The sequence below is a fragment of the Bacillus sp. CHD6a genome, assembly GCF_001293645.1.
Taxonomy (GTDB): domain Bacteria; phylum Bacillota; class Bacilli; order Bacillales; family Bacillaceae_I; genus Sutcliffiella_A.
In genome coordinates this window covers 1-55,214 of sequence record NZ_LBMD01000023.1, presented here as the reverse complement: position 1 = coordinate 55,214, position 55,214 = coordinate 1, and the positions used below count along the sequence as shown (strand labels likewise).

The 55,214-nt window shown below is 39.2% G+C and carries 66 protein-coding genes (1 of these 66 running past the window's edge); 47 read left to right on the top strand and 19 right to left on the bottom strand.

Features of this window, described 5'->3' with window-relative positions; translation table 11 throughout:
- Both AAV98_RS15475 and AAV98_RS15470 read left to right on the top strand, forming a co-directional pair.
- Window positions 1–939, top strand: the 3' portion of a protein-coding gene (locus AAV98_RS15475; RefSeq protein ID WP_060666449.1) for a tripeptidase T. 180 nt of this gene lie to the left of the window's left edge; 939 of the gene's 1,119 nt are visible here — the last part of the coding sequence; its start codon lies off the left edge, out of view; its stop codon occupies window positions 937–939.
- Window positions 940–1,022: 83 nt separating this feature from the next.
- The gene (locus AAV98_RS15470; RefSeq protein WP_060666448.1) at window positions 1,023–1,490 is read left to right on the top strand and encodes a chemotaxis protein CheW; all 468 of its coding nucleotides are present in this window, start codon (window positions 1,023–1,025) and stop codon (window positions 1,488–1,490) included.
- Between the two features lie 70 nt (window positions 1,491–1,560).
- On the opposite strand, the gene AAV98_RS15465 is transcribed toward AAV98_RS15470, so the two are convergent.
- Window positions 1,561–1,983: an organic hydroperoxide resistance protein gene (locus tag AAV98_RS15465; protein ID WP_060666447.1), complete on the bottom strand. Its 423-nt coding sequence runs from the start codon at window positions 1,981–1,983 to the stop codon at window positions 1,561–1,563.
- 171 nt (window positions 1,984–2,154) lie between these two features.
- Between AAV98_RS15465 and AAV98_RS15460 the strand changes: the two genes are divergently transcribed.
- The 3 genes from AAV98_RS15460 (at window position 2,155) to yunB (ending at window position 4,765) form a co-directional block, all read left to right on the top strand.
- Window positions 2,155–2,574 carry a MarR family winged helix-turn-helix transcriptional regulator gene (locus tag AAV98_RS15460; protein WP_060666446.1) on the top strand — a complete coding sequence of 140 codons (420 nt, stop codon included), beginning with the start codon at window positions 2,155–2,157 and terminating at the stop codon, window positions 2,572–2,574.
- 29 nt (window positions 2,575–2,603) lie between these two features.
- Window positions 2,604–3,857, top strand: coding sequence for a DNA polymerase IV (locus AAV98_RS15455; protein WP_060666445.1), 1,254 nt, complete (start codon window positions 2,604–2,606; stop codon window positions 3,855–3,857).
- 110 nt (window positions 3,858–3,967) lie between these two features.
- Window positions 3,968–4,765 carry a sporulation protein YunB gene (gene yunB / locus AAV98_RS15450; protein ID WP_060666444.1) on the top strand — a complete coding sequence of 266 codons (798 nt, stop codon included), beginning with the start codon at window positions 3,968–3,970 and terminating at the stop codon, window positions 4,763–4,765.
- On the opposite strand, the gene AAV98_RS15445 is transcribed toward yunB, so the two are convergent.
- The 3 genes from AAV98_RS15445 to AAV98_RS15435 form a co-directional block, all read right to left on the bottom strand.
- Window positions 4,766–4,960, bottom strand: coding sequence for a hypothetical protein (locus AAV98_RS15445; RefSeq protein WP_060666443.1), 195 nt, complete (start codon window positions 4,958–4,960; stop codon window positions 4,766–4,768). It abuts the gene before it with no gap.
- On the bottom strand, window positions 4,950–5,156 hold the full coding sequence (locus AAV98_RS15440) for a hypothetical protein (RefSeq protein WP_060666442.1): 207 nt from the start codon (window positions 5,154–5,156) through the stop codon (window positions 4,950–4,952). The genes AAV98_RS15445 and AAV98_RS15440 overlap by 11 nt, the downstream gene beginning before the upstream one ends.
- A gap of 106 nt (window positions 5,157–5,262) precedes the next feature.
- Window positions 5,263–6,099, bottom strand: a complete 837-nt coding sequence (locus AAV98_RS15435; RefSeq protein WP_060666441.1) for an HAD family hydrolase — start codon at window positions 6,097–6,099, stop codon at window positions 5,263–5,265.
- 107 nt (window positions 6,100–6,206) lie between these two features.
- Here AAV98_RS15435 and rnz point away from each other — a divergent pair, with 107 nt between their 5' ends.
- From rnz to AAV98_RS15420, 3 genes are all read left to right on the top strand, one after another.
- On the top strand, window positions 6,207–7,127 hold the full coding sequence (gene rnz, locus AAV98_RS15430; protein ID WP_060666459.1) for a ribonuclease Z: 921 nt from the start codon (window positions 6,207–6,209) through the stop codon (window positions 7,125–7,127).
- A 343-nt stretch (window positions 7,128–7,470) separates the two neighbouring features.
- On the top strand, window positions 7,471–8,169 hold the full coding sequence (locus AAV98_RS15425; protein WP_060666440.1) for a class I SAM-dependent methyltransferase: 699 nt from the start codon (window positions 7,471–7,473) through the stop codon (window positions 8,167–8,169).
- Between the two features lie 96 nt (window positions 8,170–8,265).
- Entirely contained in the window at window positions 8,266–9,207 is a 942-nt protein-coding gene (locus AAV98_RS15420; protein ID WP_060666439.1) for a hypothetical protein, read from the top strand.
- Between the two features lie 36 nt (window positions 9,208–9,243).
- Here AAV98_RS15420 and namA read toward each other — a convergent pair whose 3' ends face one another.
- A complete protein-coding gene (gene namA, locus AAV98_RS15415) occupies window positions 9,244–10,260 on the bottom strand; it encodes an NADPH dehydrogenase NamA (RefSeq protein ID WP_060666438.1) in 1,017 nt (338 codons plus the stop codon).
- Between the two features lie 138 nt (window positions 10,261–10,398).
- Here namA and AAV98_RS15410 point away from each other — a divergent pair, with 138 nt between their 5' ends.
- On the top strand, window positions 10,399–12,000 hold the full coding sequence (locus AAV98_RS15410) for a M20/M25/M40 family metallo-hydrolase (protein ID WP_060666437.1): 1,602 nt from the start codon (window positions 10,399–10,401) through the stop codon (window positions 11,998–12,000).
- Window positions 12,001–12,239: 239 nt separating this feature from the next.
- Here the strand turns inward: AAV98_RS15410 and AAV98_RS15405 are convergent, their stop codons facing one another.
- Entirely contained in the window at window positions 12,240–13,004 is a 765-nt protein-coding gene (locus AAV98_RS15405) for an aminoglycoside 6-adenylyltransferase (protein WP_060666436.1), read from the bottom strand.
- 127 nt (window positions 13,005–13,131) lie between these two features.
- On the opposite strand from AAV98_RS15405, the gene AAV98_RS15400 reads away from it, so the two are divergent.
- Together AAV98_RS15400 and AAV98_RS15395 are read left to right on the top strand one after the other, a co-directional pair.
- Window positions 13,132–13,659 (top strand): NUDIX hydrolase, encoded by a 528-nt coding sequence (locus tag AAV98_RS15400; protein WP_060666435.1) that lies wholly within the window; start codon window positions 13,132–13,134, stop codon window positions 13,657–13,659.
- Window positions 13,660–13,748: 89 nt separating this feature from the next.
- Window positions 13,749–14,417: a hypothetical protein gene (locus tag AAV98_RS15395; RefSeq protein WP_060666434.1), complete on the top strand. Its 669-nt coding sequence runs from the start codon at window positions 13,749–13,751 to the stop codon at window positions 14,415–14,417.
- A 58-nt stretch (window positions 14,418–14,475) separates the two neighbouring features.
- Here the strand turns inward: AAV98_RS15395 and proC are convergent, their stop codons facing one another.
- The gene (gene proC, locus AAV98_RS15390; protein WP_060666433.1) at window positions 14,476–15,315 is read right to left on the bottom strand and encodes a pyrroline-5-carboxylate reductase; all 840 of its coding nucleotides are present in this window, start codon (window positions 15,313–15,315) and stop codon (window positions 14,476–14,478) included.
- Window positions 15,316–15,873: 558 nt separating this feature from the next.
- Between proC and AAV98_RS15385 the strand changes: the two genes are divergently transcribed.
- From AAV98_RS15385 to AAV98_RS15370, 4 genes are all read left to right on the top strand, one after another.
- Complete coding sequence (locus tag AAV98_RS15385; RefSeq protein WP_231687755.1) at window positions 15,874–16,851, top strand: MBL fold metallo-hydrolase; 978 nt, start codon at window positions 15,874–15,876, stop codon at window positions 16,849–16,851.
- 3 nt (window positions 16,852–16,854) lie between these two features.
- On the top strand, window positions 16,855–17,646 hold the full coding sequence (locus AAV98_RS15380; protein ID WP_060666431.1) for an SDR family NAD(P)-dependent oxidoreductase: 792 nt from the start codon (window positions 16,855–16,857) through the stop codon (window positions 17,644–17,646).
- 178 nt (window positions 17,647–17,824) lie between these two features.
- Window positions 17,825–18,424 carry a DUF3221 domain-containing protein gene (locus AAV98_RS15375; protein WP_060666430.1) on the top strand — a complete coding sequence of 200 codons (600 nt, stop codon included), beginning with the start codon at window positions 17,825–17,827 and terminating at the stop codon, window positions 18,422–18,424.
- Window positions 18,425–18,687: 263 nt separating this feature from the next.
- Window positions 18,688–19,446, top strand: coding sequence for an ankyrin repeat domain-containing protein (locus AAV98_RS15370; RefSeq protein ID WP_060666429.1), 759 nt, complete (start codon window positions 18,688–18,690; stop codon window positions 19,444–19,446).
- On the opposite strand, the gene AAV98_RS15365 is transcribed toward AAV98_RS15370, so the two are convergent.
- Window positions 19,422–19,937: a hypothetical protein gene (locus tag AAV98_RS15365; RefSeq protein WP_060666428.1), complete on the bottom strand. Its 516-nt coding sequence runs from the start codon at window positions 19,935–19,937 to the stop codon at window positions 19,422–19,424. The genes AAV98_RS15370 and AAV98_RS15365 overlap by 25 nt on opposite strands.
- A gap of 81 nt (window positions 19,938–20,018) precedes the next feature.
- Window positions 20,019–20,216, bottom strand: a complete 198-nt coding sequence (locus AAV98_RS15360; RefSeq protein ID WP_060666427.1) for a YqzH family protein — start codon at window positions 20,214–20,216, stop codon at window positions 20,019–20,021.
- A gap of 181 nt (window positions 20,217–20,397) precedes the next feature.
- On the opposite strand from AAV98_RS15360, the gene AAV98_RS15355 reads away from it, so the two are divergent.
- Window positions 20,398–21,654 carry a Y-family DNA polymerase gene (locus tag AAV98_RS15355; protein ID WP_060666458.1) on the top strand — a complete coding sequence of 419 codons (1,257 nt, stop codon included), beginning with the start codon at window positions 20,398–20,400 and terminating at the stop codon, window positions 21,652–21,654.
- Between the two features lie 42 nt (window positions 21,655–21,696).
- On the top strand, window positions 21,697–22,020 hold the full coding sequence (locus AAV98_RS15350; RefSeq protein WP_010194209.1) for a YolD-like family protein: 324 nt from the start codon (window positions 21,697–21,699) through the stop codon (window positions 22,018–22,020).
- Window positions 22,021–22,275: 255 nt separating this feature from the next.
- On the opposite strand, the gene AAV98_RS15345 is transcribed toward AAV98_RS15350, so the two are convergent.
- A complete protein-coding gene (locus AAV98_RS15345; RefSeq protein ID WP_010194213.1) occupies window positions 22,276–22,515 on the bottom strand; it encodes an HPr family phosphocarrier protein in 240 nt (79 codons plus the stop codon).
- A 101-nt stretch (window positions 22,516–22,616) separates the two neighbouring features.
- Between AAV98_RS15345 and AAV98_RS15340 the strand changes: the two genes are divergently transcribed.
- Window positions 22,617–23,444 carry an SPL family radical SAM protein gene (locus AAV98_RS15340; protein ID WP_060666426.1) on the top strand — a complete coding sequence of 276 codons (828 nt, stop codon included), beginning with the start codon at window positions 22,617–22,619 and terminating at the stop codon, window positions 23,442–23,444.
- A gap of 31 nt (window positions 23,445–23,475) precedes the next feature.
- Here the strand turns inward: AAV98_RS15340 and AAV98_RS15335 are convergent, their stop codons facing one another.
- Window positions 23,476–23,739 carry a PH domain-containing protein gene (locus AAV98_RS15335; protein WP_231687754.1) on the bottom strand — a complete coding sequence of 88 codons (264 nt, stop codon included), beginning with the start codon at window positions 23,737–23,739 and terminating at the stop codon, window positions 23,476–23,478.
- A gap of 59 nt (window positions 23,740–23,798) precedes the next feature.
- Window positions 23,799–24,290, bottom strand: a complete 492-nt coding sequence (locus AAV98_RS15330; RefSeq protein WP_060666424.1) for a hypothetical protein — start codon at window positions 24,288–24,290, stop codon at window positions 23,799–23,801.
- A gap of 120 nt (window positions 24,291–24,410) precedes the next feature.
- On the opposite strand from AAV98_RS15330, the gene AAV98_RS15325 reads away from it, so the two are divergent.
- The 7 genes from AAV98_RS15325 to AAV98_RS15295 all read left to right on the top strand — a co-directional run bounded on the left by AAV98_RS15325 (window position 24,411) and on the right by AAV98_RS15295 (window position 31,863).
- Window positions 24,411–25,028: an HAD family hydrolase gene (locus AAV98_RS15325; RefSeq protein WP_060666423.1), complete on the top strand. Its 618-nt coding sequence runs from the start codon at window positions 24,411–24,413 to the stop codon at window positions 25,026–25,028.
- Between the two features lie 491 nt (window positions 25,029–25,519).
- Complete coding sequence (gene nikA, locus AAV98_RS15320; RefSeq protein WP_060666422.1) at window positions 25,520–27,049, top strand: nickel ABC transporter substrate-binding protein; 1,530 nt, start codon at window positions 25,520–25,522, stop codon at window positions 27,047–27,049.
- 64 nt (window positions 27,050–27,113) lie between these two features.
- The gene (gene nikB / locus AAV98_RS15315) at window positions 27,114–28,064 is read left to right on the top strand and encodes a nickel ABC transporter permease (RefSeq protein WP_082380921.1); all 951 of its coding nucleotides are present in this window, start codon (window positions 27,114–27,116) and stop codon (window positions 28,062–28,064) included.
- Window positions 28,064–28,918, top strand: coding sequence for a nickel transporter permease (nikC, locus tag AAV98_RS15310; RefSeq protein WP_060666421.1), 855 nt, complete (start codon window positions 28,064–28,066; stop codon window positions 28,916–28,918). Before nikB ends, nikC begins: the two co-directional genes overlap by 1 nt.
- Window positions 28,915–29,742, top strand: coding sequence for an ABC transporter ATP-binding protein (locus AAV98_RS15305; protein WP_060666420.1), 828 nt, complete (start codon window positions 28,915–28,917; stop codon window positions 29,740–29,742). Before nikC ends, AAV98_RS15305 begins: the two co-directional genes overlap by 4 nt.
- Window positions 29,739–30,509 carry an ABC transporter ATP-binding protein gene (locus tag AAV98_RS15300; RefSeq protein WP_060666419.1) on the top strand — a complete coding sequence of 257 codons (771 nt, stop codon included), beginning with the start codon at window positions 29,739–29,741 and terminating at the stop codon, window positions 30,507–30,509. The genes AAV98_RS15305 and AAV98_RS15300 overlap by 4 nt, the downstream gene beginning before the upstream one ends.
- Window positions 30,510–30,531: 22 nt before the next feature.
- The gene (locus AAV98_RS15295) at window positions 30,532–31,863 is read left to right on the top strand and encodes an MATE family efflux transporter (protein WP_060666418.1); all 1,332 of its coding nucleotides are present in this window, start codon (window positions 30,532–30,534) and stop codon (window positions 31,861–31,863) included.
- 59 nt (window positions 31,864–31,922) lie between these two features.
- Here AAV98_RS15295 and AAV98_RS15290 read toward each other — a convergent pair whose 3' ends face one another.
- A complete protein-coding gene (locus AAV98_RS15290; RefSeq protein WP_010194231.1) occupies window positions 31,923–32,135 on the bottom strand; it encodes a CDGSH iron-sulfur domain-containing protein in 213 nt (70 codons plus the stop codon).
- 166 nt (window positions 32,136–32,301) lie between these two features.
- On the opposite strand from AAV98_RS15290, the gene AAV98_RS15285 reads away from it, so the two are divergent.
- The 11 genes from AAV98_RS15285 to AAV98_RS20345 all read left to right on the top strand — a co-directional run bounded on the left by AAV98_RS15285 (window position 32,302) and on the right by AAV98_RS20345 (window position 39,464).
- On the top strand, window positions 32,302–32,637 hold the full coding sequence (locus tag AAV98_RS15285) for an iron-sulfur cluster biosynthesis family protein (RefSeq protein ID WP_060666417.1): 336 nt from the start codon (window positions 32,302–32,304) through the stop codon (window positions 32,635–32,637).
- Complete coding sequence (locus AAV98_RS15280; protein ID WP_060666416.1) at window positions 32,634–32,882, top strand: DUF2552 family protein; 249 nt, start codon at window positions 32,634–32,636, stop codon at window positions 32,880–32,882. Before AAV98_RS15285 ends, AAV98_RS15280 begins: the two co-directional genes overlap by 4 nt.
- A gap of 391 nt (window positions 32,883–33,273) precedes the next feature.
- A complete protein-coding gene (locus AAV98_RS15275) occupies window positions 33,274–33,627 on the top strand; it encodes a cupin domain-containing protein (protein WP_060666415.1) in 354 nt (117 codons plus the stop codon).
- A 26-nt stretch (window positions 33,628–33,653) separates the two neighbouring features.
- A complete protein-coding gene (locus AAV98_RS15270; protein WP_060666414.1) occupies window positions 33,654–34,319 on the top strand; it encodes an HAD hydrolase-like protein in 666 nt (221 codons plus the stop codon).
- An 81-nt stretch (window positions 34,320–34,400) separates the two neighbouring features.
- Window positions 34,401–35,021, top strand: a complete 621-nt coding sequence (lepB, locus tag AAV98_RS15265) for a signal peptidase I (RefSeq protein ID WP_060666413.1) — start codon at window positions 34,401–34,403, stop codon at window positions 35,019–35,021.
- Window positions 35,014–35,145: a hypothetical protein gene (locus AAV98_RS20840; RefSeq protein WP_269433475.1), complete on the top strand. Its 132-nt coding sequence runs from the start codon at window positions 35,014–35,016 to the stop codon at window positions 35,143–35,145. The genes lepB and AAV98_RS20840 overlap by 8 nt, the downstream gene beginning before the upstream one ends.
- Complete coding sequence (locus AAV98_RS15260) at window positions 35,142–35,612, top strand: GNAT family N-acetyltransferase (protein WP_060666412.1); 471 nt, start codon at window positions 35,142–35,144, stop codon at window positions 35,610–35,612. The genes AAV98_RS20840 and AAV98_RS15260 overlap by 4 nt, the downstream gene beginning before the upstream one ends.
- Window positions 35,613–35,623: 11 nt before the next feature.
- Entirely contained in the window at window positions 35,624–36,097 is a 474-nt protein-coding gene (locus AAV98_RS15255; RefSeq protein ID WP_231687753.1) for an NUDIX hydrolase, read from the top strand.
- Window positions 36,098–36,160: 63 nt separating this feature from the next.
- Window positions 36,161–36,832 carry a DUF421 domain-containing protein gene (locus tag AAV98_RS15250; RefSeq protein ID WP_060666411.1) on the top strand — a complete coding sequence of 224 codons (672 nt, stop codon included), beginning with the start codon at window positions 36,161–36,163 and terminating at the stop codon, window positions 36,830–36,832.
- A 411-nt stretch (window positions 36,833–37,243) separates the two neighbouring features.
- Complete coding sequence (locus AAV98_RS15245) at window positions 37,244–39,175, top strand: endonuclease MutS2 (protein ID WP_060666410.1); 1,932 nt, start codon at window positions 37,244–37,246, stop codon at window positions 39,173–39,175.
- A gap of 142 nt (window positions 39,176–39,317) precedes the next feature.
- Window positions 39,318–39,464: a hypothetical protein gene (locus AAV98_RS20345; RefSeq protein ID WP_156317806.1), complete on the top strand. Its 147-nt coding sequence runs from the start codon at window positions 39,318–39,320 to the stop codon at window positions 39,462–39,464.
- Window positions 39,465–40,018: 554 nt separating this feature from the next.
- On the opposite strand, the gene AAV98_RS15235 is transcribed toward AAV98_RS20345, so the two are convergent.
- On the bottom strand, window positions 40,019–41,950 hold the full coding sequence (locus tag AAV98_RS15235; protein ID WP_060666408.1) for a S8 family serine peptidase: 1,932 nt from the start codon (window positions 41,948–41,950) through the stop codon (window positions 40,019–40,021).
- A 236-nt stretch (window positions 41,951–42,186) separates the two neighbouring features.
- Here AAV98_RS15235 and AAV98_RS15230 point away from each other — a divergent pair, with 236 nt between their 5' ends.
- The 5 genes from AAV98_RS15230 (at window position 42,187) to AAV98_RS15210 (ending at window position 47,681) form a co-directional block, all read left to right on the top strand.
- The gene (locus tag AAV98_RS15230; protein WP_060666407.1) at window positions 42,187–42,894 is read left to right on the top strand and encodes a response regulator transcription factor; all 708 of its coding nucleotides are present in this window, start codon (window positions 42,187–42,189) and stop codon (window positions 42,892–42,894) included.
- Window positions 42,887–43,888, top strand: a complete 1,002-nt coding sequence (locus AAV98_RS15225; protein ID WP_060666406.1) for a sensor histidine kinase — start codon at window positions 42,887–42,889, stop codon at window positions 43,886–43,888. The genes AAV98_RS15230 and AAV98_RS15225 overlap by 8 nt, the downstream gene beginning before the upstream one ends.
- 106 nt (window positions 43,889–43,994) lie before the next feature.
- Window positions 43,995–44,762, top strand: a complete 768-nt coding sequence (locus tag AAV98_RS15220) for an ABC transporter ATP-binding protein (protein ID WP_197284308.1) — start codon at window positions 43,995–43,997, stop codon at window positions 44,760–44,762.
- A complete protein-coding gene (locus tag AAV98_RS15215) occupies window positions 44,752–46,734 on the top strand; it encodes an FtsX-like permease family protein (protein WP_060666404.1) in 1,983 nt (660 codons plus the stop codon). Before AAV98_RS15220 ends, AAV98_RS15215 begins: the two co-directional genes overlap by 11 nt.
- Window positions 46,735–46,919: 185 nt before the next feature.
- Window positions 46,920–47,681, top strand: a complete 762-nt coding sequence (locus AAV98_RS15210; RefSeq protein ID WP_060666403.1) for a Nif3-like dinuclear metal center hexameric protein — start codon at window positions 46,920–46,922, stop codon at window positions 47,679–47,681.
- Window positions 47,682–47,724: 43 nt separating this feature from the next.
- Here AAV98_RS15210 and AAV98_RS15205 read toward each other — a convergent pair whose 3' ends face one another.
- The gene (locus AAV98_RS15205) at window positions 47,725–48,444 is read right to left on the bottom strand and encodes a DUF459 domain-containing protein (protein WP_060666402.1); all 720 of its coding nucleotides are present in this window, start codon (window positions 48,442–48,444) and stop codon (window positions 47,725–47,727) included.
- Window positions 48,445–48,569: 125 nt separating this feature from the next.
- On the opposite strand from AAV98_RS15205, the gene AAV98_RS15200 reads away from it, so the two are divergent.
- Window positions 48,570–49,034, top strand: coding sequence for a DUF4306 domain-containing protein (locus AAV98_RS15200; protein ID WP_060666401.1), 465 nt, complete (start codon window positions 48,570–48,572; stop codon window positions 49,032–49,034).
- A gap of 44 nt (window positions 49,035–49,078) precedes the next feature.
- Here the strand turns inward: AAV98_RS15200 and AAV98_RS15195 are convergent, their stop codons facing one another.
- On the bottom strand, window positions 49,079–50,560 hold the full coding sequence (locus AAV98_RS15195; protein ID WP_060666400.1) for an esterase/lipase family protein: 1,482 nt from the start codon (window positions 50,558–50,560) through the stop codon (window positions 49,079–49,081).
- A gap of 241 nt (window positions 50,561–50,801) precedes the next feature.
- On the opposite strand from AAV98_RS15195, the gene AAV98_RS20340 reads away from it, so the two are divergent.
- Genes AAV98_RS20340 through AAV98_RS15185 form a run of 3 tightly spaced genes read left to right on the top strand, consistent with a single transcriptional unit; the run spans window position 50,802 to window position 52,215 of the window.
- Entirely contained in the window at window positions 50,802–51,086 is a 285-nt protein-coding gene (locus tag AAV98_RS20340; RefSeq protein WP_156317804.1) for a hypothetical protein, read from the top strand.
- A gap of 12 nt (window positions 51,087–51,098) precedes the next feature.
- The gene (locus tag AAV98_RS15190; protein WP_060666399.1) at window positions 51,099–51,491 is read left to right on the top strand and encodes a DUF2085 domain-containing protein; all 393 of its coding nucleotides are present in this window, start codon (window positions 51,099–51,101) and stop codon (window positions 51,489–51,491) included.
- 34 nt (window positions 51,492–51,525) lie between these two features.
- Window positions 51,526–52,215 (top strand): hypothetical protein, encoded by a 690-nt coding sequence (locus AAV98_RS15185; protein ID WP_060666398.1) that lies wholly within the window; start codon window positions 51,526–51,528, stop codon window positions 52,213–52,215.
- A 20-nt stretch (window positions 52,216–52,235) separates the two neighbouring features.
- Here AAV98_RS15185 and AAV98_RS15180 read toward each other — a convergent pair whose 3' ends face one another.
- From AAV98_RS15180 to AAV98_RS15170, 3 genes are all read right to left on the bottom strand, one after another.
- Window positions 52,236–52,988 carry a hypothetical protein gene (locus AAV98_RS15180; protein WP_060666397.1) on the bottom strand — a complete coding sequence of 251 codons (753 nt, stop codon included), beginning with the start codon at window positions 52,986–52,988 and terminating at the stop codon, window positions 52,236–52,238.
- The gene (locus tag AAV98_RS15175; protein WP_060666396.1) at window positions 52,978–53,196 is read right to left on the bottom strand and encodes a helix-turn-helix transcriptional regulator; all 219 of its coding nucleotides are present in this window, start codon (window positions 53,194–53,196) and stop codon (window positions 52,978–52,980) included. The genes AAV98_RS15180 and AAV98_RS15175 overlap by 11 nt, the downstream gene beginning before the upstream one ends.
- 126 nt (window positions 53,197–53,322) lie before the next feature.
- Window positions 53,323–53,946: an alpha/beta family hydrolase gene (locus AAV98_RS15170; RefSeq protein ID WP_060666395.1), complete on the bottom strand. Its 624-nt coding sequence runs from the start codon at window positions 53,944–53,946 to the stop codon at window positions 53,323–53,325.
- A 170-nt stretch (window positions 53,947–54,116) separates the two neighbouring features.
- On the opposite strand from AAV98_RS15170, the gene AAV98_RS15165 reads away from it, so the two are divergent.
- Both AAV98_RS15165 and AAV98_RS15160 read left to right on the top strand, forming a co-directional pair.
- Window positions 54,117–54,296: a hypothetical protein gene (locus AAV98_RS15165; RefSeq protein ID WP_060666394.1), complete on the top strand. Its 180-nt coding sequence runs from the start codon at window positions 54,117–54,119 to the stop codon at window positions 54,294–54,296.
- 28 nt (window positions 54,297–54,324) lie between these two features.
- Window positions 54,325–54,795, top strand: a complete 471-nt coding sequence (locus AAV98_RS15160; protein ID WP_060666393.1) for a GNAT family N-acetyltransferase — start codon at window positions 54,325–54,327, stop codon at window positions 54,793–54,795.
- Window positions 54,796–55,214: the final 419 nt, after the last annotated feature.

The window sequence follows — 55,214 nt, the reverse complement described above, 5'->3', positions numbered from 1 at the left end:
ACACTTGAAGGCACAAAAGATGGTGTGGATACCATTTATTTTACCTCACATATGGACACAGTAGTTCCTGGTAAGGGAATTAAGCCATCCATTAAAGACGGCTATATTGTGACAGACGGTACGACTATCCTTGGAGCAGATGATAAAGCAGGTCTTGCTGCTATGCTTGAAGCTGTAAAAGTACTAAAAGAAAATAACATCGAACACGGTAAAATTGAGTTCATCATTACAGTCGGTGAAGAATCCGGTCTTGTAGGAGCAAAAGCTCTAGATCCAGCTTTGGTCACAGCGAAATTCGGTTTTGCCCTTGATAGCGATGGTACAGTTGGGAACATCATCGTAGCAGCGCCAACACAAGCAAAAGTAAAAGCAACGATATATGGCAAAACGGCTCATGCTGGAGTTGCACCTGAAAAAGGAGTTTCTGCGATTACAATTGCTGCAAAATCCATTGCCAAAATGCCATTAGGCCGTATTGATGAAGAAACGACTGCGAACATCGGCCGTTTTGAAGGTGGAGGTCCAACAAATATCGTGTGCGACCGTGTGGATATTTTAGCAGAAGCACGTTCTTTAGTTCCTGAAAAAATGGAAGCGCAAGTGGCAAAAATGAAGGATGCATTTGAGAGTGTTGCAGCAGACATGGGTGGCCGAGCGGAAGTAACGGTAGACGTTATGTACCCAGGTTTCAAATTCGCTGATGGCGATCATGTGGTGGAAGTGGCGAAGCGTGCGGTTACTGAAATCGGAAGAACGCCTGAACTACAACGTAGCGGCGGAGGCAGCGATGCAAATGTTATCGCAGGCTTTGGCGTTCCAACAGTCAACCTTGCAGTTGGATATGAAGAAATTCATACAACAAATGAAAGAATGCCAATTGAAGAATTAATTAAAACCACAGAATTGGTTGTAAGTATTATGAAGGAAGTAGCAAAATAAAATGGGAAAGCTTGGCGAATTTGCCGAGCTTTTTTTAATACCTTGTTTTATAATGGAGAAAAAGGGAGAATAGGAGAAAAGTCATGGAATCCCAAAAACTAGTGATTTTTGAAGCGAAGGAAGAAGAGTATGGAATACCAGTGGAATATGTGGTGTCCATCGAAAAGCTTGATACCGTTACAGCTTTACCTGAAATGGAAGCTTATTTAAAAGGACTTATGAAAGTAAGGGGACAACTAATACCAGTTCTTGACATGAAGTATATATTATTTACTGACCCAATTGAAGTGAAGGATAAAACACGTTTAATTGTAGTGCAAACATCGGAAATTTCTGTAGGATTATTAGTAGAAGATGCAAAGGAAATACTGGATGTGAAGAACGAGGCTATCAAGGATTTAAATGTGTTAGCGTTACATTCCTCTCCGTATATAAGTGGGATGGTGAACCTTGAAAAGCGGTTGATTGCAATTATTGATCCAAATAAATTAGTAGGAAGCCTTGAAAAAGTCGACGATATTAAGGATGCCGTAGATGCTTCTACTATGTAGGCTCTAATCATCAATAAATTTATATAAAATAAGACCACCTGCTTTTTTTAGCGGGTGGTCTTGTTGTGTATTATTGAGCTTTTGTTACTAGTTCTACTTCAATATTTCCTCTTGTAGCTTTAGAATAAGGGCACACATCATGTGCTTGTTTAACAAGCTCCTCTGCTTCCTCTTGTGTAACCCCATTAATACTTACATTTAACACGGCCGCCAATTTAAAGCCACCATCCGTATCTTTTCCAATAGAAACCTCTGCAATTACTTCTGATTCAATTTTTTGGCGCGCCTGTCGTGCAACAAGGTTTAGTGCACTGTCAAAACAAGCGGAATAGCCTGCTGCAAATAGTTGTTCTGGATTAGTTGCACCTTCTTTTTCTGTTCCGCCTAATGATTTTGGCATTGCAAGTGCAAGATCTAAAGTCCCATCATCACTTTTAATTTTTCCTGCTCTACCTCCGAAAGCTGTTACTTTTGCCGTATATAATGCATCCATGTAAAATCCACTCCTTTAAATTGTTTAAAATTATATTGTGCAAAATTTAATTCTCCACTATCATATCGCGCATTAATTATTTAGTCAACTAATAAGTTGTGTAAAAGGAATTTGTGTATAAGGAAAGTGAGATGTACAATAGTAGTATTGAGATTTAAAGGAGATATATGTATGGAAAGCAACTTAAAACTAGATAATCAACTTTGCTTTAAAATTTACTCTGCCGAAAAAAAAATGATGAAATTATATAGGTCGTACTTAGATGAGTTGGGAATAACGTATTCTCAGTATCTGGTACTATTGGTGTTGTGGGAAAAAGATGCCATATCTGTTAAGGAGTTAGGTGAAAAGCTAATTCTGGACTCTGGTACTTTAACTCCAATGCTAAAGCGTATGGAAACCAATCAATTAATTACAAGAAGTCGCTCCAAAAAAGATGAACGAAGTGTTGTGATAACTCTTACCCCGAAAGGAAAGGGCTTAAACAAACAGGTAGAGTGTATCCCAAACAAGTTTCTTGAAAAAGTATCATTAGATACTGATGAACTAAAAGCATTAAGCGAACTTCTGACAAAGCTGGTTGTTAATTAAAATAGGCAGAGAAGTTTAGGGTGGTTTGAATGAATGGAAAAACAACAAAGGGACATCGGATAATCTTCCATGTAGATATGAATAGCTTTTACGCATCTGTTGAAATGGCATATGACCCATTGCTCAGGGGAAAGCCTGTAGCAATTGCGGGAAATGTAGAAGAACGAAGAGGGATCATCGTCACATGTAGCTATGAAGCAAGAGCATTTGGTGTAAAAACAACAATGCCTCTATGGGAGGCAAGACAAAAATGTCCTCAACTTATTGTGCGAAAACCAAACTTTGATAGGTACAGAAAAAGTTCCCAAGCCATGTTTGATTTGTTAAGAGAGTATACAGATCTGGTTGAACCTGTCTCTATTGATGAAGGTTACATAGATGTCACAGATTATTCTGGACATTTAACGCCCTTACAAATAGCAGAAGAAATCCAAACGAGGTTACACAAAGAACTATTATTGCCTTGTAGCATAGGAATTGCCCCAAATAAATTTTTGGCCAAGATGGCTTCAGATATGAAAAAACCGATGGGGATTACTATTCTAAGGAAAAGAGAAATCGAGAAAATTCTTTGGCCTATGAATGTGGGGGAAATGCATGGTGTCGGGTCCAAGACGGCAGAAAAATTAAAAACAATCAATATTACTACAGTGGGAGAATTGGCTAAAGGCAATGATTATCAACTAAAACATCTGCTTGGTATTAATGGAGAGAGACTAAAAAAGAGAGCAAATGGTGAGGATGCCCGCCCAGTTGATCCAGATAGTGTTTCTGAGTTCAAAAGCATTGGAAACTCCACTACTTTACCAAAAGATATAGACGATGAACGTATGTTAGAAAAGACCATTGAAAAGCTCGCTTCTTCTGTCAGTGCAAGAATGAAGCGGAAATCAGTGCTCAGCCATAACATTCAGCTTATGATAAGGTATGGTATTCACCATACGGTGACAAGGAGCCGAAAACTTTCTAACCCAGTAGAAGGAGAAAATGATATCAAAGAAGCGGCTATGTTTTTGCTTAGAAAGCATTGGGATGGGGAGCCTGTACGCTTATTAGGTGTAACTGCTCAAGAACTTGTGGAAAAGGATGATTCCTTTAAACAGTTGGACCTTTTTACGTTTCAAGAAGATGCCAAAAAAGAGCCGTTGCATAAAACCCTTCAGGATCTAGAAGATAAATTTGGGAAGGGAATTATTAAAAGGGGTATTAAGAATAAGAATACTGCGGATGCGGGCTCAAAGGCTAAAATAACGACTAGTTTTCAAAAGGATTTTCTAGAATAAGCAATTTTTGATCTGTAGACCAATTTGGTTTACAGGTTTTTTAATACTAAAAAAATGATTAATAATCTGTCCAACTATCCTATATATATAAGGGGAGGAGGATTGCAACTATGAGGAGAATGCGTCGGACTTCCCTATTGAAAAGTGGGCCACTGCCAATAAAGTACGTGTTTTTAATTACATTTATATTGTTTAATATTTTGACGGTTTTTAGTTTGATTATCATCAATAAAAACCTGGAACCAAGTTTAAGGAGTATAGCGGAAACGAAAGCTCGTCAGATTGCAACGCAAGCTATTAATGATGCCGTATCGAAGAAGATTGCAAACAGTTTAAATCCGGAGGAGTTAATCATCGTACTGAATGAAGGAACAGATCATGTGGCATTTAGTACGAATCACAAAGTGGTCAACACAGTCATTTCAGAAACTACATTACGAGTTCAAAGGTATTTGGACTTCTTAGAAGAAGGCAATCTGGAAGGAATGGAATCCTATAAAAATGATTTGAACATAGATTACGAAGAATCGAAAAAGCAGAATGGGATTGTGTATAAGGTTCCGTTGGGGATGGCAACGAAAACGACCCTTTTTTCCAATCTCGGACCCAAAATACCTGTACGGTTTGAGATACTGGGTGATGTCATCTCGAATGTGGAGACAAAAGTAATTGAAACAGGAATAAATAATACAGTGATAGAGGTCTATGTGAATGTGAGTGTGAAGATGAATATTATCATTCCGTTGGTAGAACAGCCAATGGAGATAAATAACTCTGTTAAAATTGGAGATTTAGTGATTCCAGGGAAAGTACCGATGTATTATCATGAAAGTGGAAGCGGTGGTGGAGGGGTAGCACCAGTTATTATCCCTGAGATTCCAGTAGAAGAACAAAAGAATAATAACTGACTAACCTGGTCCTGTGATGTTTGATTGCAGGGCTTTTTTTACTTTTGCTGGCTTTTTTAAGTAGTCAACGACATCTTCTTTACAAACATCTACAACGGAGCTGATGATATCCAAGTCATTAGTAACATTATAATGAATCAATCTTTTTGCAATTTCGAGCGCAGTTTCCTTGGATACAGAAGAATCAGGATTCATGATGAGTCTCTTCGTAGTTATTGATCACATTCTTCATACCAGGGATTGCAATTAAACTAAGGGAAGTCATTAAGCTCAGCATAAACATAGGGGCGTTGCTTGTCTTGTCTGTCATCATCACATAGAAAAGAATGGCAAAACCGGAAACAGCCAAAAGTTTCAAAATAACATAGAAAGATTGTTGGATTAATTTCATTAGAATCACCTCATAAGTTTTTAGAACATTTGTTCTGTTTTCATTATAATCGAACAAACGTTCTAAAAGCAAGCGATTTATTAAAAAAAAATAACACCGAGAAGTGTTATTTCAAAAAAGAATGATCTAATAGCATAGAAAGCTCTGTTAATCCTGAGACAGTATAGGTTGCTTCACTTTCTTTAAAGAGGTCAAAAGGATCGATACAAATCGTACTGCAACCTAATAGTGCGGCAGGAAGAATTTCATTTATATAGTTATCACCCACGCTCAATATTTGGTTGTAAGGAACATGGTGTTGTTCAGATATGTAAGAGAGACGATCTACTGTATGTACCGGTTTATTGGCCTCATAAATTTTATCATGGAAGTAAGAAGTGAACCCGAGTTTTTTCAATATGACATCGCTGTCTGTCTGTGGGCTATTTGTCATAAGAATTAACGTGTATTTTTTATGAAGTTTCTCTAAAACACTAGCGAACTCTGCTAATGGTTCTAACACGAAATCATCTGTCATCATATGTTCTCTTGTTTGAAGAAATGCCGAATATGCTTCCTCGCTGCTTAATCCGTAGTGTTTAGCAATGGAAACCGGTACCCACCAAAGATCCCCGATACTGAGCATATCAAACAGGTCAAATTGAAGAGTGTCAGGGTAGTAAGAAGTGAGTTCTGTTTGTGATACTTCCACTCCATCCCAAGTCCAGCCTCTAGATACATTCCCATCATTGTGTGCCAGAATTAAATCTTTATTAGCATCATACACTCTACCCATTTTAAGCGTATGTGTACCTGTTTCAATAGCTTTATAGTCTTCTTCAAATTTAGGCTGTACTTCCGCAGGCAATTTGTTTTTGAGAAGATCGGCATAATATTGAAAGTGGTGTGTGTCCTCATAAAGCGTACCGTCGAGGTCAAATACGATTGTAGAAATGTTATCCATAGCATCCATTCTCCTTTTTCCGTGATATTATCATTGTACTATATTCATGGATAGTATTATGGAAATTTTCATTTTTGAGTATAATGAAACAAGAGGAGCGGATGAAGATGAAACTAACTTTTTTAGGTACAGGTTCTGGTGTTCCTGCAAAGCACCGAAATGTATCTTCGCTGGCATTACATATAGATGATAAAGAGGGTTCTGTGTGGCTCTTTGATTGTGGGGAAGCAACACAGCACCAAATTTTACATACATCATTAAAACCAAGAAAGATCACCAAGATTTTTATCACACACTTACACGGAGATCATATATTCGGCTTGCCTGGATTGTTAAGCAGCCGTTCTTTTCAAGGTGGGGAAACACCGTTGACGGTTTACGGGCCGGTAGGGATAAAAGAGTATATAGAAACCTCTTTGAGAGTGAGTATGACACATGTGAAGTATCCATTATTTTTTGAAGAGTTTGAAGAAGAGGGATTACTTTTGGAAGAAGCGGATTTCAACATAAAAGGGAAAAAACTTGTCCATGGAATTCCTTCTTTTGGCTTTCGGATTGTTCAGAAAGACTTACCAGGTGCATTATTAATGGACAAAGTTAAGCAAAGTAAGATTCCATCTGGCCCACACCTCCAAGACCTTAAAGAGGGAAAAAGCGTCACCCTTTCTGACGGCAGAATAGTAGAAGGAAAAGATTATATCGGTCCTCCTAAAAAAGGGAAGGTGATCACTATACTTGGGGATACAAGGTACACTCCTGTTTCTGTTGAGCTAGCGGAAGCTGCGGATGTTCTAATTCATGAAGCAACTTTTGCAGCAAAGGACGAATTGCTTGCAAAGGAGTATTTTCATTCCACTACTGTACAGGCGGCACAGGTTGCCAAGGATGCAGGAGCGAAACAATTGCTCTTAACGCACATAAGTGCGAGGTACCAGCAAGAGGATGTTCTCACATTAATGGAAGAGGCAAAAGAGATATTTTCTAACACGGTAGTGGTAAACGATTTTGATGTAATTGCGATAAAATAAAATAATTATGGGGTAGGACGATTACTTTTGAGGTAATCGTCCTCTTTTTGTATATTTGTTACATTTTCATTACGAATGTTACAAAAGTGAAGAGCGAGTGGCTACTACATCATTAGCTAGAATGATTTTAGATGGGGTGGAACATTATTTTGTGCGTCCATACCTTATACATCAATTAGTGGAATTAGAATGTAAATAGGGGGATTAGAATTGCGTTAGATAGAGATTTAATAGGGAATAACGGATTCCAATTTTATCTATTTCATCCAACTTTAAAAGGGGTGTAACAATTTATAGATTGGTTATTGGTACAATATTACATATAAGGTGAGGGGGAGATAAGATGGCTCAAGAAATAATTAATAATGAAGATCTTTACGAAATGTTAGACGGACTTTTACGAGAACCGGAGGCTTTTTGGAATAACTTTTATAAGGATAGAAACAAGGAAATCCCATTCTTTAAAGTGAATGGTCCGGATGAAAATTTAGTTTCTTATCTGGAGAACGGTCTGTTACCTAAGCGAGTATTAGAGATAGGATGTGGACCGGGGAGGAATGCAATATATTTAGCAAAAATGGGTTGTATAGTAGATGCTATTGATATCTCAGAAAGTGCATTGAATTGGGCCAGAGAAAGGGCTTTTTCTGAAAAAGTGGATATCAACTTTCACCATGCTTCCCTTTTTGACTACAAATTTGAACTCAACACTTATGATTTTGTTTATGACAGTGGCATGTTCCATCACCTTGCTCCACATCGCAGATTGAGCTATGTAGAAACAATTAAAAAAGCTCTTAAAAAAGATGGTCACTTCGGTCTGGTTTGCTTTAATACTAAAGCGGCTGCAAAAACTGCGGACTGGGATGTTTATAAACAAGGAAGTATGAACGGAGGTATTGGGTATTCGGAAGAGCGACTGAAGCGTATTTTATCTAAGGATTTTAAAATAATTGAATTCAGAGAAATGATAAAAGATCCGGAAGTGAATGATATTTTTGGGGAGGATTTTCTATGGACAAGTTTGATGCAAGTTAAATAGAAATACTGAAAAAAGCATTATGATTTGAGAACCTGAAACTAATTGAGCTTTCGTACGTAAATAGATTATGAGAGTTTAATTAAAGGGGGATTTATCTTGTTTACAGATCTAAACCAAGAGTTATTAGAAGTGAAAGACAACCTGCGTAAGAAAGCAAAGTACGAAGAGCATATTGAAAGACTGGATACATATTTGACAGAAGAAAAGCGTAAAAAAGATCAGCTGGAGTCGCTTTTAGAAAAAGAAGAAGGCGATGTTGCACGTCTTGAAGGCTTTTCACTGACGAGTGTTTTCTATTCGATGATTGGCAAAAAGCTAGAGAAACTTGACCAAGAACAGAAAGAAGCTTTAGCTGCCAAACTAAAATATACCGAAGCTGTTGAAACGATACAGGATGTAGAACGGGAGCTAGGTGAGTTTCAAGCGTTGCTTACAACAGTTGCAAATGCTCCAATTAAATATGAAAAGATTATCCGCGAAAAGGAAAAGCTTATTCACGACTCTCACTCTGTATGGAGTGTGAAATTATTTGAATTAGCGGATAGAGAAGCAGACCTGCAATCGAATTTAAATGAATACAATGAAGCGATTGATGCCGGCCAATTGGCATTGCATGCTTTGGAGGGGGCGCTGTCTTCCTTAGATTCTGCAAAAGGGTGGTCCACATTTGATATGTTCGGCGGCGGAATGGTCTCTACTGCAATGAAGCATAGCCGTTTGGATGAAGCAAAAAAACATATTCATCAGGCACAAAATAAGTTGAGAGTGTTCCAAGATGAGTTACTTGATATCAAGCATCATTTTGACTCTACGATTGAAGTGGGCGGAATGCTCACTTTTGCTGATTACTTCTTTGACGGGCTGATTGTCGATTGGATGGTCCACGGGAAAATCACAGAAAGCTATGACCAGACATCTCAAATAATCGGAAGAGTTTCCAGGCTGCTTGGAAGCTTAAAAGGCCAACGAAGTCAAATGGAAGAAGAGTTGCTTTCAATTAAAGAAGAAAAGAAAAACCTGCTAGAGTCATCAAAATAAAAGAAAGCGGCCACTCACGAAGAGTGGCCGTTTCTATTACCAAGATCGGTCATATTGTTTTGGAGAATCAATCTCAACACCAAGTTCTTTTGCCGCTGTTCTTGGCCAGTAAGGGTCACGCAGTAGTTCTCTTGCAACAAAAATTAAGTCTGAACGATTGTTTCGTAAAATTTCTTCTGCCTGCAACCCGGAAGTGATCAGTCCTACAGCACCAGTATCAATGTCTGCACCGGACTTGATCGTTTCTGCAAAACCAACCTGGTAGCCAGGGTACACATCAATGGCTGCCGGCACCACTGCACCTGAGCTGACATCGACCAGGTCTACTCCTTGCTCCTTCATCCATTGTGCATATGTGACATAGTCTTCTGCCGTTAATCCTTCAGGGTGATAGTCATTCGCAGATACACGAACAAATAATGGGCCATCCCATACATCATTTACGCCATCAATGATGTCACGAAGGAAGCGGTAGCGATTTTCTGTACTTCCACCGTATTCGTCTTTACGTTTGTTCGTAAGGGGTGATAAGAATTCATTGATTAAATATCCATGAGCACCGTGAAGTTCAATAATATCAAATCCTGCTTCCTTGGAACGTTTGGCGCCTTCCACAAATGCAGCGATCGTTTCTTTTATATCTTCTGTAGACATTTCCACAGGGGTTTTCATTTTTTCGTTAAATGCCAAAGCAGTTGGTGCATAGATGTCGCCGTCTACCATTGCTTTTCTGCCGGCATGAGCAAGCTGGATGGCAGTTTTGGAGCCATGGACCTTGATTTGTCTATTTAATTCTTGAAAGCCTTGAATATGTTCGTCGTTCCAAATTCCAAGGTCTTGTGGAGAAATGCGTCCTTGTGGTTGGACCGCTGTTGCTTCTACCATAATTAGCCCTACTTGACCGACTGCACGGGATACATAGTGAGTCATATGCCAATCTTGAACATGCCCGTCCTCATTATGACTGGAATACATACACATCGGAGACATGACAATTCGATTTTTTAGTGTGACGCCTTTTACTGTATATGGGGAAAATAATGCTGAATTCATAAGTAACTCCTCCTATATATTTCGAGTTCCTAAAATATTATATCAAACGTTTTTGTTCCCACCAAAAGATAGGTGTTCATTTTCTAAAATTAGTAGTATGATAGGAGCAAAATATTACTAACTAGAGGAGGATGGGAGATGCACTGGCAAACGAAAGAGCAGTTAACAAATCTACTCGTATCCCTTGTCCAGCACGGAAGTGTGACATTATCTGGGGAAGAGAAGCGCTTGGCTTCTTTTATTTATTATCAATTGAATCATCTAGATTATTTCCAAGAGAATCCTGGTAATCTGGAGCTTCATCGTATGGAGGATGGGCGTTCTTTTGTAACCGCTTTAGTGAAGCAATCGGAAAAGAAAGAAACGATTGCGCTTGTCAGTCATTTTGATGTAGTTGGGGTGGAGGATTATGGATTCTTAAAAGACTTGGCCTTTCAACCGGTTGAGCTCACTCGGGAACTAGAGAACAATGCGGATGCACTTCCTGCTGAAGCAAAGGAGCATCTTTTATCAGGAGGTTGGTTGTTTGGCAGAGGGGTCATGGATATGAAAGCGGGACTGGCTCTTCAAATGTCTCTTCTAGAAAAAGCGATTGACGAGAATTGGGATATAAACCTGCTTTTATTGGCAGTCCCAGATGAAGAGGTGAACTCTCAAGGTATGCTTCAGGCTTTACCTGCTTTGGGTGATCTGGCATCTAAGCATAATTTACAATATAAAGCTTGCGTTAATTCGGAACCAATGTTTCAAAAATACCCAGGTGACAACAACCTTTATCTTTATACTGGCGCAATAGGGAAATTATTGCCGGGCTTTTTCTGCTACGGAAAAGAAACGCATGTAGGTGAACCGTTGGCAGGCCTTAATGCTAACTTGATGGTTTCAGAGATTCAAAAATTAATGGAGTGGAATACAGATCTGTGTGAGCAGGTAGGTGCGGAAGTCACACCACCTCCTACTAGCTTGATACAAAAGGATTTAAAAATGGAATATTCCGTGCAGATTCCACACACTGCGGTGACGTTATACAATGTCCTTTTTATGGAAAAGACACTAACGGATTGGGAGGCAGATTTCCTTCGAATTGCAAAACAGGCGGCAAAGAATATCAATGAATTTTGCAAAGGAAAAGCTGACCAGTTTAAGCGGTTTACTTCTTTTACCGAAATGCCTGTAGACGTGGCGGTATATACCTATGAAGAAATTCTGGAAAAGGCAAAAGCCATCCATGGGGATCAGGAAATGGATATAAGAATTTCTTCGGTGATAGTATCCAATTTGCATTTAGACGAAAGGGAGCAGTCCATAAAAGTTGTAGAAGAAGTAGCATCGCTCTGTAAAGATTTAGGGCCAATGATCATATTGTTCTTTGCACCTCCATACTATCCAGCGGTGGCAACGGACAATCAGGAGCTACTGGATTCTGCACGTAGATTCATTCAGAAGTGGAAAGTGGATGCGAATGTTGAATTTAATGAGCAGCGCTATTTTTCAGGTTTATGTGATTTGAGTTTCATAGGAAAAGGGGACTTTTCGGCAAAAGACCGTCTACCATTCAATATTCCGGTATACGGGGCGACATACTCCTTACCATTTGCAGAGATGGAAGCATTGCAGATGCCGGTGTTCAACTTAGGGCCAGTAGGGAAGGACCCTCATCAATGGACGGAAAGGCTAAATGTTAAGTTTTCTTTTGAAGAGTTTCCGCCGATCTTGGCTGATTTTGTGAAGAATTTATAAAGGTGTTTATCACTTATTTAGATATTGCATGAGCTGTTAATTTCCGTTCCAGGCGCTTCGTTTTCCTGCGGGTGGACCCGAGAGCCTCCTTAGGCTCTCGCCTTCCGGGGTCTACCTTGTCCCTTCCTCCCGCGGGAGTTTGCACGCCTTCCACTACGAACAACTAAGTTTCTGGATGTTTAGTGAAAATAATCGGACTACTGAGGACATTAGGTAATTTAAGCGTTCTTACAATTTGATTAAAGTTGTTCTAAATTCTTATCTACAGAGAAAGTAGAACTTTGGCTCAATGTGGTTTTAAAGAGTGCTGTCACCCTTTCAGATGATCGTTTTAAGCTATCAACAGTAATTTCTCCTGCAAATGTTGATAGGTATAATTTTGTAAATGAAGGATCCAACGTTTCATACGCTTTAAACTGATGAAGTTTTTTATCCTCATTTAATATTTGTACGATTAAGGTGTAGTCTCTCATTTTCTCAAGCATTTTTGATGCATAGATTAAGTTTTTCCTCTTTAATTCCTTCTTCAAAGCTAAAGTACAATAAAAAAACTCAAATACTATATCAAAATCGATATTATACTTTACAGGTTTGCTTATAAAATGTTCATTTTCTTTATTCATCGTCTCAGTAACGAAACCAGATTTATCTACAATTACTTTCCATAAAGGAGATTTAACCGAGAGAAATTCCCTCGGAACAATTGAGGCATTAAATTCGAGTTTGTTTTCCAGAATTGCAATAACAAGAAAGATGTCTTTACTAAATTGTTTTTCTTTAATGCAAATCGGATTATAGGAACGAAGAGTGGTAAGAACAAAATCTCTTGTTTCTGCTGCATCTTTAATTAGTTGTGTAGAAATCATTAAATCAATATCTGAATGTTCATCTTTATATCCATTTACCCCTGAGCCTAATTGAATAACACCTTCTACCAGTTTGCAAGATTCAAGTTCTTTAATGGTTTTCTCAAAATAATTGTTTCTTTCTTCACAAGTAAACATATTTATCACTCCTAGTTTGAAAGAGTATTCTAGACGTTTATTTGGGTTTATTTTAGCACAATTTTACAGTTTGGTTGGATAATTATGTTAAAATAAATATAAATAAATTGACGGGAGTTTGATCCGCATGACATCTATTCAAGTAACTTGGGGCGATTCAATCGTTCAATTAACCTGGGAAAAGCAATCTCAACTTCCCCCAAGAAATCTGATAACTAGCGCTCATGGTTATTGCTTTTATCAGAATAAGCTGATGCTTGTCTACCTCAGAGATAGAGGATGGGATTTTCCTGGTGGACATATTGAACTCAATGAAACCCCAGAAATATGTTTTCAAAGGGAAGTAATGGAGGAGGGGTATGTGGAAGGAGATTGCCGCTTGCTTGGTTCCATTGTGGTCGATCATCATGATAATCCGAACTGGAACGAGGAAAGTCTTTATCCGAAAGTAGGGTATCAGGTTTTTTATAGAATGGATATCACGAAGTTTCATACCTTCAGGGCAGAGTACGAATCAATGGAAAGAATTTTTATTGAACCTACCGATATACCAATCTACTTTAGTGATTACAATATTGTCTATCAAGCCATTTTAGAGGACAGTGTAAATATAGGGCGTGTACCAAATGTAACTGATATCAAACAAAATAGGTAGTCCACTGTATTTGCAAAGATTATAGGTTTGGTAATGTATTAATTATTGTGGTATGAATTTTGTTTTGAATAAAATGGGAGGCTGACAAATTGACTTTTATTTTGCCTGGATGGGTGCAGATAGTATTAAATCTTGCAACCTTTCTCATTGTTCTTTTTTTATTCCGTTCACTTAACGGTATCCTAACGAAAAAGGTCGAGGCGAAGTGGTTGGAGCGATTGATTTCTTTAGGGCTTAGTGTGGTTGCAATTATGTCCATCTTTGCTCTTTATATTTCTTATTATTCATTTAGTGTAATGAACAATGACCTTGTTATTACAGGTGAGGGTGAGGTCAAGCGTGTTGGAGAAAAGGATGAATGGCTCTTAACAACAGATGATGAGTTGTTCGTCTTCAGTAATGACCCTTTGTTCATAATGGAAGAGTATCGTTTCGAAACAATAGACCATGAATCGATAAGATTTAACTTGCAGTATACATCTAAAGAATATGAGGTTGAAGCGCTACAGAGGATGGCTGTGAAATTTGCTGATGTGATACGAGAAGAGCGGCCAAAAGGGCTTCCTTTGTACCTCTCTTTCTACAGCTACTATGATGAAGTAATGAAAGAAGAATGGCAGAAGAGATTAAGTGCCGAGATGAGGAAGTATAGCAAAAGTGAATTATCAACTGAGAAGTTGCAATTGATTGTAGACGAAGTTTTTGTGAGTATCGCTGAATTTGAGCATATGATGTTCGAAGTCGAAGTTTTAGACTAAATTTATCAGCACTTAGAAGCAACCTCTCTTCTAAGTGCTGTTTTTTCGGGATTAAGGGTCAATTTGAGGCCTTTTCCTTCAGTTTCTCCGCCAACTCTTCTCCCATTTCTCTAGAACGTTCTGTCGCCCCTTCGATACAGCTCTCAAATGCTTCGGAGACTTTTCGTTCATCCAGCAATGAAATCCCTCGCTGTGTCGTTCCGCCTGGACTCGTCACTTCTTTTCTTAAGACTTCTGCATCTTTATCTGTTTCTTGCAGCATATGAGCGGCTCCAATCAATGTCTGGCTGACGAGCTTTTTGGCAACATCCATATCTAAACCTTGAGCCAACGCTGCTTTTTCCATCGCCTCTGCAATGTAATAGATATAAGCAGGGCCGCTTCCGGAAACGCCTGTAACAGCATGAAGTTGGTCTTCTTCCACAATGGTGCATAGACCAATTGCTGAGAACAACGATTGTACTAGTTCTAGGTCGTTCTCAGTAGCATAAGAGCCTTTTGCAATCGCGGTCGCAGATAGACCAATCGCAGCTGACGTATTTGGCATGGAGCGAATGACACGCAGCTCTTGTTCGAAAAGGTCTTGGATCACTTCAGTTGAAATACCAGCTAACACAGAAACGATAAGCTGCTCTTTTGTTACATAGGATTTTATTGCCTGGATTCCATCTTTTGCGTCCTTTGGCTTCATTGCCAAGAAAATCACATCTGCATCTTTTACTACTGTCTCTTTATTTTCCAAAGTGGCTACGCCATATTTATTTTCAAGGTTTTCCAGACGTTGTTGATCCTGTTTGTTCGTTACTGTAATATCCTCTTTTGTACAGATTTCCTGTTTCAGCAATCCGGCCATAATCGCCTCAGCCATAGATCCGGCACCAATAAATGCTATCTTCATCGTTAACACGCTCCTTTTATAATAGAAAAAAGACCCATCTGTCCTATATAAAAGGACGGATAGGTCTTATCCGCGGTACCACCTTAATTGGTTAGTTGAACCCAGCTTCGATTCCCGTATCGTGGGAGGACGATCAGGTTTACCTGATTGTTCCTGGGTAGGTTCAAAAGTGCAGGGGATGAGGAGGTCTTTCAGCCGGTGAACCTCCTTCTCTTGTCATCTTGCAGCTTTTTACTGGTCCCATTCGTCACGTTATCATTTGTAATTTTATACATTATCTATCGGAAGCGGGGGAAAGTCAAGGGGATATTTGTCATGATTATATAAAATTTTTAGGGAAAACTTCTCCCAATACCGTAAATAGGCTTTGACGTTATTTCAAAAAAATGAACTGGGAAATTTTATTAGTTATTGAGGAATAACCCTTTCTTTTTTTCCTTATTTAGTGCATTCTATAATTGAATGGTTATTCAATTACTATTTTGGTTCTATTATTTTGTTATAACTTTATTGTACATTTCTTACATATATAATACTAAAACGAATTAAAAGGGGATTATGATGAACGACGTTTCTTGTAAGCAAGAGATTAAACAAATTACAATCCCGACCCCGTTTGCGGTTGGGGACGTACATACCTACCTTATCATTACGGATAAAGTGACACTGGTGGATGCTGGTGTGAAAACGATGGAAGCGTGGGAAATCTTTCAGCGTGAGTTGAGTAGTCATGGATTGAAGGTTTTAGACATTGACCAAGTGATAGTGACGCATCATCACCCAGATCACGTTGGGCTATTGGACTATTTTCCTTCTAATATTCCGGTATTTGGGCACAAGCGTGCGCATCCTTGGATGACGCAGGATCATCGTTACTTTTCTACTCATGAAACTTATTATAAAGAGATGTTTGAACGCATGGGTGTCGAGCAACGTTTTTATCCGGTCTTGGATGCCATTGATAAACCGTTACGTTTTGCTTGCCATAGAGGGCTCACTTCTTTCGTTGGAGAAGGAGATCGCCTAGAAGGCTTGGCAAATTGGCAGATCATCGAAACTCCAGGTCATGCGAGTAGTCATCTGGTTCTATTTGATGAAAAGAGTGGAACCTTAATTGGTGGAGATTTAATTTTAGCTGACATCTCTCCTAATCCATTGGTAGAGCCGCCTTATGTGGACGAAATGGAACGGAAGAAAGCCATGCTTGAATATATTTACTCTATTGAGAAGATGAGACGTTTGCCAATTCAGCGGGTGCTACCAGGACATGGAGGTATTGTTGAAAATGTCCCAGAGTTATTAGAGACACGATTGAAACAACAGGATAAGCGTGCAAATAAGGTTTTAAAGTATCTCCAAAATCAGCCTGCTACTGCCTATGAAATCTGTCAGTATCTTTTTAAATCTGTTTATGAAAAACAACTACTACTAACACTCTCTGAAACGATTGGTCAAATTGATTATCTTCTTGATAAAGGCTTGATTATAGAAAATGCATCATCCAAGCCATATATGTATTCAGCAGGAGGGAAGTAAACGATGGCTAGTCTTGAAGGTAAATACATTGTTATAACCGGTGCTTCTGGTGGAATTGGGAAAGCACTTGCACTTGAGGTCGCCAAGCGAGGAGCGACACCTGTCCTCATGGCACGTTCCTTAGATAAGCTGGAACAGGTGGCAGCCCAGATAAAGTTGAATTGTCAGATAGAGGCGCCTGTTTATCCACTTGATGTTCGTAAACAGTCAGATATAGAGCGTACTTTCAAGCAATTATTGAACCACATTCCTGCGGTTGATGTGTTGGTGAACAATGCTGGATACGGAAAATTTGATGAAATTGCCGATCTTTCGCTTGATGACATGAGTGGAATGTTTGAGGTGAATGTGTATGGATTGATTGCATGTACGAAGATGGTCCTACCGTCCATGCTCGAGCAAAATCAAGGGCATATCATCAATATTGCTTCACAAGCTGGGAAAATTGCCACACCAAAGTCGAGTGTATATACAGCAACAAAGCATGCTGTCCTCGGTTTTACTAATAGCATGCGAATGGAGCTATACGATACTAATATTTTTGTAACATCCGTTAACCCTGGTCCAATTAGAACAGAGTTTTTTGATATTGCAGATTCATCCGGTAGCTATAAGCAAAAAGTGGATAAGTGGATGCTTGAGCCTGAGTATGTTGCCAATCGTATAGCAGATGCGATGTTCACTCGTACCCGGGAAATTAATCTGCCTGGCTGGATGAACATGGCCAGCAAACTGTATCAGGTGTTTCCTGGTGTGGTGGAAAAGTTAGGCGGCAAGGCTTTCCGACAAAAATAGTTAGGCTCTTTTCACAAAGATTTTTGTTACTCCCAGTAAAAAGTCGGCAATTGGACTTTTTACCGCTTAGTTTTTTAAAAAAATAACATGCGGCTCTATTCTGTCCTGCTATGAAAAGAGCGGTTTTTGTAACCTTTCATTTCATCTTTCGTCCAATAGAGCAAGAGGTGAGAAGAAGATGAAAACAGTTAAATTCATGTCATTGTTGGCATGTTTCCTTCTTTTATTCGGTTGTGGAACAGCTGGCGGAAATGACAATAACAGCTCAGGGTCCAATACAGGTCCAAAAGCACCTAATGAAGAACCTGCGGATGACGAGGAACAGCCAGTGGAGGACTTAACGGGGTATATTATTTCTATTTCAAAGGATGACCAAACACGCATTTTAGTGACAGGACAGCACCCTAGTAGTGGCGGTTCAGGCATTTCTGCTACAATTTACACCCTAGAAGAAAGCACGACAGTGGAAAACTCGGAAGGAGAACCATTGGAAGCAGCCGATCTTTTAGTGGGAATGAAAGTGACTGTATGGAACTCAGGAATTGTAGCTGAATCCTTTCCGTCTCAGTCTGGTGCCATAAAAGTGGTGGTAGATGCAGAACAGGATGATCTGGAACAAAAGGCTGTTGCCAAGGCGTTGGAAGAAGTGGAAGCTGGCTATCCATGGCACGTGGAGGAAGTGACCGAACAAGGTGAGCTATTATATAAGGTAACTCTGAAGAACCTGTTAGATGATAGCGAACCAGTAGATATTGAGGTGGAAGTGAAAGAGGAGTAATATCCTTTATGAGACGTCTTGTGTAATTGTGCAGGGCGTTTTTTGTTTAGTGAGAGGCTCCTTATTGAAGTTATTTTATCGAAGCTTGGTGAAGTTTGTCGATTGGCATGTATTACCTGGAATTTGGACAGTAAATGGGTGACTTTGGCTTGTATTCTGAAAGTTTCCGATAGTATTTACCTCAAAATGGACTGTATATAAGTCTGCTTCGACAGTAAGTGGTCTCGGACGTAACCTTACATAGGAAATGGAGGCATATACATATGAATTTTATTTTAGAAGATGAGGATTTAGGTATCGAGGTCATTAAATCAATTAAATCCGGCGATGTTTCAGTGCTTAAACGTTTACTTGATGATCATCCCGACCTTTCGACGGCAAGAATTATCGCAAGAGGATATCATGATGAAAAATCCGACGCATTCGGAGTGTCCCGCACATTGCTTCATGTGGCCACCGATTGGCCTGGTCACTTTCCGAACGGATCAACAATCGTTCGCACATTAGTAGAAGCGGGAGCAGCGGTGGATGCTAGATTTACCGGTCATCACACGGAAACACCCCTTCATTGGGCTGCGAGCAGTAATGACGTAGAAGTCCTTCAGACACTTCTCGATGCCGGAGCGGATATTAATGCTACAGGAGCAGTAATCGCGGAAGGCACCCCATTAGACGATGCAGTAGCATTTGGTCAGTGGAATGCAGCCCGCCTGTTGGTAGAGAATGGGGCACAGACCAAGCTCTGGAATTCAGCGGGACTGGGGATGCTGGATGAAGTGAAAGCATACTATGAAGAAAAACATATACCTTCTTCATTCGAAACCACTCAGGCCTTCTGGTTGGCTTGCCACGGTGGTCAGTTTATGGTGGCACAGTACCTTCTCGGCCAAGGAGCAAATCTTAATTGGATTGGTTATGACGGGCTGACTCCATTGGATGCAGCTGTTCGCAATAACACAGATGTGAGGCTAATGGAGTGGCTCCGTGAGAAGGGTGCTCACTCTGCAGGGGATATGGTGTAAGGTCTTTCTTGTTCAGGTTCTTTGGTTGAACTCTTACGGACGTACTTCTCCCACAGAACCTGAAATCCATACATCAATAAGGCTTTTATTAAAAATAGTCCATATAGCTGATGGTTGTTCATTTTTTTCAACTCAAATATCCCCATATTCTTAAATAATACGTAAATGGGATATACAAATATGGCATCTACGACTGCATTCAATAATAAGTACAAGTAAAATCGTCCATATGTTAGACGTAATATCCACAGGGAGCCGGCAAAAAACGGTCCAACTATAAATGCAAACTCATTCACAAAATATGGCGGGATTTTTTTATAAATTGTCCACCATTTATACTTCTCGGCCACAATGCTTTCTAATGCAACTAATATAGACATAAATAATGTTCCGGGCAAAAAACGTTTAAAGTGCTTCCACCCAAGAAAAGGGAGTGTCAGAATGGAGATGAATACCATTATCCATAATACGAGTACAGGCTTTTTCTTCATGATGTCGCTCCTTTTCTAGATGAACTCTTCTTTTATCTTGTGTAACTACATCGGATTTATGAATTATTTTGTCGGGTGTACTTACCACTTGCTCAAATATTCATACACCACATCATTGACCACATCAAACACATCTGAAGCGGGATCTTGGGCAACTACTTTGCTCACTTCCTCTGCCATTTTTTCGTACTCCTCCTCACTAAGTGGAACCGATTCAACATTATGCTGATACTGAACAAAGCAATTTCGAATCATTTTTTTTACTAAATTTCTCTCCACGTCATCACCTCTTTTCTTTAATTATAAGGGTTTTACCCACTTAACAAGCATATGAAAAAGACATTGTCGAAATATGTAGTGGAATTTACCATTGAAACCGAACGTATATTCGCTTATTATTGGGTATATACTACTAATGCGAACATACTTTCTGTTTTAGTGAGGTGTGAAGGTCGTGGACATGGATTACAGCAAGATGCCAAACAACAAGATTTTATGTGTAGATATGAAAAGCTTTTATGCCAGCTGCTCTGCAGTAATGATGGGTCTTGACCCGCTCACCTGCTATTTGGCGGTAGTTGGGGATACGGAGCGGCAGGGGAGCGTTGTACTTGCAGCTTCTCCCATGCTGAAAAAGGAATTTGGAATTAAGACGGGCTCACGTCGGTTTGAAATTCCGAATGACAAACGCATTCACATTGTAAACCCCAAGATGGCAACCTATCTGCGCATTTCCACAGAAATCACCCGACTTTTCAATCGATATGTCCCAAAGGACGCCATCCACACCTATAGTGTCGATGAAAGCTTCTTGCAAGTCGACGGGGTAGAGGCACTTTGGGGAGATGCAACCACGATTGCTGAAAAAATCAAAGAGGACATGGAGCGGGAATTTCAGCTCCCATGCGCCATCGGAATTGGTCCAAATATGCTCATGTCCAAACTATGCTTGGATCTTGAAGCAAAAAAGAAGGGCATAGCTGAGTGGACCTATGACGATGTAAAAACAAAACTCTGGCCGCTTTCCCCCTTAAGTGAAATGTGGGGAATTGGATCCAGAGTACAAAAAACATTAAACCGAATGGGAATTTTCAATGTTGGACAGCTCGCGAATTACCCCCTCGAGCTATTGGAGAAAAAATTCGGTGTGATGGGAAATCAGTTGTACCATCACGCCTGGGGGATTGATTTATCAGAGCTTGGCGCCCCCATTATTCAAGGACAGATCAGCTTTGGAAAAAGCCAAATTTTAATGCGCGACTATACAGACCCAAAAGAAGTGAAACAGGTCATCTTGGAAATCTGTGAGGAAGTCGCCAGAAGAACACGGCATCACCGAAAAGCCGGACGTACTATCAGTCTTGGAATCGGCTACAGCCGCGATGAACTTGGCGGAGGGTTCTACCGCTCCCGAACGATGGAACGAGCAAGCAACATCACCATGGACTTATATCGTACCTGCCTCGAACTATTTGAGGAAAACTATGAACCAAAAACCGTTCGGAAAATTGCCGTTTCGCTCTCCAATATTGTGGAGGACAGCGAAATGCAACTGAGCCTGTTTGAACTCGAACAGCCGAAAAAACGAGAACTGGGCTATGTAATGGACACCATCCGCGGAAAATACGGAACCAATGCGCTATTGCGGGCTGTATCCTATACAAATGCCGGAACTGCGGTGCACCGAAGCAGGCTGGTTGGTGGGCATAAGGCGTAGAGAATTTGCTATAGCTAGAAACGTAAGAAAGGATGTTTAAGGATGATACGAGATCGCGGAACCATTAAATGGACGTCCATGATGCTGCCGGAGCATGTCAAAATGCTGCGTGATTGGACCAAAGAAGATTTATACCAAACCAAGCCGGAAATTGATGAACAGCGGCTCGAAGAAATGAACGAGCTGTTTTGCGAAGCGATGGAAACGGGTAAAGAAGTAACCATTACCTATTATGAAAAAAGAAGATACCATCTGTTTGTAGGAGCGGTGCACCATCTCGATGCCTACCAGAGGCGCTTGCATGTGGTGGATAAATTCGGCGAAGCTGGCTGTTTATGTGTAGATGACATTTTGGATATTTCCTGATAAAACAGGCTGTTTTAACAAATTTTGTTGCTTTCAAGAAGCTTTATACAGATAAGTGAATTGGAGCGGAAGGCACTCGACTCCTGCGGAAGGTTAGCGGTAGACTTGAGACCCCTGAAGCGTTGTGAGGGAGGCGCGGAAAGCAAGTGGCTGCTGCGAAAAGGAACGGTCAAATTTTATAGCAAACAACATTATTTTTAGAAAATAGCCAAACAAAAACATCCTTCCCACTAAATGAGGAAGGATGCTCCATTATTATTTCTTTTCAAAATACCCAAGAGCCAAAATCGCCTCAAATACTTCTTCGCCTTCATCAGAAGTAACTTCCACTTCCTGTCCTGGCTGAAGGGCAAGCGCCAAAACACCAAGCAAGCTTTTTGCATCCACTACCCAATGCTCCTTTTTAAATAAAACCGTTCCAGAATAAGAACTGATTGTATTCACTAGATTGCTTGCAGACTCGGCAAAAATAGGTTTTAAAACTGTTAGTACCATATGTATCTACCCCTTTTGTATTGTAATACTTTTAAGTATAAAGAAAATGATGGAAACAACAAGAGAAAAATATTGATATTATGGAAGTAGGGAGAAACAGGATGAGAGTGGAAGTAACGGAGAAGACCCCACAAAAACTTTTGACCAAAGCGAGCGGCTTTCTGAAAGGCTATACCCACACACTTAACCCCTATATCGGTTGTGCCTTCGGTTGTTCCTATTGTTATGTGAGACAAAGCCCGGTTGGTTTGTTCCGCAAACAAGAATGGGGCACATGGGTGGATGTGAAAAAGGATGTGAAAGAAAAGCTCGCCAAAGAAATGCGGCTTTTAAGGAAAAAAGAGCAGCCCATCAGCATTTTTATGTCATCTAGTACGGATCCTTATCAACCGGTGGAACAAAAGGAAAAGGTTACCCGGACCCTTTTAGAAAAAATGACAGAAGAACCACCTGACTTTCTTTTTGTTCAAACAAGAAGCCCATTGGTGACAAGAGACATCGACCTCCTAAAGAGATTGGGAGACCGCGTGATGGTAAGCATTACAATAGAAACCGATCGAGAAGAGGTACGTAAAAGGTTCTCACCGGCAGCTCCGCCAATACCTGCAAGACTTAAAGCATTAAAAACATTGCATAAAGAAGGTATACCAGTCCAAGTGGCTATTGCACCGGCCTTGCCATTTTCGGAAGAATTCCCTTTAAAACTAATAGGGATAGTAAACAGGATATGTGTGGATGATTTTACGGGGGACGGAAGTGGAGGCAAGCGAACCGCTCGTTTAGGTGTATATGAGAAATATGAAACGGGAGAAAAGGCGAAGTGGGTGGAAGGAAATGTGCAACAGGAGGTTTTCGAGGTAATGCGAACAGTATTTCCTGAAGAACAAGTCATCCGAAGTCCGGAGGGGTTCTTTCCGCCTAAAGTATAGTGGAATTCAAAAGCTTAGGATGACAAGGACCCTAAGCTTTTGATGAAATATAAGACCGAATTTTGTCTCTTAAACCACCGTTACTTGTGAAAATTAAGTAGGTATCCGATTTCGTATGTATCACTACTCTGTCAGTATGACCTGATGGAAACCCGACACGAAGAGCATGTTTATCAGTCCCGCTGTATGTGGGATCATTTTCGACCAATATAATAGAAGAGAGAGGAACATTAATAGTACTAAACTGCCATTTAATGATTAGATCTTCCCCACTTTTGGTAATCTTAACTTCCATACCTATCACTCCAATCTATCTAGTAATTAATACGGAAGACAAGGAGGGAAGTTTTATTTTTATTCATATCCGCCATTTAAATCAGGTAGCTCCAGATACTTCTCCTTGGATGCAACTAATTTATGTATGTAGTTCTCGAGGTTCATCAGATTTTTAGCGTCTCCATCATACTCACAAAAATTAGTATATGAAAACTCCTTCGTCTCCCCGTTCATTTGGATGTGCCAAGACGTGAATGAAGGAGGTTCTATTGCACACTGAAGCTCCCTACCAATATCCAAATCCCCCATTATGTTTATTTTTAACATTTCATTATAAATGAGCTCTTTCTCTTCGACTGTTAAAGGTATCTCAGCTTCTATGGTGCCGTCTATCACAAGATCTTTAATTATCATATCATTAAAAGTATCCACTTTTTGTTTGCCATAGGTACCGTATATAAGGCTGAATTCAAAATCACCAGGCATGACTGGAGAACTAACATTTTCATCGTAACTGCAAGCAGAAATGAAGAATAAAATTGGCAACCATATAATGTAAATGTGTTTCATTTAATAACCACCTTTTCTATACAGACGATAAAATTGGAAGAAGGTTACTGTTATTCGCAGAAAAATGTAAAAATACGATACAATAGAAAAATAGTAATAAGAAAAAAAGGAGGGTAACAAATGGACAGCATTATTTTTGATTTAGACGGTACGTTATGGGATTCGCGGGAAACGGTCCTGGTAGCTTGGAATGAGATTCTGAAAAATGATGATAAGATCGAAAAAGAGTTAACAGGTGATGATTTCAAAGCAACCATGGGTTTGCAAATGCATGAAATAGAAAAGATTCTCTTTCCAGATATGGAAGAAAAGTATCGTGCTCAATTGTCGAACAAATGTTGCGAAGCGGAGAGAGTGCTTCTAGAGCAAAAAGGAGGTCAGCTCTACGAACAATTAGAAGAAGTGTTAGAGAGCTTATCTCAAAAGTACAAACTTTTTATTGTGAGTAACTGCCAAGATGGATACATAGAAGCTTTTTATAAATATCATCAATTGGAGACATATTTTATTGATTATGAAAATCCAGGAAGAACAGGACTCTCAAAAGGTGAAAATATAAAATTAATCATGGAGCGCAATCAACTTAAGAGTCCTGTTTATGTGGGGGATACACTCGGAGATAAAGAAGCATCAAGGGTAGCGGGTATTCCTTTTGTTTACGCTAGTTATGGATTTGGAGAAGTGGAAGAATATGATTATATTATTTATTCACTCCGAGATCTCCAAACGATGTTTTAGTTAAAATCCTATTAAAACCTTGTGAGAATGTTCATTCTTTCAAGGTTTTTATTAGGCAAAAATTAAATTTGTTATTGACGGTTTAAAACGGGAGGTGTATAGTGAAGTCTGCAAATAGTAATTGTTACGCTTTGCGGGGGGTAGATCTTAGAGTAGGTTGTATCCGTTCAGTCTTCAAATCGTAATCATTCTATTCTATTGTTTTTTGTAAGGCCTTTTTTTGGAGGGGAGTATGGAACAAAGGGATTCTGTTTGCCATGCGTCAGCATTTTAACACTTAGCAACAAGAATGCTTTTGTAAAAGCTGCGAGTAAAACCATTCCAATGTTTGAAATAGTATTTGTTTGTTGGGGAGAGATATTAAGTGTTCTCTCACTGGTTGGCGGTGCATTAATTATTGCCTCATCCACAGCGTTTCCAGAAAGAAAATGCCTGAAACTAAAATCAAACCGAGTCTTGCTAAGGCTGAAAAGGTAAAAGGAGAAAAAAATATGAATTTAAAAAAGTCATTGGTATATTCCATTTTTATCGTTTTATTTATCATGACAGGTTGCAGTAATGCAAATGAAAAGACAACATCAAAAGAATCCGATGAAAAGTCTGTAACGATGCTATTCAGTTTTGCTTCCGAAACAATGGATCCGCATCAGGATTGGATGGGAGTCCGTGCTGGAGTGGCAGAAACATTGGTGAGAATTGACAAGAACCTGGAAATTCAACCTTGGTTGGCAGAAACATGGGAGAAAAAAGATGAGAAAACCTGGACATTCAAAATTAGGGAGGATGTCACCTTCCATGATGGATCACCAGTAGATGGAGAAGCGGTGAAAGCTTCCTTTGAACGAGTGCTGGAAACAAATGAAGCCATTTCTTCTAGTTTGAAAATTGAGTCTATGGAAGCGGAGGGTCAGGAGATAACATTCGTTAACACAGAGGAATATCCGGCCTTTCTTTCAGAGTTAGTACATACAAATACCTCCATCATTAAAGCGGATGCTGAGAACATTGGGGAGCAGCCGATAGCGACTGGACCATTTAAGGTCGCAAGTTTCATTTCAGAAACGGAAGTGAACTTAGAGAGGTATGAGGATTATTGGGATGGAGCAGCAAAACTGGAGCAAGTGAAAATCAAATTTAATTCAGATGGGAACGTTAGGGCGCTCGCGCTACAATCTGGTGAAGCAGATATTGCCTATCATCTTCCGCCCGAGTCGTTGGAACCAATTGAAAGCAACGATAAATTAAGGGTGGAGTCGGTACCAAGCCTTCGTGTCCATTTTCTACTCTATAATAATGCAAACCCTGCATTGCAGGATGTAAATGTGAGAAAAGCATTGGACCTATTAGTAAACCGTCCAGTGGCAGTAGAAGAAATTATGAATGGTCACGCAACAGAGGCGGCTGGCCCATTTAATCCTAGCTTTGCATTTGCGGCTGAAACGGAACCAAGCAGTTATGACCCTGAGAAGGCAGAAGAGCTATTGAAAGAGGCAGGCTATCAAAAGAACGCGGACGGAAAGATGGAAAAAGACGGAAAGTTGCTTACTCTGAAACTAGCGACGTATCCAGGAAGACCTGAGCTACCTTTGCTTGCTCAATACCTTCAAGGGGAAGCTGCATCTGTCGGGGTTAATATAGAAATTGTCACCATTGAAAACATTGATAGTTATTTGTGGGAGCAACAGGATGAATGGGATATGGTAACATATTCTAACCTGACAGCTCCTCGTGGGGATGGAAGTTATTTCCTCAATGTAGCTTATCTGCCAGAGGGAGCGTTAAACCCTGGTCAAATTAATATTCCAGAATTAAACAAACTAACTCAGCAACTAAACACTACAGCAGATCCAGAAAAGAGAACAGAACTGCAGAAAGAAGCTGTGAGTATCATTAAGAAGGAGGTTCCTCATTCCTTCATCTTGCACCCGCACATTATCGTAGGGGTAAATGATAGAGTCAAAGATTGGGAGCCAGGATCAGAGGAATATTACCTTATAACAAATAAGATGGATGTAAAATAAAATGATGAAGTGAAAGTATCCTAGATGCTTTCACTTTTCTTCATGCATAAAGGTAGGTGGAAAAGTGCGACAGGCTGTTTCTATTATCGGCTCAAGGCTGCTTCAATTAATAATTATGATTATGATTCTTTCCTTCGCAACATTTGTCCTGATGAAAATAACCCCGGGGGACCCGGTAAGGGCATTATTGAAAGTGGATGATGTTATATCCACCACAGAGGATAAGGAAAGGGTCATGAAGGAATATGGATTTGATAAACCGATTGTCATCCAATATGTTCAATGGTTAAAGGGCGTAGCGCAATTAGATTTAGGAGAATCTATACTATCCAAACGGCCAGTATTGGATATTATTCTAGATAAACTCCCCGCAACTTTCGCTTTGTCCATTGGAGGCTTGATCGCCCTATTTGTAATTGCTGTGCCACTTGGTGTGCTAGGGGCGGTATATGAAGGAAGGTGGCCTGATTATATTAGCAGGTGGTTTGCCATACTCGGTGCATCTATCCCTAGCTTTTGGCTTGGTTTACTGCTCATCTACTTCTTTTCATTAAAGTGGAACCTGTTGCCTGTTATGGGAAAGGGAACTTTTGCCCACTTTATTCTGCCTTCCATTACCCTGGGGATTGCCATGGCGCCTTTATATATAAAATTATTGAGGGAAAGACTCATCTCTACCTTGCAAAGTGCATATATCGAGTCAGCTTATGCTCGGGGATTGGGTAAGGGGAGAAGCCTTTTGGTTCATGCATTAAGAGGTAGTCTTGTTCCGCTAGTCACTATGTTTGGGTTAAGTATCGGCAGTCTTCTCGGAGGGATCACGGTAATTGAGATACTATTCTCCTGGCCAGGTATGGGAGAAATGATTGTTCAAGCAGTGATGCAACGGGATTATCCACTAATACAAGGATACATTATCGTGGTAGGTCTCTTGGTGGTCATGACCAATTTAGTTGTTGATTTGCTCTATTTAATTATAGATCCACAGATTAGGCACGGAAAGGAGATAAATTGATGAAAAGCATGACGATAAAATGGAAAAGTACTAGTCTTCTTGACAATCCTAATCTAGTGATCGGTTCTATTCTTGCGACCATACTGGCTAGTGTTATTTTGTTCGGGAGTACAATAGCTCCCTACGATCCTTTCCAAATTGATATGGGTAATAGGCTAAAAGAAGCTTCATCCATTCATTGGCTTGGGACAGATCAATTGGGCAGAGATGTTCTATCAAGAATTTTGTATGGAGCCAAGTTAACCATCGGGCTTGGATTACTAACAATTGTTCTTGCAATTGTCATAGGTGTTCCAATCGGCCTCCTCTCCGGTTACATAGGTGGAAAAGTAGATGCCGTTTTTATGAGAATGATAGATGGTATTTTGGCATTTCCCGATTTTATCCTGGCGATAGCTATTGCCGGAATATTGGGTCCGAACCTGACCAATATTGTGCTCGCTATCATTTTAGTCCGGTGGATTATGTATGCAAGAGTGGTGCGAAGTTTGGTTATGGCAGAAAAGGAAAAAGAGTATATTCTCGTGTCTAAGATTTCTCATTCTAGTACATGGAAAACCATTCGCATGCACCTTTTTCCGCAAGTATTGTCAGAGATCATTGCAATGTCAGCGATTGACGTAGGTAAGGTGATACTCATGATTTCTGCCTTATCCTACATAGGGCTTGGAGCACAGCCACCTATTCCAGAATGGGGGGCAATGTTGAATGAAGGACGAGGATACTTTCAAGCAGTACCTTCCCTAATGCTTTATCCTGGTCTTGCTATCATGGTAACCGTTTTAACATGCAATTTATTGGGAGATGGCTTAAAAGATCACTTTGACATTAGAAAGGGCAGTGATAATCGATGAGTGAACCATTGCTTGCTATTGAAGACTTAGTTGTGGAAAAACACAAAGAGTCTAAGGCAATCATCAGCAGATTAAATCTCCAGATTGCTAAAGGAGAAATGGTTGGATTGATAGGGGAAAGTGGTTGTGGGAAAAGCATGACGGCTAGAGCAATACTGAACCTGCTACCAGGACAGATGAATGTAACAGGGAAGATTAACTATAAAAATAGAAATCTATTAGGTCTGTCGCATCAAGAATACCGTAAGCTGTTGGGGAAAGAAATTGCCATCATTTTTCAGGATTATAGAGGAAGTTTCACACCTTTTATCCGAATAGGAAAACAAATAGTTGAGACCATACAAGCACATAATCCTTTATCAAAAAAAGAAGCCAAAACTGTGGCATTGGATGTACTTGGCGAAATGGGACTTGAAGCGGAAAGAGTTTATAAAAGTTACCCTTTTCAATTAAGTGGAGGACAGGTGCAAAGGGCTGCAATAGCGATGGCTCTTGCGTTGAAGCCATCGTTGTTGATTTGCGATGAGGTGACGACTGCACTAGACGTTATGAGCGGTGAAAGGGTATTGGATTATATGGAAAAAATGAGAAAAGAGACGGGATGTGCCGTATTAATGATTACACATGACCTTACCCAAGCATATAAGCGGACGGACAGGATATATGTGATGGAACAGGGTGAGATAGTAGAAAGTGGAACTCCTGAAGAGATTCGTTGTCACCATCAGCACCCGTATACGAAAAAATTAAGCGGTTGTCTATTGGCTCTACCAGGAGAGGGAAGCGAGTCGAAGAGGACAAGCGAAAAGGTGTTGTTCATATGAGTCAGTTAATCATAGAAAATCTCTCCATCCGTTATTCCAAAGAGGTAAAAGCTCTAGACAATGTGTCCCTCGCTGTAAACAAAGGAGAGTGTGTAGGAATTGTAGGAGAAAGCGGTAGTGGCAAGAGTACGCTTGCAAAGGTACTATTAGGTCTCCAACCATATAAGGAGGGCCACATAACATTTAATGGGAATCAAATTGTGCCCAAAAAGAAAGATGCGTTAAGGGAGTACCGCAGACAAGTTCAAATGGTGTTCCAGGATGCCAATAGTACGCTTAATCCCAAGCTTCCAATTTGGAAAAGTATCATGGAACCGCTGGATAACTTTAAGGAAGTTGAGCCTTCTTTTTTAAATAGAGAAGAGGCATCACGCAAAGAATTAGCAGCGACACTCCTTGAAATGGTGGGGCTAGACGCGCATCTGTTGGAGCGATATCCAGGGGAGTTGAGTGGAGGGCAAAAACAACGTGTCAGTATTGCAAGGGCACTAAGTCTAGAACCGGGGCTTTTAATTTGTGATGAACCTACCGCAAGCCTTGATGTTACCATCCAAAAACAAATCCTTGAGTTACTAAAAGACCTTCAAGAAAAAACAGAAATGACGATACTTTTCATTTCGCATGACATAAGGGCCGTCACCTTCTTATGCAACCAGATAATTGTCTTAAAAGATGGACAAGTGGTAGACCAGTTCCCTTTGAAAGATCTCTATCAAGATAATCGCCACCCATACACGAAGGCGCTGATCAAGGCTGCTACGTTTTAAAGGACAGAAAGGAAAGGAAAGTATGAAAATAGTATCAAAAGAGAAAGCAGCCTTTAGTAACAAGGAGTATATTGGACTTGCACTTCCCCTAATTATTGCGGGAATTACCACACCCTTAATCGGAGCGGTCGATACTGCGGTTGTTGGAAGGCTGTCTGAACCATCATCCATAGGTGGAGTGGCAATTGGTGCAGTCATCTTCAATACGATGTACTGGCTTCTTGGTTTTCTGAGAGTAAGTACAAGTGGCTTTACTGCTCAGGCATACGGTTCGAAAAATATCAATGAAACCATATTAACTTTACTTAGGCCTATGTTTATCGCCATCATTTTCGGCCTGGTTTTCATTATTTTTCAAAAGCCGATCCTACATATCGCATTAAATGTAATAGGAGGGAGTGATGCGGTATCTTCCTTTGCCTCGACCTATTTCTCCATTCGGGTTTGGGGTGCCCCGTTTATCCTTATGAGTTATGTGTTTATCGGCTGGTTAATCGGAATGGGCAAAGTTCGGCTATCTCTTGCTACTCAATTGGTTATGAATTTAATGAATATAGTCCTTAGCGTTGTTTTTGTATTGGTGTTAGGGCTGGGAGTTGCTGGAGTAGCCTATCCGACACTTATCTCTGAAATAAGTGCTGTTCTCTTTGGTGGATTCATCATCGCAAGACATAACAGGATAGGGTTGACCAATGTAAAGGCGCGGATGATTCTAGATCCAGAACCTCTGATGAAGATGGTAAAAGTAAATGGGAATCTTTTTTTAAGAACAGTATGTTTGTTAATCATGACCGGTATCTTTACATCCACTGGTGCCGCGTTGGGAGAAGTAACCCTTGCCGCCAATGCTATTTTGCTGCAAATTCATTATATAATGGCTTATTTAATTGGTGGATTTGCAAATGCGTCCAGTATTTTGACGGGCAGAGCTATAGGAGGAAAAGATCCCTACCTATTTAGAAGAGCTGTAAATTTGTCTGCGGTTTGGGGGCTGGGAACTGCTGTAACATTGGCGGTCTTCATGTGGTTGTTTGGGCATGGTGTTGTCGGGTTGTTTACCAGTATAACTTCAGTTAAGGGTATGGCAATTGCGAACTTGGTTTGGATGGTGATATTCCCATTTGTCGGCTTTTGGGGTTTGCAACTTGAAGGGATATTTTCAGGGGCTACAGACGCGAAGTCAATTAGAGATTCTATCTTTCTTGCATTACTTGTATTTTTGCTATTCATCTGGTTATTCGTCCCTGTATATGAAAATCAGGGAATCTGGCTGGCTTTTGTAGTGTTTAGTCTCGGTCGTTCTATCTTCCTGTCCCTTTATCTTCCAAAACTTAAGCGTCTCCACTTTTCATAATGGAATGAAGAGGGGAAGTGTTCCCCCCTTCAAGCTTTACTGGTTACGGCTGCGCCAAATCAGTCGTTCAATACTTGGGCAGCCCGAACACAGGATTCAAAATTCCCTTTATGGGAAGCATCACAATAAGGAAGTTTTTTGGATAGTCCGCAACGGCACAGAGTGAATGCCGGCTTGTCCTCAAACTTGTTTCCTTCTGCATCAACTAACTCTACATCACCTGTTACACGGAAGCCTCCGTTATCCATTACTTTAATTGTTACTTTTGACATTGGTAATCTCCTCCTTCCGATAAAGATATTAGTATCGTACCTACAATTATCCATTTTGACAACAAGAACTTATCCTCTACCTGCCCTATCCAAATGCCTTCTAGTTATACTAATGAGCAATATATGGTACAATCAGGCTAATAATGAACAGTTGGAGGCATGAAACGTGAAAGTAACGTTTACAGAAAAAGCAGCAGAAAAAGTCAAAGCAAAGCTTGAAAACCAAGAAGGAAAATGGTTGAAGCTAAAATATGATACAGATGGATGCGGTTGTGTCGTTAGCGGAGTTTCCGCACTGTGGATCACACCAGAAAAAGATGATGACGATGTAGAACTGGAAACAAACATCGGTCCTTTATTAATGGAAAAATCAAAGCTTCTGTTTTTCGATGAGGACATGACAGTCGATTTTGTAGAAAGTGCAAACTGCTATATGTTGAAATGTCCGAGCCAGATTCTAAATCCACGAATGAGTTTATTGGTAGTGGAGGGAGCAAAATGAGCACTGGGGGTAAAATCAACTCATTGAAAAATGTTGCTCAATCGAAAACTTGGGCTTCATTTTTAAATCATAATCATCCTTACAGCTTGCTGCACTGGTCTATTGGTGGTATCAATCATGATGACAAGGATGTATGGCTTCTTCAGGATGAAGTGACATTTGAGGTTCAAGAGTTTGAGAATCTGGATGTGGCAGTGGAATGGATCTCGGAAAATATGGACGGGATCACGGATGTGCTAGGATAATAAAAGTGAGGTTGAAAAAGTCGGGGAACTTAGTTCTTCGGCTTTTTTGTGTTGGAATTATCATATGTGCTGAAAATTGACGATATATGTCGTTTGGCTTGTATTGTGTTGAGTTTGGACAGTAAATAGTGCACGTTGGATCGTATTTTTAGAATTTGGACAGTATTCTACTCCAAACCGACAGTAAACAGGGAGTTTTGGACAGTAAATGGTGTTGATGAAAATAAAGACTAAATAATAGATAGAAATTTCCAATATTCTCGGTAAAAATAGAACCAATTATTTACACCCCTCCCATATACAGTTATAATTTTCAGAATGGAGCCAAAAATATGAAAAGGATATACAAAATGAGGCTGCTTATAAATGTATAAGGTGAAAGGAGAATACAATGAAATTTTTCCGATTTGAAAAAGAAGTAGGTTTTCCAATCAAACAATTCGATTCCAAAGAGGCACATTACATAAAGGTATGGAGAAGCAAGCAGGAAAACAATGTGGGATTTATACAAATAGATGCTGGCGGAGTGGTGGGATATCATCAGGCAACCGTGCAGCAGTTGTTCATTGTAGTTCAAGGGGAAGGCTGGGTAACTGGAACAGACAGAGAAAAAATCTCTATAAAAAGTGGAGAAGGAGTCATGTGGGAAGAGGGAGAATGGCATGAATCAGGTAGTGAGAACGGGATGCTTGCTATAGTTATAGAGTCAGAGTCAATTGACCCCTCCCTTCTTCAAGAAAAATAAACAACAAGATAAAGGAGTGCATAACAATGCAAGCAATCATCTTTGATATGGACGGAACACTTTTTCAAACAGATAGAATACTAGAGTTGGCTTTGGATGATACATTCGAGCTGTTAGTGGAAATGAATATTTGGGAGAAAGAAAAGTCTACTCCCATTGATACATATAGAAGTATTATGGGAGTACCACTGCCTGTAGTATGGGAAAATCTTTTACCTTCCCATTCACTTGAAGTAAGGAACGCGGCAAACCAGATTTTTCATGAAAAGTTAATCAATAATATTAAGAATGGCAATGGGGCTCTGTATCCAAAAGTTCAAGAAACACTAGAGTACTTTAAGAAGCAAAATATTGAACTTTATATAGCAAGCAATGGTGAAACGCCTTATCTTCGTGCAATAGTGGAACAGTTTAATTTGACGCAGTGGATAACAGAGGTTTTTAGTATCGACCAAATGGAGTCTTTGGACAAAACAAAGCTTGTAGAGGAGATAGTGAGAAAATATTCCATTCAACACGGTGCGGTTGTTGGGGACCGACTATCGGATATAAAGGCCGCAAAAGGAAATGGATTGATGGCAATAGGATGCAGGTTTGACTTTGCGAAAGAAGAAGAACTTGCACAAGCCGATTTGGTAATTAGTAGTTTTGAAGAGTTGAAAGGTGTATTAGTTGCTAAAGAAGTGAGGTAATTATCGGAAATTGGAACCTTTTCCCTATAAAACCGTAGAACAAGGCAAAGTGATATCCTAAAGAAAACAAGGGTGATTTATATGGAAACCGAAAAAATTAAAAAAGAATTATTCAGTTGGGGAAAGGCTTGCGTAATCGGCCTCTTTTTCGCGTTTCTTGTCAGCGCATTGGTTGTGCAGCCGTTTTCCGTAAAAGGGAGCTCGATGGAACCGACATTGGATGGGGAGGATATCTGGAGCAACAAGGATGATGGTGATAAAGTATTAATCTTTAAAAGTGGGTACATGGTTGGAATTGATCCAACATACAATGATATCGTTGTCATCGACAGTCGGGTGGAGCGACAAAGAAGCTTGACGGATAATTTTAAAGAAAGTCCATTGGTAAACGCTTTGTTAAATGAAACACAAGGAAAGAACTACTGGATTAAAAGAGTAATTGGTGTAGAGGGAGATAAGTTGGAATATCGAGGAGGAACCGTTTATCGCAACGGGGAAGCACTTGAGGAAGAGTACATACAAGAAGAAATGCTATACCCGTTTGAGGAAGTGACAGTTCCGGAAGGCCATGTTTTTGTGATGGGGGATAACCGTAATGACAGCAGGGACAGCCGTGAGATTGGCTCTATTCCAAAAGAAAATGTGATGGGAAAAGTGGTGCTGAGGTATTACCCATTCAATCGGGTGGATACAGTTGAATAATACGAATATGGAAAACTACTTTAACAATTTAACAGATACTTTTACTCAGAAGGAAGAGTTAACGAATATAAGAGATTACATTCAAGGTGAGGTAGAAAAACGCGTGGAAGGGTCAACCGAATGAAATTAAGAAACATAAAAGACGAAGACTTTCTACATATATCCACGAACCTTAATACATGGTGGGGCGGCAGGGACATGGTAGACATGCTGCCACGATTATTCATTCATCATTTTAAAAACATGAGTTTTATAATAGAAGAAAACAAAGAGACAATTGGATTTGTGATAGGCTTCGTTTCTCCATCAAATCCAGGACAAGCATACATACATTTTGTGGGGGTAAACCCCAAGTCGCGTAAGAAAAATATCGGAAAAACACTTTATGAACATTTTTTTCAGGCAGTTAAGGAAAAAGGGTGTAAAGAAGTGTGTTGTGTAACATCGCCTGTCAATAACATCTCTATTAATTTTCATACAAGAATGGGATTTTCAATGAGGGATGGAGACAAGGTGATAAACGGTATTCCCATTCATAAGGACTACGACGGGATTGGGCAGGATCGGGTGGTATTCAAAAAAATATTGTAGGAGAAAGTGGGATGTATAAAATGGATGTCGTTTTCCATACAGAAAAAGCAGTTTTCAACTACAGAGTGGCAGGTATCTGGATACAGGACGGCCGTATCCTCCTTCACAGAGCAAGCGAAGACAAAATCTGGTCCCTTCCAGGTGGAAGAGTAGAGATGAATGAAGCATCTCCACTCAGCCTGCAACGAGAATTTAAAGAAGAACTGGGTTTATCCGTAAAAATTGAAAGGGTAGTTTGGATCGTTGAAAACTTCTTTGAATACCGTGAAAAGAAAGTGCATGAAATAGGCTTTTACTATCTCGTTTCAACTGAGGATAAACATGAACTTAGTAAAGGACCATTTCATGGGATGGAAGGGGAAAGGTTGGTTTATGAGTGGGTACCAATATCTGAGCTAGAAGATGTAGTATTATACCCTGAATACTTGAAAAAAGCGCTACAGGATATACCTCAAACCACCGGGCATCTGATTGTAACCAACTGAATCACAGGATATTATCCATAATTATGGACATCATATATCTAAAAGAGATATGAGGAGTTAACCATGATTCTGCTAATGAAGATATTGACGATATACATAATTACGATAGCCATCATGAGATTAATGGGGAAGTCCACTATTGTACAGATGACCCCCTATGACCTGGTAGCCATTATTATTGTGGGAACTGTGGCATCAGAACCGCTAATCAGTACAGAATACTTACCTACGCTCGGTGCTCTTGCTGTGCTCGTTACCATACACATAATATTTTCCAAACTAACCCTTTGGCAATGGGGCAATCGTTTCTTTCTGGGAGAACCGACCATCCTTATTAAGCACGGACAAATAGTAGAGGATAATATGGAAAAAACCATGGTGTCCATCGCACAGCTTCTTTCCATCCTAAGAAGTAAAGGGTATCCGAAAATCTCTGACATTGACTATGCCATTTTAGAACCGATTGGGGAGATAAGCATCATTCCAAAGCCTGAAAACACCCCTGTGACGGTACAACATCTTGAAATATCTATTGATGATGAGGGATTACCAATTTCGGTTATCATTGATGGGAAAATTCAAGATAAGAATCTAAAGTTGCTGGACAGACCCAAAGAGTGGCTGCTAGACCATTTAACAATCCGACAAATCGACGTGAAGGATATCCTCTACGCCTATGTTAATGAGAAAACAAAGAAATTGATCATTAATAAACGAAATAACATACAAAATTAGGCGTGACTTTCAAAACGGCATCCATTATAATGTAAGTATCTTCAAACAGAAGGAGTTTGTTTTATGGAAAAGGTAGTTCTTAACTAAACGTAATCAAATACGTGCGATATGAGGAAAAAGTTCGATAATGTCGAGCTCTGTTTGACTATGCTTTTTTTCTCATAGCGGAATGTTAAGAACACGGGTTTGCGCCTGCTCCATAAAATGATAGTTACAGCATGAGTATAGGTATTTTTCTACTTATCGTGCATTTACATTTTAAAACTACCATTCAAAACGCAAAGGACGAGTGTTGTTCTTTGTGTTTTTTTATATGCTTAAATTTTTTTCACCCTGCTCTTAACATTTCCTCGCACGGTTTTAGTGACTGCATTCAATAAACTGCTTACTAATTACTAGGAGGAAAATACAGTGAACAACGAAACAATGCAGGCTTTACAATTTACAGATTTAAAGAAAGACGTCGCATCTTTTGCAATATCAGAGCCAGGGAAAAACGCTGTCATGGCATTAGAACCATCCATTAATAAAAGACAGATTGAAGCATGGTTACACGAAGTGACAGAAGGAATAAAGATACTTGCCATTAGTTCAAGCGTACCAATTCACGGCCTGCAAGGCATTGACTATATCCTGAAAAATCTTCACAAGGGAATTGCATTCAGACCAGACCAGCTGATTGAACTACATGATTTTCTAGATACCATTGAAAAGCTCAAACGTTTTATGAAAGACAAGGAGTACGTAGCACCAGTCATCACCAGCTATATTTACTCTGTATCGGAGCTTTCACATGTAATGGAAGAAATAATCCGTTGCATAAGAAATGGAAGGGTGGACGATTACGCAAGCAAGGAACTGCTAAAAGTAAGAAAGCAGATATCTACCTTGGAGGAGCGCATCAAGAATCGTATCGAGCAGCTAGTAAAATCGACAAAGTACAGTAAGTATCTTCAGGAAAACCTTGTTAGTACCAGAAACGGTAGATATGTCATTCCAGTCAAAAAAGAATACAAAAATAATATTAAGGGTTCGGTTCTGGATGTTTCTGCTTCCGGATCCACTGTGTACATGGAGCCAGAAGAAATCAGCATTATTCAGGACTCCATCAGTATGTTGAAGTTTCAAGAGGAAGCAGAGGAGGAGCAAATACTGTTTACTCTTACTGGTTTAGTCCAGGAGCATGAAAAAGAAATCAAATTGGCGATGGATTTGATGGTCAGCTATGATGTGATTTTTGCCAAGGCAAAGCACAGCTTATTATTAAATGGCACAGCACCGCAGATAAATGAACACCATGTAATACGATTGGAAGGTGCTAGACATCCGTTACTTGGAAAAAATGCAGTGCCTTTAAATTTGGTTATCGGTGAAGATTACGATGCGCTTGTCATTACAGGTCCTAATACCGGAGGAAAAACAGTCACGATTAAAACGGTTGGACTTCTAACGCTGATGGCCCAATGTGGCATGCACATTCCTGCTGAAAAAGGCAGCGAAATAGCAATCTTCCATAAGGTTTTGGTTGATATAGGAGACGGACAAAGTATTGAACAGTCTTTAAGTACTTTTTCATCTAGAGTGAAAAACATTATTGGAATTTTAGCTGAGTCTACACCGCAGACATTGGTGCTGTTAGACGAACTTGGTTCAGGAACAGACCCGGCAGAAGGGATGGGACTTGCAACTTCTATTTTAGAAGAGCTATATAATAAAGGAACAACGATGTTGGCCACCACCCACTATAGTGAAATTAAGGAATTTGCCAATGATCAGGAAGGCTTCTGTAATGGCTCCATGGAATTCAATGTGGATACCCTTAAGCCGACTTATCGTCTTATTGTCGGAAAAGGTGGAGATAGTCAAGCCTTTGCTATTGCTTTACGCCTTGGCATGCATCCTAAGTTAATCGAACGGGCACATGAAATTACCTATAAAGAAACAAAAGATTACACAGATAAATCGGATAAACCAAGGCATGAGCTCGACAGACAACTAGCGATGAATCAGAAGTATGTGAGAAAAATGAAACATCCAGAACGAGAAAAAGCAAAACAAGATATTATTTTTAAGAAGGGGGACAATGTTAAGATTCCTTCAATCAATGAGTTTGGTATCGTTTATAATGCTGCTAATGAAAAGGGAGATGTGCAAGTGATGGTAAAAGGACGTCTGGAAACATATAACCATAAGCGACTTTCCCTCTACATTAAAGCGGAAGATTTATATACGGAAGACTATGATATGGATATCGTCTTTGAATCAAAAGAAAACCGTAAGCTTCGTAATAAAATGAAGAAACGCCATATAGATGAGGTTATCTTAGAGGAGTCAGACGACTGATATTTAGGGGATGTAAAGCGTACGTAAACATTGTTTAATTGATGTGAATTATTGGTAAAATAGCTTCTTTTTGTTCGGATTTCTTGTATGATTACCCTTGTAGTCCACTAAAACAAGCATAGCTCAAGGAGGAAGTTCAATCATGAAAAAAATGTTACAGGCTTTATCATCTTCCGTATTATTATTAGCTCTTGCCACTGGATGCGCTGCAGAGAATGAAGAAATGAACAACAACGAAACGAACATGGAACAAAATGAAACGAATACTGGGGAAACAAACGAAGAATAGGTTCAGTGAATGATAGTATCTGGGAGTAGCGACTCTATTAATGAGAGTCGTTCTGCTTCTGGGTGTTTTTAAATTATTTGATGGTGATTTGGATAGAAAAATTGGAAAAAAGATACCGAATAGTGTTCAAAAACGTGCTTTTTCATGTGTTTCAAAATGGTTCGGTCAAATAACAGAGCTGTTCGGACATTTCAACGATGAAATAGTGGTGGGTTCGGACATGTACTGGCGGTGTTCGGTCACTTTTAAGCGAAGTTTGGACATTTAGATTTTTGGTTCGGACAAAAATTCAAAAACTTCGGTCAACTTTGGAGAAACTTCGGTCAAGAATGCGAAATATTCGGTCAACTTCACAAAAACTTCGGACATTTACCATGATTGAGCTTATACGCCTGTAATAGGGGACACTTTCATGGCACATTGGAACAATCCAACCCAATTCAAACAGCATCCACATCATTCAGTCAACGCAACCTAACCTGAAGAAACCAAAAAACCACCGCGACCGAAAGTCCTCAAACTCTCGATCACAGTGGTCTATCCAAAAATCAAATTTAGTTTACAATCGCCAATGAAAACGCTTGTGGACCTTGAGGAACATTATATGCCTGAATCTCAATCGTATATGTCCCACTTTGTGGTGCATTAATAAACACATTCTCTACGTTATTACGGCCGTCCCAATTGTTATTGTAAGGAGCCGTAAAGTCGTTTCCGACATACTGCGTTCCATTTGGAGCAGTGATTACCAAGTCAAGGTCATTCACCAGCGTGATAGAAGCGGATGTGCTTGCAGGAGCATCGGACCAAACTAGAGAAATTTTAAGTGGCTTACCTGCAGTTGCTGTAAAGGAATAAGTTGCCTTTTGGCTTGTGGACAGAGAGGTTGTCTCGTTCACAAATGTTGTGTTTAAAGACTTATCTAATGTTACACGTCCCCAACCTTGGTTGTTGTTCGGGAAGCCAAGACCCACATCCGTTGCACCAGCAATCAAAGCTGCCTTCAATAGGGATGGCTTAGGTGTGATGCCTCTGTTTTTGATAAAATGCTCTCGTAATTGTGCTACGTTTCCGGCAACAATTGGTGTTGCCATGGAAGTTCCGCCCATGTACGCATATTTGCTGTCATGATTTGCCCAGAAAGAAGAATCCGGAGCAAGGGAAGAACGTGCTGATAAAATATATGTTCCCGGTGCCATTACGTCTGGCTTGATACGACCATCACGAGTTGGACCACGAGAGGAGAACTGTGCAACATGATTGATATTGTCCGCATAAGATCCAAAGCTTGGACGCAAGTTTTCTGTTGCTCCGACAGTAATGGCGTTTTTCGCGGTACCTGGTGCATTAATAGTACTGCTGCCTGGCCCTTCATTCCCAGCTGCGAAAAGAACCGCCATATCATTATTACGAACATAATCATCCACGTTTCTAGAATCGGTCGTGTAAGCACCGTTTACGGCAGCACCCCATGAGTTCGTATGAATCCTTGCTCCAGCACTGTACGCTTGGCTGAACAATGTACTCAGGTTAGCTGGAAGGCCTCCCAATCCGCCGCTGCTATCCATAATAGATTGAAATACTAAGTTCGCTTGTGGTGCCATTCCTTTATTGCTTGTCCCATTTCCAAGAACAGATCCCGCTACGTGAGTACCGTGACCATTAGTATCGTTGGAATTATTTGTTCTTCCTAGGGCATATAATGCAGTTATTTTACCGCGGAAAGCTTCGTGCATGGAGCTGTCGTTACGGCCAGTATCAAGTCCTGTATCTGCAACGGCAACTGTTTGACCTTGCCCATATAAACCATAGCTGCTCTGGGCAACATCCGCTTTAACAATCCCTCTCGCGACATCATTCAACACGGTGTATTCAGGTCTTGGGGAAATATAGAGTACGTTATTGTTTGTAGCATATTCGATAACATCCCCAATACCTTTGAAGTTCATTTCTTTATTGTTTTGTTTAGCGTCAAGTGCGATAGCCTTTACTAAAGCAGAGGCACCTTTAGTAAACAACAGTGGGTCAATCTTATAAAGAGGCAAGTACGGCTCTACTGACTCTAGATGAGCAATGCCGTTAGTCGCTTTTACAACATCCCCTTTGTATTCCACAATGTATGCATAGTCTGGTATGTAATCTACAATAGTTGCACCAGTAGACTCCAGTTCTTTTTTCGTTTCTTCTAAAATAGGACCATCAAACTGCACAATGTAAAGGCTATTGTCTTTTGGGACTTCCTTTAACTTCTTTTGCAAGCCTTTTGGAATTTTCACATTTTCTGTATCTGCTAGAAAAGAAGCTTCACCAATCTTTCCGTTTTTAGAAACTGCTTGCTTCTCTGTAATCTGGCTAACTCCTTTGAAATCTAGTTCAAAGTTGCTTGCTCCCCCAGTTGATGGACTGCTTAGTGCAACAGTTGATAGAATGGTTGCAGCTGATAAAACGGATAAAAACACTTTCTTCGATTGACCCTTTTTCTTCATCCTAATGCTCATCTCCTCTCAATTGGTAACACAAGAATAATTTAACACAATAAAGGAAGAATTAATATTGGGAAAATTCAGAACAAAAGACTGATATAATAGCAGAAAAAAACATCTAGTTTCCCAATGGAAAAGATTTGTAGATTTACTATCATAAGTTAAATAAGAGCCTCAAGCACCTATATGGTAAAATATACATAAAACAGTTACATCAAAATAAAAGGGGATTTTGAAATATGCATAAGATCATGCTTATTGAAGACGATAGGCAATTAAGTGAGCTTATAGGAAGCCATCTGGAGAGGTATGGCTACAATATACATAAGCCTATAGACCTCCAGCATATTATGGAGAGTTTCACCGAAGTTCAGCCTGACCTGGTTTTATTAGATATAAATCTACCATATTATGACGGCTATTTTTTATGCAGAAGCATCCGTCAGGAATCGACTGTCCCTATTATCATCATTTCTGCAAGAAGTACCGAGATGGACCAAATTTTGGCGATGGAACTAGGAGCGGATGACTACATAACTAAGCCATTTACATTCGAATTACTATATACAAAAGTAAAGGCGACGATAAGACGGGTGTACGGAGAATACGCAGTAACAGATACAGGTGAATTAACTATAGCTGGCTTGAAACTGGATAGTCAAACGCTTGCAGTTCATTATGAAGGGAATAAACAAGAGTTGAGTAAAAATGAATACATATTGTTGAAAAAATTAATAGAACAGCGCAATACCTATATTTCTAGAGAAACACTGATAGAAGCTGTGTGGGACTCGTTAACTTTTGTTGATGATAATACGTTGACAGTTAATATGACGCGAATCAAACAAAAACTATCATCTATTGGACTACCCAATGTCATTGCAAGTAAAAGAGGCGTGGGCTATATCCTGAATGTGTCGTCCCAAATAGGCAAAAAAAATGAGTAAGAGAATACTAAAAAGGTTTCTTAAAGATAGGGGTCTACTCATTTCGTTCTATCTATTTAATATGGGTTCTGTCATCAGTTTTTTTCACCTGAGTGAGTCTGCCAATACGGAGATACTATATCCTTTATCCATAGGTTTTTTTCTTCTGCTTGTTTACCTCCTCATTGACGGATATTGCTATTACCAGGTAAATAGAGCGATAGAGTATCAGCAAGCTGAATTCAATATATACACAGAAGAACAAAGGGCATTTTATAAGTGGATTAAGAAACTATCTCATGAACATTCCAGGGTTAAAAATGAACAGAACGAAAAAAATAAAGAAAGGTTGTATTTCTTATCCCACTGGATGCACCACCTCAAAACTCCAGTATCAGTCATGGATTTAATTATACAGAATGAGAAGAAGTTACAAGGGGAACGAGAAGTCTTCCAAAAGTTACACCATGAAAATAAACGACTACATTCAGCCATTGAACAAGGATTGACCATGATTCGAATGGACAGCTTTGAGAATGATTTGGACATAAAATCTACTGACCTTCTCTCATCATTGCGAAAGTTGATCAATAACCGAAAAAGTGAGTTTATCTATCAATCTGCTTTCCCAGTTCTGGATAGTAAGAAAGAAGCTGCTTTCATTATTACCGATCAAAAATGGAACGAAGCCATGCTTGATCAAATCATTTCCAATGCCATTAAATATTCTGGTGGAGAAGAAGGAAGTAAAAAGATAATATTTTATGTAAAACAAGAAGAAGAGGTTACCCTTCTTTCTATTAAAGATGAAGGGGTTGGGATCCCTCCATACGATTTGGAAAGGGTGTTTGAAGCATTTTTCACAGGGGAAAACGGACGGGAATATCAGAACTCATCGGGTATAGGGCTTTACCTTTGCAAAAGAATAGCAGACCGGCTGAACCACCGACTTACAATAGAATCTGAAGTGTCAAAAGGAACAACCGTAACGATTCGATACCTTACAAAAGTGTAAGGTATTTTTCATATTGTTCTAAGGCAGATGTATCGGCTACTCATTAAAATTAAGATATAGATGGTATTAGCTTACATCCCAATTTACTTGAGGAGGATTTTTTATAGTGGAAACAATTTTAGAAGCCAGTAAATTAGTTAAAATATATGGGGATGCCGGTGCGGAAGGAGCAACAACTGCCGTTGATGGCGTCAATCTTACTATAAAAAAAGGGGAATTCATCGCCATCATGGGGCCGTCCGGAAGCGGGAAAACAACATTGCTTCATATGATGAGTGGAATTGACACCCCTACATCCGGAGAGGTACATATTGCAGGAAAAGAACTTGGTGAAATGAATGAGGGGGAGTTAGCCCTTTTCAGAAGAAAACAACTCGGCTTTGTTTTCCAAGAATTCAATTTGCTAGATAGTCTGACAGTAAAGGAAAACATGCTTGTGCCGATGGTGTTGGAAAAGAAATCAGTAGGGGAAATGGAGGAAAAGGTTAAGGGATTGTCTGAGCTGTTTGGCATTAAAGAGATTCTAAACAAATATCCCTTTACTATTTCAGGTGGGCAGCAGCAAAGGACTGCAGTCAGCCGTGCATTAGTGAATGATCCAACCATTATTTTCGCAGACGAACCCACCGGTAATTTGGATTCCAAATCTTCCACGGTTATTATGGAGTGCTTTGAAAAAATTGTTGCTGAGCTAAATACGACAGTAGTGGTGGTAACGCATGATGTATTCGCTGCAAGCTATTGCCGCAAGGTTGTCTTTATTAAAGACGGAAAAATAGATTCCTATATAGTAAGAAAAGGGAACAGAAAAGAATTTTTAAACCAAATAATGGACAATCTTGCCGTCTTGGGAGGGAGGAGCCATGACATTTAATCAATTGGTTTGGAAAATGGCAAAGGGAAATAGGGGCAAATACTTATTTTATTATCTGTGTAACAGCTTTGCGGTGTTGTTCTTTTTTATGTATTCCACGATTTATTTTAATCAAGCGATTGAGAAGGTTAAGGAAAGCGAGAGTATAGGCGATGTACTTATAATACCAGGTGTTGGCCTTGTAGTATTTACAGTATTTTTCATCACGTATGCCCATCGTATTTTTACCAGGAGACGAAAGAAAGAGTTTGGCCTTCTGATGACACTAGGGATGTCAAAGTGGGATATAACCAGACTACTGTTAATGGAAAATGCTTTGATTGCCGTTGCTTCCATTGTTACTGGAATTGTATCTGGGATGGTGTTTTCTCGGTTACTATTCCTGCTTTTTATAAACATAGCCGGGTTAGGGGAGATCCCATTTAATCTTTCTGTAGAAATGTTTTTTTATTCAATCTTTGCCTACCTTTGTATATTTCTTTTTTCTGTCCTTATCACTCTCTATCTGACACTTACAAGGACATTATCCCAATCTATGAAAAGCGATCGAGTGGCAGACACAATCAAGCATCGGAGTCCTGTATTCGGTTTGCTGGGAATACTCATGGTGAGCGGAAGTGCTGTGTTGCTTTACTGTACTTTTTCCATGCCATCCATGTCGCAAGGTGCCGGTGGTTACCTTCTCATGAGTACCTTAGGCATACTAATGGGTCTTTATGTAGCACTATCTCAAGGAATGAGTTTCTTAATGAAGTTAGCAAGGAAGCATAAACCTTATTATTACAGTGAGCTCTTAACTTTAAGTAGTTTGGAATATAAATTCAAACAACTAACAGCCATCATGCTTCTTGTGACAATTATGAGCATGGTTACTATCTTTTTTAGCACGACCATATTAATTATCAGCTCCATGGGAGAGCAGCAGGTGATGGATAATCATCCATATGATATAGCATATGTGGAAACGGAAACAAAAAATAAACTCTCCAAAGAAGAATTGTACGAAATAGTGAATGAACCTGAAAACCCGGTCAAAAAACATGACATGGTGGAAATGTACATTTACTATCAGGATGATCCCTACATGGATGATGCTTATTACAACCATACCTTTATGCAAGTTTCTGATTTTAATAAGATTATGGGAACCAATGAAACGCTCAATAAGGAGCAGTTTATTGATTGGATTAATATGGATCCAAAAGCTACTTCCGGGGATAGTATATATGATAACGGTCTTGAAATTAAAGATGGAGAGGACCGGTTTAAATATTCACTTAAAAAAACTATTATTGATAAGCAATTAAACCTTCATCGATATACACCTTATTCTATTTTGGTAATAAATGATACGGTGTTTCAACAGTTAAGCAAGGATCTTATTGGTGATAAAGTTAAGATGAATCTTTTAAACTTTGCCGACTGGAAACTAACTGAAGCAATTTCAGAGGACTTGGAAAACAGGTTGAAGGAAATCAACAAATCAACCCCGCCTTTGAAAAGTGTACGAGAGGTTTATGATGTGGAAGAAACAAAACAGATACTAAAGCCTATATCCAAAGTGGTAGATTATAATCACATTAGAAGCTCGTCGAGAACTATGTTCTTTGTCACCACCTTCATCAGCATCCTTTTCTTCTTTGGGGCCTTCATCCTATTATACCTTAACATTTTCTCAAACACGGAAGAGGAGAAGGTCAAGTATAGAAAGCTATTTAAAATTGGGATAACTAAAGTAGAAATTAAGAAACTTGTTTCAATGGAAATGAGTGTGCTATTCTTCTTTGCACCGCTATTAGGTTGTAGCTTGGCATTTGTTTATGTTATTTCCTTTGCACAGGATGTTAGTGGAATCATGGAGAATCCACAATTTCTTGTTCATTTTGCCAGCATTTCAGGAGTTTACTTATTAATACAGATGGTGTATTACTTTTATTCGAGGAAAAAGATGTTACGTGAGTTAGATATATAAGCAATGGCAGGGTTAATTCTATAACGAATTAAGCCTGTTTTGTTATTGGATAGGGAGTAATTTATACAAGCAATCTATTTGACTTGTTTGGACTTAATTGGGAAATAAGTATTGAGTTAATAACTTTGATTTGAAATAATTGGTACAAGTAAAAGATTAAGTATGCGAACTTCTGGGAGGGAATTATGGATATCACAAAATTTAACGCCATTATCAATGAGCTTTTTCCTAGAGAATTATTAGAAGAATTCGAAGACGATTTCGGGTTTACCAATACTTCCAATAACTCAATTAAGACGATTGGATTTTCAACCAACCTTTCAGTTGAAGTGATTGAACAGGCAAAAGCCGCAAAGGTAGACTTAATCATAACCCACCATGATGCATGGGATTTTATCTATGGATTGAAAGATGAATGTATTCAGAGGTTAGAAGATTATAACATCAGTCATTTCTGGATACATGGTCCACTAGACTACATTGAGTTCGGTACGTGTACTTCATTAATAAATAAAATTGGTATTGAAAATATCATACGTTTTTCCGAGTACAAGCATTCTAGTATACCTGGTATAGGTGAGTTTAACGAAGCTAAAAGTTTCGAACAACTTGTAGAAATAATGAGAACGGAACTGGACGAGCCTGTAAGAGCGTGGAAAAACCATGAGAACAAGATAAAGAAAGTAGGTGTATTGACTGGAGCAGGACATTCAACTGATCAAATTAAATTTGCCTTGGAACAAGGGTGCGATACATACATAACTGGAGAGGCAAGTTTATATACCATTCAATATGCTAATTTTTTAGGTGTAAATCTACTTGTTGGAAGCCATACCTTTACGGAGATATTTGGTGTGGAGAGTTTGGGATTAAAGATACAAGAATTAGCTAGAAATATTTCCTTAATTAAATTAGAGGAAAAGCATTTTGAGTTAAATCATTCATAAGAACTTCTTCATGAAAAACGCTCAAATCAGAGCGTTTTCACTGTTAAAAGTCATATTCATCAATAATCTTGTTAGTAATCAAATCATATCCCTTTTCATTAGGATGCAAGGAATCACTGAAATACTCCTTTGACTTTTCCTTGAAGAGATCATTGGTGGAAATAAATTTTATTTGTTTATAATCATCGATCATCTTTTGGCTATTATCATTCCATTCAACAATGATATTTTCATGTGCAGCAGAATCTGGATAAGAATTGTATAGCCCGAGAAATAATATCGGCACATCTTTGTTTTCTTGACGAATTGTCTTAAGAATTTCTTGAACATTCTTCTCGTATTCTACAGCGCCTTTTTTGATTTTTTTTTCATTCATTCCTTTTAAGTCACCACCATTGCTTTGAATTAAATCATTGGTGCCAATAAAGAGAATGATATAATCAGCGTTGCGAATATCCCTTTGAATGTTAGTAAGCTTCACTTGCTTTACAACACCATCTGATTCTTGTCCAGGGATACCATAGTTTTTCACTTTAACGTTTGCTTCTTTTTCTTCTTGGATTAGCTTCTCTAAATTATCCACATATCCTTCACCGGACTTGTCACCGACTCCATATGTTAAAGAGTCACCCAGTGTGACCATAGTTTTTGGTGAATGATCAAGTACATTTGTTTTTGATTCTTCTTGATAGCCACTATAAAAACCCGCCCCGATAAGCGCAACCACAATTAAGGCGGAAGCATAGATAATAGTTTTCTTCATAGGTGAACCTCCCTCAATGTTGTAGTAGTTCCCTATAACAAAAATGTTAAAACAGTTTGTTTGGAACTTTTTCCTTATCAGATTCGTTTATTTGTATAGGAACATTTAAAAAAGGGGGGAAGGTCGTGAGTTATAAAAGAACAATTTCGTTTGGCTTGGCTATTCTATTTTTCTTCATCGCCACTTTTGCATCATGGTATGAAGGGAGCGAGTTGGTAGATAACTCGTATGAATGGAAACACACTGCAGTTTTTACTTCATGGATCCATGAGGGGGAGGTGGAACGAGAAACTATATCTCAATTAGACTATTTCGTGTACTCTATTAAATTTAAGCCGATTTTTCCAGTTATCATGATGGTAAGCTTTATCTATATGGTCTTCACATTAGGAATTAATGTGCTCAAGTCAGCAACAAAACGAAATTTGTTTGTAAGTGTTTTGGGTGTAGTCTTACTCATTGGAGCAGGAGTAATCTCGAGTTCTCCGACTTCTGGTGCTAAGGTCTTTATCCTTTCATTATTAGTAGTAGGGTTCTTTCTATTAGGTTCTGCGGCCTTCCATCATTTTAGAAAAGTACAACTAGACTGAAATGAAAAGTGCCCTCCCAAAAGGGGAAGAGCACTATCTTCATATCAATACCTATTGCCGTTCTTATCAACATAAACCGATTTTACAATCGTCCGTTCAAAGGAATTGCCATTTTTGGTGGTTCCTTTTACATCTAACGTAATGGTGTAGACGCCTTCATCTTTAAAATCGACGTCTACCTTACCTTTATTGGCAACCTTCATCCCGAAGTCTGCTTTCACCTTGCCATCTTTATTAATTTTCACATCTACAATCATATTTTTTACTTTTTGCCCTTTATTTTTCAGTTCAAATGTGGCATCTTCCAATACAACCTCTTCATTAAGATCTGTGTGGAAGCCAACGGTCAATAAATAGGCAGCTTTATCCTTCTTCGCTTTTACTGTCCACTGTCCTTGTTCAGGTGAGGTTATTTGGAACGTATGGTGGTGTCCGCCTTTAAAAATTTCCTGATCGATGGAATGGGCAAAATTTGTATATACCTTTCCGGACGGACTAATAACTTCCATATCTTTCGTTTGCTTGTCGCTCAGCCAATCTAGGTCAATTTTTTGTACATTTTCCTCCACTGTAAAGGTTTGTTTCACTTCATTCTGGAACTGACCGCCTCGATGAAGTGCACTTATGTTGATTGGCTCCTGTTCCATTGGTTCGACTGTTGCAGCGGCCTCGGCAAGTGCAAAACCGGAAGTTTGAGTAGTTGTAAGGTATGGACGGAAGTATTGGAACGTACCACCTTCACGCACTGTGGTATGATTCCAGTTGCTTACTCTGACTTGTGTGCTATAGGTTAAACGGGAGTTATTGACGGTAACTGCACCATCGTTAGATCCATAAGAACTTAAGTATAATCCGCCCCAATAAAGAGCAGATCCGAACCCGCCCCAGCTGGTTCCTGCTAAAGTATAGATTTTATTACGGTTTCTATTTGCATGATTATCCATTTGAGGACGGTAGCTATTCATATAACCAGTTTGAAGTGAGTAGGTTGCATCATTTTTACTTCCAAGAATACTTGCAAGCCAGCTTGCCCAGCCACTGTAAGCGAGGTCTGCAAGCTGTGAACCGTAATGAGGGGTGGATAGCGTGATGAGATTAGAAACATAAGGATGCGCTCCATAGTGAACAAGGGCGTTTTGTGCATCAATGCCGCCTTTGCTATGCGCAACAATCACGATCTTCTTTTGGTTGAAATGATTGGAAATATCACGGATTCGACTATTGACGATGGCCCCATTGTCCCACATGTTTTTATCAGGATGAACATCAATAAACGCCGTCTCATATCCGTTATTCAAGGCTGTTTGATACATATTATTGTTTTCCCACCAAGTCTTTGAAGAGCTGTTAATTCCGTGAACAAATACAAGAACCGGTTTGTTTGGATCGACGTTACTAGGTGAATCACCAACGTACCACTGACCGGGCACACCATCAGGATTGTCTTTGCCACCTATCGATCCGGCATTCACGGATACTGGTATAACTAGCAATGCTACTAACAATAAAATCACCAACCTTCTCATTTCAACACTCCTTTTGAATAAATTAGGAGATATCTCCCCATCTATTCTATCGGAAAAGGGAACGCTTTCAGAATAGGTTTTACCAAAATGAGCGGAAGGACTTGGAATCGTCATAATATTACTAGGAAAAAAGATTCATATTCGACAGAAAGTAGCAGGGTTTTTAGGATATTGAAAGAATACTATGGAGTGGAGTATAGGCGTATTCAACAAATTAACTTACAACAAAAGAGGGTTGCAAATGATTTTTATTTTATGGGCATTACTATGTATAACTTCAATAGGGAGTATATATGGCATTGCCGCAGCCAGTACAACTTCAGAGCTGATAGCAAGCATTATTTTTCTAGTTATTAGTGTGATTGGACTGTTTGCGAGCATTCATTACTATATGAAAAGAAGCAAAAAGCGAAACCGAAGTGACGGAGGGTGTGATTGTTACTATTGTGATATTCCACTTCCAGGGTCTTCAGGAAAAGCTAGTGGGTTGGATTGCACAGACTGTGACTGCAATCCATTTAATTAAGGGTAAAGAAAGATGAATGATTATATTCATGCAGTTATCACTTTGCGTTTTTTTCCCTGTCATAAAAGAAAAGATCGTTCACTTGTCATATGGGGTAGGCAGTTCCCTATGTGCTACAGATGTATGTCCATATTGCTAGGCTACCTGGCTGTGGTTCCATTACTATGGCTTGCGGCTGAAGTTTCGTTTTTCAAGTTGGTTCTATTCGGTATACTACTGAACATCCCGATGGTTGTGGATGGTTACTCACAGCTAAGAGGCTTGAGAATGAGCAACAATTTCCTTCGATCCTTTACTGGGTTAATCAGTGGCATGGGTATGTCATGCATCATCGTAGCAGGTTCTTTTCAGTTTCAGCGAGCGATTAAAGGTTTTGCTAATCTTATAGATTTTTTTATGGCCTGAGTATAGGCAGTTTATTAGAAATGGAGAAATGAACATGAAAACAGTAGGGCGAGCTTTCGTTTACTTACTAGGTTGTGTAGTGGTTCTAATTATAAGTTTTTTCCTCTATAGCTTAATAGGTTATCTTCAATACTTGGCTTTTGTACCTGAGGATTATATAATATGGATATTTAAATACCCTGCCTCCAGATTTATGATCATTATTGCTCTCTATTTATACCTTATATTCCTTTACTTTTTTTATAGAAAACATAGGGAGAAAACTAAGGTTACTAGAAAGCGTAAAGTGTTGCGGATCAGCTTCATCATAACTAATATTATTGGTTTTTATATTATCTTCTCATCGGTAACAGTAATAACAGATCAGAAAATCATTGACCATTCATTCCTACATCCACAAGGGAAGGAGTATGACTTTCATGATGTGGTCAAGATAGATGCTGGTATCCGTGGTGCCAGGTATTACATTCCCTTCACACACCATAAAGGGGATTTTTATTATAAGATCGAGCTCACTGATGGAAAGAAAATAGATTTGAATGATGAAGCTGGCGGTTATGAAGATGAAGATCAACATCCAAGCTTTATTTTGAATAAACTTGATGCCCGTTTAATTGAGATGGGGATAACTAAAGAATCAAGCATGGAGAATTTTCATTACACCTCAGAAAGTTTGGGCAGGATGTATACAGACCAAATAAAGAGTATATTGGAGAGAAAATAAGGCATTGCGCGTAGCAATGCCTATTTGCATGTGAACTTTATAAGGCTCCATAAGCTGGTTTTTTCTATTACAGCAGTTCCTCCCTCTTCCATACAAGCTTCCATCTGAGTTGGAATGCTTTGCGAATGGTAATGCATTTGAGCAAGCCTTCCAAAAGATAAAACGATAATGATAAGACTAAAAAATGTAATCCCTTTAATCACTCTTTTATTTACTTTAGAGAATTCTAGATCTGTCTTTTTATTTTTATTGCCAAATTTATAATTGCCAGAGTAGTATGGATTGATTTCTTTGTAAAAAAGAAGGTTCTGGAAGACTATAACAAGCAGTATCGCCATTATAAATACTGAACGGTGCAGGGGGATAACCATCAAAAGTGCAAGTAACGGAAGTGCATTTGCAAAAAGTATGTAAACCTTTTTCGTGGCATTTTTTGATACTTGTTGAAGCATTTCATCATCTTCCAATATCTCACCAGGTTTGTAAAAAATAAAAAAGTACAGTCTTTCTCTAGGGTTCTCCCGATTATGTTTTCTATATCTATAATAAAATGCAATATAGAAAGAGATAAGTAACAAGGTACTCACGAAGAATAATTGAATGGACATTATATTCCAATTAAAAGAAGTCTCTGATCCGTTTACCACGAAAAAAGCATCAAAATTGTGTATCATTAGATCAATTAGCTGGACAGTGCTAAATGTTAATGGCATCAAAAGAATGCAAAATGCGATTGTCCAAAGTGGCAGCTGAATCCGTAAATCATTTTTCATATTCCTCATCCTCTCCTTCTAACCAAAATAATTCATCCACCGTTACCTTCAGATACTTAGCAATCCTTAACGACAAAGCGATGGACGGTGAGAATTCCCCTTTTTCAATAAAACCAATTGTTTGCCTCGTTACCCCGACTAAACTACCCAGTTCAGATTGAGAAAAGCCATGACGAGCCCTTAACTCCTTCACTCGATTACAAAGCATATGGTTCTCCTTTATGTTAACTTTTATTTACTTAATGTAAAGTATTATTAACATATTGTCAATGATACTTAACCTGTGTTTCATTAAAAAACAGTACAAGAGGTATCTTGTACTGTAATTGATTTACTATGAAAATTGGATAACGCTGTTCACTACCTCTTTAAGCATATCGATGGAACCCAAAACATCCTCTTTATTCTCAAGACTATGATCTCCGTTTTTTATTAAAAGTGTTCTTAATGCTGGATTAGACTTTAGGTTTGCAAATCGCTCTTCCCGGTAGCAGAAATCATTGTCCCCAATGATACAAAGGGCATTATTTTCATTCTGTAACATAGCTAGGTATACCTCATCTTTATGTAGCAATGGAGTGAGCCATATTAGATGTGCTTGTTTGTAAGCTGGATGTTCTATCAGGCTTGACAATGCTATAGTACCAATTGATTTTCCTATCATTACACATTGGTCATAGTCTTTATGTTTCAGGGTTTCCTCTAAAGTAAGTAGAACATTAGCAGTAAATCCATTTGCATCAAAAGGGTTAAGTTCCTTTTCGCTAAACCGATAATTGACCTGAAGAACATCATACCCTTTATTGAAATAGTGTCCTGAGGAATAATGCAACAATGGTCCTTGAGAAGTGTAACCTGCTCCTGGTAATATGATGGCAAGTTTTGTAGAGGTCTCTTTTTGTTTCAAAAAATTAGTAGGAAATACTTTGACTTCTGATTTCTGATTTTCTACTATCATCGTTTCACCCCATATGTAAGTTTTAGAGAATTATATCATGTATAATAGCAAATTAGGTAAAAAAATCCTTTTATATAGGTTGTTATTGGTATTTAATGCTAAAATAAGTTAATAAAATTGATATAAGGAGACGACGAAAATACGCTAACGGTAATAAAGGAGACTTGATAATGTTTAATGGAATTATTCTTGCAATATTAGTAGTTTTGTTTTCCGTTCTTTTCGGTAGCATGGGGATGGAAATCATGCTTTACACTTTTCTTATTGCCTCTATGTGTTTTAACATTTATATAGTAGTACAATTAAAAAAAGTTAAAAATGAAGTAGAAAAATTCAACTCAATGAGATAAGTTGAAAACAAACAAGGGGAGAAACAAAATGAAAATTAAAATTGATGATGTTACACACCCAACTGTCATTGCTTTCGTTGAGGAGCATATGAGAAATTTAAATCTGCTCTCGCCACCAGAAAGCAACCATTATTTGGACTTAGATGCCTTGAGAAAACCGGATGTTACTTTTTGGAGTGTGTGGGAAGGGGAAGAAGTTATTGGATGTGGAGCTTTGAAGGAATTGGATGCCATGAGCGGTGAGGTTAAATCTATGCGTACGTCATCGAATCACTTAAGAAAGGGTATTGGAAGACAGATTCTTCAAGCCATTATTGATAAGGCAAATGAACGCGGGTATCAGAATTTATATCTTGAAACAGGATCAATGGATGCCTTTTATCCCGCACAAAAATTATATAAAAGTTTTGGATTTGAGTTTTGTAAGCCGTTTGCTGATTACGTAGAGGATCCTAATTGTGTTTTTATGAAAATCGATTTAAGAGGAAAGGACTTATAACGGGAGCTGCCTAAGGGGACATGTCGCTTTTTGTCGGTTCGCATGTATTTGCTGATTTTTGGACAGTAAGTGACCTTACTTCGATTGTATTTCTGAATTTCCGACAGTATTTGATGTAGTTTGGATTGTAAATAGGGAGTATTGGACAGTAAATTGTAAAAGGTGTATTGTTCGTAATATTAGGTTCATTGAATTTTACCTTTTTCTTAGGATGATTGCTGTTTAAGTTAATTTCTTCCTTTTATTACCTCTTGTACGACCGTTTATCAGTTAATTGTCGCAGTTCGGGCTGATAGAGCGGTTCTCTCCGCCCGTCTCCCGGTTAGCTAAAGCAGTTTGGGCTAATAGAGTGGTTCTCTCCGCCCGTCTCCCGGTTAATTGTCGCAGTTTGGGCTAATAGAGCGGTTCTCTCCGCCCGT

Bases quoted from the DNA above. Each gene is read 5' to 3' on its own strand.
- AAV98_RS15255 (WP_231687753.1), top strand. From the start codon at position 35,624: ATGTATAAAATGGATGTCGTTTTCCATACAGAAAAAGCAGTTTTCAAC.
- AAV98_RS15400 (WP_060666435.1), top strand. From the start codon at position 13,132: ATGACATCTATTCAAGTAACTTGGGGCGATTCAATCGTTCAATTAACC.
- namA (WP_060666438.1), bottom strand. From the start codon at position 10,260: ATGAATTCAGCATTATTTTCCCCATATACAGTAAAAGGCGTCACACTA.
- AAV98_RS15385 (WP_231687755.1), top strand. From the start codon at position 15,874: ATGATGAACGACGTTTCTTGTAAGCAAGAGATTAAACAAATTACAATC.
- AAV98_RS15365 (WP_060666428.1), bottom strand. From the start codon at position 19,937: ATGAAGAAAAAGCCTGTACTCGTATTATGGATAATGGTATTCATCTCC.
- AAV98_RS15345 (WP_010194213.1), bottom strand. From the start codon at position 22,515: ATGGTACTAACAGTTTTAAAACCTATTTTTGCCGAGTCTGCAAGCAAT.
- AAV98_RS15460 (WP_060666446.1), top strand. From the start codon at position 2,155: ATGGAAAGCAACTTAAAACTAGATAATCAACTTTGCTTTAAAATTTAC.
- AAV98_RS15260 (WP_060666412.1), top strand. From the start codon at position 35,142: ATGAAATTAAGAAACATAAAAGACGAAGACTTTCTACATATATCCACG.
- AAV98_RS15465 (WP_060666447.1), bottom strand. From the start codon at position 1,983: ATGGATGCATTATATACGGCAAAAGTAACAGCTTTCGGAGGTAGAGCA.
- AAV98_RS15235 (WP_060666408.1), bottom strand. From the start codon at position 41,950: ATGAAGAAAAAGGGTCAATCGAAGAAAGTGTTTTTATCCGTTTTATCA.
- AAV98_RS15440 (WP_060666442.1), bottom strand. From the start codon at position 5,156: ATGAAATTAATCCAACAATCTTTCTATGTTATTTTGAAACTTTTGGCT.
- AAV98_RS15305 (WP_060666420.1), top strand. From the start codon at position 28,915: ATGAGTGAACCATTGCTTGCTATTGAAGACTTAGTTGTGGAAAAACAC.
- AAV98_RS15405 (WP_060666436.1), bottom strand. From the start codon at position 13,004: ATGTTTACTTGTGAAGAAAGAAACAATTATTTTGAGAAAACCATTAAA.
- AAV98_RS15470 (WP_060666448.1), top strand. From the start codon at position 1,023: ATGGAATCCCAAAAACTAGTGATTTTTGAAGCGAAGGAAGAAGAGTAT.
- AAV98_RS20345 (WP_156317806.1), top strand. From the start codon at position 39,318: ATGAAAAAAATGTTACAGGCTTTATCATCTTCCGTATTATTATTAGCT.
- yunB (WP_060666444.1), top strand. From the start codon at position 3,968: ATGAGGAGAATGCGTCGGACTTCCCTATTGAAAAGTGGGCCACTGCCA.
- AAV98_RS15225 (WP_060666406.1), top strand. From the start codon at position 42,887: ATGAGTAAGAGAATACTAAAAAGGTTTCTTAAAGATAGGGGTCTACTC.
- AAV98_RS15375 (WP_060666430.1), top strand. From the start codon at position 17,825: ATGAAAACAGTTAAATTCATGTCATTGTTGGCATGTTTCCTTCTTTTA.
- AAV98_RS15335 (WP_231687754.1), bottom strand. From the start codon at position 23,739: ATGGAAGTTAAGATTACCAAAAGTGGGGAAGATCTAATCATTAAATGG.
- AAV98_RS15425 (WP_060666440.1), top strand. From the start codon at position 7,471: ATGGCTCAAGAAATAATTAATAATGAAGATCTTTACGAAATGTTAGAC.
- AAV98_RS15355 (WP_060666458.1), top strand. From the start codon at position 20,398: ATGGATTACAGCAAGATGCCAAACAACAAGATTTTATGTGTAGATATG.
- AAV98_RS15180 (WP_060666397.1), bottom strand. From the start codon at position 52,988: ATGAAAAATGATTTACGGATTCAGCTGCCACTTTGGACAATCGCATTT.
- AAV98_RS15370 (WP_060666429.1), top strand. From the start codon at position 18,688: ATGAATTTTATTTTAGAAGATGAGGATTTAGGTATCGAGGTCATTAAA.
- AAV98_RS15210 (WP_060666403.1), top strand. From the start codon at position 46,920: ATGGATATCACAAAATTTAACGCCATTATCAATGAGCTTTTTCCTAGA.
- AAV98_RS15160 (WP_060666393.1), top strand. From the start codon at position 54,325: ATGAAAATTAAAATTGATGATGTTACACACCCAACTGTCATTGCTTTC.
- AAV98_RS15435 (WP_060666441.1), bottom strand. From the start codon at position 6,099: ATGGATAACATTTCTACAATCGTATTTGACCTCGACGGTACGCTTTAT.
- AAV98_RS15275 (WP_060666415.1), top strand. From the start codon at position 33,274: ATGAAATTTTTCCGATTTGAAAAAGAAGTAGGTTTTCCAATCAAACAA.
- AAV98_RS15455 (WP_060666445.1), top strand. From the start codon at position 2,604: ATGAATGGAAAAACAACAAAGGGACATCGGATAATCTTCCATGTAGAT.
- AAV98_RS15380 (WP_060666431.1), top strand. From the start codon at position 16,855: ATGGCTAGTCTTGAAGGTAAATACATTGTTATAACCGGTGCTTCTGGT.
- AAV98_RS15250 (WP_060666411.1), top strand. From the start codon at position 36,161: ATGATTCTGCTAATGAAGATATTGACGATATACATAATTACGATAGCC.
- AAV98_RS15410 (WP_060666437.1), top strand. From the start codon at position 10,399: ATGCACTGGCAAACGAAAGAGCAGTTAACAAATCTACTCGTATCCCTT.
- AAV98_RS15185 (WP_060666398.1), top strand. From the start codon at position 51,526: ATGAAAACAGTAGGGCGAGCTTTCGTTTACTTACTAGGTTGTGTAGTG.
- AAV98_RS15165 (WP_060666394.1), top strand. From the start codon at position 54,117: ATGTTTAATGGAATTATTCTTGCAATATTAGTAGTTTTGTTTTCCGTT.
- AAV98_RS15340 (WP_060666426.1), top strand. From the start codon at position 22,617: ATGAGAGTGGAAGTAACGGAGAAGACCCCACAAAAACTTTTGACCAAA.
- AAV98_RS15350 (WP_010194209.1), top strand. From the start codon at position 21,697: ATGATACGAGATCGCGGAACCATTAAATGGACGTCCATGATGCTGCCG.
- nikC (WP_060666421.1), top strand. From the start codon at position 28,064: ATGAAAAGCATGACGATAAAATGGAAAAGTACTAGTCTTCTTGACAAT.
- AAV98_RS15445 (WP_060666443.1), bottom strand. From the start codon at position 4,960: ATGAATCCTGATTCTTCTGTATCCAAGGAAACTGCGCTCGAAATTGCA.
- AAV98_RS15195 (WP_060666400.1), bottom strand. From the start codon at position 50,560: ATGAGAAGGTTGGTGATTTTATTGTTAGTAGCATTGCTAGTTATACCA.
- lepB (WP_060666413.1), top strand. From the start codon at position 34,401: ATGGAAACCGAAAAAATTAAAAAAGAATTATTCAGTTGGGGAAAGGCT.
- AAV98_RS15330 (WP_060666424.1), bottom strand. From the start codon at position 24,290: ATGAAACACATTTACATTATATGGTTGCCAATTTTATTCTTCATTTCT.
- AAV98_RS15280 (WP_060666416.1), top strand. From the start codon at position 32,634: ATGAGCACTGGGGGTAAAATCAACTCATTGAAAAATGTTGCTCAATCG.
- proC (WP_060666433.1), bottom strand. From the start codon at position 15,315: ATGAAGATAGCATTTATTGGTGCCGGATCTATGGCTGAGGCGATTATG.
- AAV98_RS15190 (WP_060666399.1), top strand. From the start codon at position 51,099: ATGAATGATTATATTCATGCAGTTATCACTTTGCGTTTTTTTCCCTGT.
- AAV98_RS15325 (WP_060666423.1), top strand. From the start codon at position 24,411: ATGGACAGCATTATTTTTGATTTAGACGGTACGTTATGGGATTCGCGG.
- AAV98_RS15270 (WP_060666414.1), top strand. From the start codon at position 33,654: ATGCAAGCAATCATCTTTGATATGGACGGAACACTTTTTCAAACAGAT.
- rnz (WP_060666459.1), top strand. From the start codon at position 6,207: ATGAAACTAACTTTTTTAGGTACAGGTTCTGGTGTTCCTGCAAAGCAC.
- AAV98_RS15300 (WP_060666419.1), top strand. From the start codon at position 29,739: ATGAGTCAGTTAATCATAGAAAATCTCTCCATCCGTTATTCCAAAGAG.
- AAV98_RS20340 (WP_156317804.1), top strand. From the start codon at position 50,802: ATGATTTTTATTTTATGGGCATTACTATGTATAACTTCAATAGGGAGT.
- AAV98_RS15215 (WP_060666404.1), top strand. From the start codon at position 44,752: ATGACATTTAATCAATTGGTTTGGAAAATGGCAAAGGGAAATAGGGGC.
- AAV98_RS15175 (WP_060666396.1), bottom strand. From the start codon at position 53,196: ATGCTTTGTAATCGAGTGAAGGAGTTAAGGGCTCGTCATGGCTTTTCT.
- AAV98_RS15290 (WP_010194231.1), bottom strand. From the start codon at position 32,135: ATGTCAAAAGTAACAATTAAAGTAATGGATAACGGAGGCTTCCGTGTA.
- AAV98_RS15230 (WP_060666407.1), top strand. From the start codon at position 42,187: ATGCATAAGATCATGCTTATTGAAGACGATAGGCAATTAAGTGAGCTT.
- nikA (WP_060666422.1), top strand. From the start codon at position 25,520: ATGAATTTAAAAAAGTCATTGGTATATTCCATTTTTATCGTTTTATTT.
- AAV98_RS15170 (WP_060666395.1), bottom strand. From the start codon at position 53,946: ATGATAGTAGAAAATCAGAAATCAGAAGTCAAAGTATTTCCTACTAAT.
- AAV98_RS15205 (WP_060666402.1), bottom strand. From the start codon at position 48,444: ATGAAGAAAACTATTATCTATGCTTCCGCCTTAATTGTGGTTGCGCTT.
- AAV98_RS15295 (WP_060666418.1), top strand. From the start codon at position 30,532: ATGAAAATAGTATCAAAAGAGAAAGCAGCCTTTAGTAACAAGGAGTAT.